Raw genomic sequence first — 57,671 nt, forward strand, 5'->3', positions numbered from 1 at the left:
CACTCAAGTTGCACTCACTGGGTTATCACAGTGTGTACCTGAACAACATTCAGGCAGCAGGCCTGGCGACCGAGACCCTGGCCGGGCACATCGGTCAGCGCATCCGCTGGGCGCGGGGCATGGCGCAAATTTTCCGGCTGGACAACCCGATGTTCAAGAAGGGGCTCAGCTTCTTCCAGCGCATTTGTTATTCCAATGCCATGTTGCATTTCTTCTATGGCATTCCCCGGCTGATCTTCCTCATCATGCCGCTGGCCTATTTGTTCTTCGAGTTTCACCTCATCAACTCGGCCGCGTTGACCATTCTCAGCTACGCGTTGCCACAGCTGATGATTGCCAGTTACACCAACTCCATCATTCAGGGCAAATACCGCCGCAGCTTCTGGTCGGAGGTGTATGAAACCGTGCTGTCGTATTACATTGTGCTGCCCACCACCCTGGCATTCATTAACCCTCGCTTGGGCAAGTTCAACGTGACGGCCAAGGGTGGCCTCATCGACAAAAGTTATTTTGATGCCAACATTGCCAAGCCTTACCTCATTCTGCTGCTGGTCAATTTGATTGGTTTCGCGGTTGGCCTTGGCCGCCTGTTTTTCTTCAACACCCATGAAGTGGGCACCGTGCTCATGAACCTGCTGTGGTGCGGCTTTAACCTGGCCATTTTGGGCGCAGCGGTCGGTGTGGCCACCGAGTCCATTCAAAAGCATGTGCACCACCGGGTCCGCATGATCATGCCTGCATTCCTGCGTCTGCCAGGTGGCTACACATTGAGTTGCCACACCGAAGAATATTCAGCGGCGGGCCTCACACTGGCCGTGGGCGAAACTGCAGGGCTGCGGGCGTTCAGCGACGTGCAGGTGGGCCTGCACCGTGGTGACCGGGAATTTTTATTCCCGGCCAAATTGATCCCTGTGGATGCGGAGCGTGTGGAAGCACAGTTCAGCAACCTCACCCCCGAACAGGAGGCCCAACTCATTCAGTGCACCTTTGGCCGTGCCGATGCCTGGTTGAACTGGCAGGAAGACGAAACACGGGACCGTGCCTTGGGTGGCCTGAAAGACGTGCTCAAAAAAGGTGGCATAGGCTATGTGCGCCTGTTTGCCTGGCTCAACGAGATTGCCCGGGCGGTGACCAACCGCCTGCTGGGCAACCAAGACCAGGCCGAAAACTGGGAGCGACGCTGAATGCTGCCCTGGAACCTCTACTTTCTGATCAAGCTGGGCCTGTACCTGGGCGGTGTGGCGCAACTGGAAGGTTGGATGAACCTCGCCTTGTTTGCCGGACTGGTGTTGACCAACCCGGTGAAGCGGTTTGCGGGCCGCTGGGCAGGCTTGCTGCGAGACCTCCTCTTCGCTGGCCCGGCCATTGCGCTGCTGCTGCATGAACTGGGGCTGGTGGTGTCGTGGGCCCTGCTGGATCAAATTCGGCAACTGTTTGGTTTTTCGCTGGGCTATTTGTGGGAACTGGTTCGCCGGTCGATTGCCCCCTGGATGCTGTGGAGCGCCCTGGGAGCCTACCTGACCGTGCGCGTGCTGGACCGCTACCTGCGCACCAGCACCTGGGTTTTTTCTGCGTTGGTGGCGGTTAGTGCATACCAATTGGCATGGCTGGGGCACGATGGCGACAACGACACCGACGATGAGCAAGCCGTGAAGGCAGGCAGCTGGCTGGCCCGAGAAAATCTGTCACCCGCCGAACTGCTGGCCTTGGGACAAGTGGATTACCAGCGTCTCAAAGTGGCTCGGCACGAAGAACGCATCGCTAAAATCCGGGACAGTGCCAACAACACCGATGGACCCGACGCCATTTTGAACGGCTTTTTTGAACGGCAAAAAGCCTTGCTACCCGCTGCACTGCATGCCACACCGGTGCCACCCGACTTCGACCTGGTCTTCCTGCAAATCTGCTCACTGTCGTGGGCAGACATGCAAGTGGCCCGGCAAACCCAGCACCCGGCTTTGCGCAATGCCGATTTTGTGTTCGAGAACTTCAACTCCGCCACCAGCTATTCAGGGCCGGCCGCCATTCGCCTGCTGCGCGGCCGCTGTGGCCAACCACGCCACGACGCCCTGTACCAACCCACCGAAGACAGTTGCTACCTGTTTGGCCAGCTTCACAACGCCGGGTTCTCGATTGAAGTGGGCTTTAACCACAACGCCCTGTTTGAGAACTTCAGCAAGCTGGTGTTGAACAACCTGGGCAGCCAGGCCGACCAGCCAGTGCCCTACAACAGCGTGCCCACCGGGGTGGTGGCGTTTGATGGCAGCAGTGTGGGACGGGATGGCGACTACCTGCGCACCTGGTGGATGAAACGCCAGGAAAGCGGCAAGCCGGCTGTGGCGCTGTATTACAACACCATCACGCTGCACGACGGCAACCGCATTCCGGGCAACGACCAAAACAGCCTGGCCACCTACCCGCTGCGGCTGGAGCGCCTCTTGAACGACATTCAAAGTGTGGTGGGGGACATCCGCAAAAGTGGACGAAAGGCACTGGTGATGGTGGTGCCGGAACACGGCGCTGGTTTGTCGGGCGAGTACGGCCAACTGGTGGGGCTGCGTGAATTGCCCACCCCTGCCATCACCAAAGTACCCGTGTTTGGTTATTGGGTTGGCCCCAAAACAGGGGGTGACATTCCCCAAAAAACAGCCGACCCCGCAGCCCCGAGAGGGCCTGCGCTGGTGCGCCAACCGTCCAGCTACACGGCGCTGAGCGAGCTGGTGAACCGCTGGGTGAACGCCACACCGGAACAACGGCAAAACCCCAACTGGACCACATTGACAGCCGACTTGCCGACCACACGACTGGTGTCCCAACAGGGCAACATCACCGTGATGGAGAGCAAGGATGCGTACTGGCTGAAAGCGCCGGGTGTTGAGTGGCGCACACTGGGCCCGGTCAACAAGCTCACGCCGTGAGCCCGAGGAGGAACACCATGGCAGAATTTGACCCCGACTCGCCGCCCGCTTTGTTCATGCCACCTGTGGACATGGCGCATGACATTTACGCGCTGTCAGCACAATTGGAAGGCTTTGACCACAACCTGTACCAAGACATTCAACAGGACCAGGCGGTGTACGATTCGTTCCAGCGCTGGCCCTACCTGTTCACCCTGGCCCTGGCCAATCGGGACGAATAAGCCAGGGCGTTTGAAAGGGCATCAAGCCGCTTTTTGCCGCCCCACCGGCTGGGGCACCGCGCTGGGAATGCCCGCAGCCACCTCCAGCTCGACCAAACCCTGCTCAAGGAAGTGCAGCAAGCGCTGCATGGAGGGCATGGTGCGGCGGCAGGCAATCAAACCAAATTCCAGCTTGCCGTTGTAGCTGTTGAGCGTGATGTTCAGCGCGTGGCCGTCCAGCACAATGGACACGGGGTAAACACCGTCCACCTCGGCACCGTTGTAATACAGCGTGTGCTTGGGCCCAGGCACGTTGGAAATCACAATGTTGAAGGCCTGCAATTTGGGTGCAATGCCCGTCAGCAGGTTCACACCGCTGATGCCCATCATGGTCGCCACATAATTCATGATTTCGGTTTGCGTCATGTTGGCAAACCGTTCCTTGGAATGGTTCACCGAGCGCGAAATTTTCTCAATGCGCTCCACCGGGTCTTCGGTGTCGGTGCCCAGGTTGGCCAGCAGCAGCGCCACATGGTTGCCTGTGGCCGAATCGTCTTTGCGCAGCGACACGGGCACCATGGCCACCAACGGGCGGGCGGGCAAGGCATTCAGTTCGCTCAAGTAAGACCGCAACGCCGAACCGCACATGGCCAGCACCACATCGTTCAAAGTCATGTTCAGGCCTTCCGCGCAGGCCTTGATGCGCTCCATCGACCAGCTTTGCGCGGCAAACCGGCGCGATGCGGTGATGCGCCGGTTCAGCACGCTGCGCGGGGCCTGAATCACCGACACAAAGTCGGGGTCGGCAACACTGGTTTGCCACAGCGAACGCCCCACTTCCTTCAACACCTTGGGCAGGCTGCTGAGTTGCGAAGTGGCGCCTTGCAAAGCCTGGCGCGCTGCCGTCAGCAGGTTTTCGGTCGAAGCCGAACGCCCCCCTTGACTTCCATTGGGGCGCAAATTGCCATTGGCCCAGAAAGGTGGCAAATCCATGATTTCCGCGTTCTCGGCCATGGAACGTTGCAGCATTTTCATGCAAGCCACACCATCCACCAAGGCGTGGTGCACCTTCATGTAAAACGCCACACGACCATCCTCCAGGCCATCAATCACATAGGCTTCCCACAGGGGCTTGGCCCGGTCCATCATGTTGGCATGCAGCTTGGACACCAACTCCAGCAGCTCACGAATGCGGCCCGGCTTGGGCAGCGACATGTGGATGAAATGCGCCTCCAGGTCGAAGTCTTCATCCTCGGTCCAGAACCACATGCCCAAGCGGCTCACCAAACGCTGGTTAAACGGTGCCACGGGCTGCGTATGTTCGCGCATGCCAGCCACCACCCGCGCCACATAGTCTGATGCCTTTTCGTTCTTGGGTGGTTTGAGCAAAATCAATCCACCCACATGCATGGGTTGGTTGCGGCGCTCCAGCCACAAAAAGAGCTGGTCATTGGGGGTGAGGGCTTTCATCATGTCTCCGCGCAAATTGTTGTCGTTGTGGTGTTCTGTTTAAACGGGTACTTCATTGGAAGGCGGTTTGGATGCAAGCCCACCCATCAACCCTTAGCGAATTTGGCGCTGGGCAAACGGCATGGCGGCGGCCTCACGCTTGCTGTGCTTGGCCACCGAGATGCGCTGGTTTTTAAAGCCCAGCAATCGGCGTTGCCAGCGGCGCTCCTGCGTCAGGTTGGCACTTTGGTCGATGCCCCAAATGCGCTGTAACATGAACTTGCTCGCTGCCACCGAATCGGGCGAGCGGCTCAAAATTTCCGCAATCAAGGCATCTGCACGGGCTTGGGGGTCAGCCTCCACATGGGTGACCAAACCCAGCGTTTTTGCATCGTCGCCATTGAGCATGCGCCCTGTCATGGTCAACTCTTTGGCCACATCCAGCGGCAACAGCTCCCGCAGCAGCGCACCACCGCCCATGTCGGGCACCAAGCCCCATTTCGCCTCCAGAATGGACAACACCGCATCGGGTTGACACACCCGAATGTCTGCACCCAAGGCCAGTTGCAAGCCCGCGCCAAAACAATTGCCGTGGATCACCGCAATCACCGGCACGCCCAAGTCGCGCCAACCGGTGCTCCAGCTTTGGAAAATGTTGCGCATGGGCAGCCACAGGTTGGCGTACATCACCGCCGCTGTTTTGGGGTCGGAAATCACCGACTTCACATCTAGACCCGCGCAAAAGGAAGGCCCTTCGCCCTTTAACACCACAGCCCGCAAGGTTTTCACAGCGGTCAAATCTTTTTGGGCCTTGCGCATGGCCTTCAGCATGGGCCAGTCCACGCCATTGTGCTTCTCGGGCCGGTTGAGCAGCACCGTTGCCACGGTGCGTTCGGCGTTAAAATTGATCAGAATTCGGTCCATGCGGCTGTTGGCTCCTCGGTTTTGTCGTAGGCTTGCTGCCCTTTGTTGTTGAGCACAGTTTAACCCCGGCCTTGCCCGCCTTCCAGCCTGTCATGAAGTCACCCTTGAAACAATTTGTCACCCCGGCCAATGCCGCCAAACTGATCGCCATCCTTCTGGCCCTGGCGGGCTACTCCATCAGCCCCATCGGTCCACTGTCGGGCGCACAGTCCCAACGCGAACAAGCCGACAAAGGCACTGTGTACGAAGGTCGGGTGGTGCGTGTGGCCGATGGCGACACGGTGAGCGTGGTGGACATGCATGGCGCCCAACACAAGGTGCGGCTGTTTGCCATTGACGCCCCAGAGTTGAAACAAGCCCACGGCAGCCAGTCTCAGGGTTGGCTTGCCGACCAGGTGTTGAACGAAACCGTGAAAGTGAAGGTGGTGGACCGCGACCGCTACGGCCGTGAAGTGGGCACCCTCTTTAAACCCGGTGAGCCTTGTGACCAAGCCCTGTGCCCCAACGACACAGACCTGAACCTGCGACTGGTTGAAGAAGGCCACGCCTGGTGGTATCGCGATTACGCCAAACACCAAAGCCGGGAGGACCGGCAGCGGTACAATCGCGCAGAAGACAACGCCCGCGAACAGCGCCATGGGCTTTGGGCACGGCCAGAACCCCAAGCGCCTTGGGCCTGGCGCGCCGAAAACCGCCGAACCGATTGACCGTAGACCCCTTTGCCATGACCGCCCCACGCCACACCGACACCCAAGGACGCCCCCTGCTATACACCAGCCAGATACAACTGCGCTGGGGCGATGTGGACCAACTCGGCCACATCAACAACACGGTGTACTTCCGGTGTTACGAGCAGGCCCGGGTGGAGTGGATCGACCTCTATCCGCAAGCCCTGGACGGCAACCCGGCCTATGTGGTGATTGTGCACACCGAGTGCAGCTTCCTGAAAGAGCTAAAGGCACCAGGCACCGCCGAAGTGCGGATTTTTGCCGGTGAATTGGGGCGCAGCAGTTTGGTTCAGCATTATGAACTGCGCCGCACCGACGACCCTGCCACAATTTACGCCACTGGCAGCGCCAAAATGGTGTGGGTCAGCCCCGAGACAGGCCGCTCTACCCCCGTGCCCGACCGCTTCCGGCAAATCATTACAACTTAGAACGCATCTTCAGTTTTGTGTATTGTCACCCGCTGGTTTTATTGTTACATTGAACACTGTCACCTTTAACCGTGGCAAATAACAAAAGCACCTGTGTAGGAGTCAAACCATGAAGAACATCATCCCTGTACGCCGCGACGTGAAGGTCAACCTGCCGGAAGACAAAGTCAGCGACTGGCACGAAAAAGGTCGCCATGTGACCCATTTCATGAATGCCCTGTCGATCTTTTTCCCGGCCGGCGAGCGCATGTTCATGGACGCCGTGCGCGCCTACCGCGACGACATCACCGACCCCGAATTGAAAAAAGCCGTGGTGGCCTTTATTGGTCAGGAAGCCATGCACAGCCGCGAGCATGTGGAATACAACGAAATTCTGGACCGTGCTGGCCTGCCAGCCTCCAAACTCGACAGCTTCCTGTGGAGCTTTTTGAGCTTCATCAAAAAACGCCTGGGCCGCAAACTGACGCTGGCCGGCACCATTGCCCTGGAACACTACACCGCCCTGATGGCCGACCAGTTGCTGCGCAACCCCGAGGTGTTGGGCGTGAAGTCGGAGCAAGCCTACAAGGACATGTGGACCTGGCACGCCCTGGAAGAAACCGAACACAAGGCCGTGGCCTATGACGTGTGGAACCATGTGATTCCCAACACCATGTTCAACCGTTTCCTGCGCCGCTTCGCCATGGTGTTGGCCACCGCGATTTTCTGGCCGCTCGTGGGTTATTTCCACACCCGCCTCGTGTTGGCCGACAAGGCCACCAAGGGCACGCACTTGAAAGGTTTCTGGACAGTCACCAGCATGCTGTGGGGCAAGAAAGTGGGTGTGCTGCGCAACCCGGTGGTCAGCGGCGAATTCACCGACTACTTCAAGGCCGACTTCCACCCCTGGATGCACGACAACAGCCAGTTTTTGGAACGCATTGACGGCTTTGTGAAGCAGGTGGAAAGCTCAGGCCGTGCGCCCAATGAAGAACTGCAACAGGCCATTCGCAGCCGGATGAACAGCCAACTGAAGGCCAGCGCCGCCTAAACACGGTGTGCACTCAAACAGGGGCGATGCTTCATCGCCCCTGTTCGTCTTTGTGCAAACCCTGCTGATAGTAGGCACTGGCTTGGTAAGCGGATAGCAAATGCTGGTACACCACCTTGGCAATGGCCGCCAGGGGTAGGGCCAAAAACACCCCCACCAGCCCAAACAAGGCACCAAAAAATGCCAGGGCAAAAATCACTGCCAGGGCTGACAGGCCAATCTTGTCACCCACCACCATGGGCGTGAGGAAAAAGCCTTCGATCAGCTGGCCCGACACAAACACCAGCAACACCCACACAATCGGCCACAGGCCCTGCAACTCCAGCGCGGATGTCAACACGGCCACCACCATCGCCACGGTCAGGCCCAGGTAGGGCACGATCGACAACAAACCCGCCAAGATGCCAATCGCCCAACCACTCTTCAAACCGGCCAGGCTCAAACCCACCGAGTAATACACGCTGAGGAAGGCAATCACAATGACCACGCCTTTGACGTATTCGCCCAGCACCTCATCCATTTCCCGCAACAAGGGCGAAAACCGCTTCCACACATGGGGCGGAAAAAACTGTTTGGCATTGCTCGACATTTGCAACCAGCCGGGCAAAATAAACAGGGTGGAAATCACGGTCAATGAAAGAAAGCCGGTAATGCCCAACACCGATGCAGAACCCGAGCGCACCAGCGCCGTGCTCAGTTCCGCCAGTGAGGCCCGGTTTTCCTTCATCAACAACGCCACCTTGGCACGGAAGGTGTCTGAATCCATGGCCCAATTCCAGCCAAAAGTGCTTTGAAGCCAGGGCAACACAGTTTGCTTGATGTTGAGCAGCAACTGCGGCAGGTTGTTTTCAATCAGTTCCAGCTGGGTGTTCACCACGGGAATGAACAACAAGCCAAAGCTGAGCAACACCACCACCAACACCAAAAACGTGAGCACTGCGCACAGCGGCAAAGGCAGTCGCCCGCGCAGTTTTTTGTAGACCCAACGGCTGGGGTTGGCCATGAGGTACGCCAGAATGAAGGCCGCCACAAACGGCGCCAGCACACTCCACAAGGCGACCAACCCGCCCAGCACCAGCGTCAAAGTGAGCAACAGGCCCCAGTGACGCACATAGAATTGGCGCACCAGGTCAGACAAGGCAATCTTGGGGTTTGTCATGCACACCGCTCCGTTTTCAGACCCGGGCCCGCAAGACCAGGGCAATACCCGCCAAGGTCAGCACCATGGCCACCCACACATGCGCCTCAAAAGGCTCGCTCAACAGCACAATGCCGGCCACCGCTGCCAGCACCGGCACCGCCAACTGAATGCTGGCGGCTGAACTGGTGGGCAAGCGGGGCAATACCTTGTACCACACGGCATAGCCCACGCCACTGGCCAGGCAACCCGAGGCCAACGCCAGCACCAAGCCACCCCAGGTGGGTGGCAAGCCCGGCGCAACCACCACCACCGAATGCGCCCACCACAGCACGGCAATCAGCAGCGCCGAGCGCCAAAAATTACCACCCGTGTCAGCCAGCGGAAAGCGGGACCCACGCCCCACAATCGAATACACCCCCCAGGACAAACCAGCCCCCGCCATGGACAACACGGCCCACACCGAGTCTGGGTGCTGGGCCTTGGGTGCCAACAACACCATCAGCCCCAGCGCGGCCAAGGCCGCCCCCACCGCCCGCCAGCCGCGCAGGCGGTCACCCCGAAAAGCAGCATAGGCCAACATGCAAAACTGCACCGCTGCAAATTGAATGAGCGCCCCTGTGGCGGTGTTCAATTGCACATAGGCCAGCGAAAACAGAATGGCATACGCAAACAGCGACAACGCCCCTGCCCAAGACCCTGCCTGCCACACGGTGGGCGCGGCGGGCGACCCACCGGGCACACCCCACACGCCCAACAACACCACCAGCGTGACCGCGCCACTGACCAAGCGGACGGCGGTAAAGGTGAAGGGATCAATCTGCCCCATGCCCAAAGCAGCGCGGCACAACAGGGAATTGGAGGCAAAGGCCAGCAGGACGAACGCCAGCCAGATTAGTGTGGATACTTCAATTTTTTTCATGTCCACAAGTTACCATCCTTTCACACAATTCCAACATCGAGACAGAAGGATTTCCCCATGCAGATTCAATTGCGCGACCCCTTGGTATTGCCGTGTGGCGCCACCCTGCCCAACCGCCTGGTGAAGGCCGCCATGAGCGAAGCCCTGGGCACCACCGACAACCGGGTGACCGAGAAACTGGTGCGCGTGTATGAACGCTGGTCGGCTGGCGGCATCGGCATGAACATCACCGGCAACGTCATGATTGACCGCCGCGCAAGGGCAGAGCCTGGCAACGTGGTGATTGAAGACGACCGCGACATGCCCCTGCTGAAAGCCTGGGCCAAAGCAGGCCAGTCCCACGGCGGGAAAATCTGGGTACAAATCAACCACCCCGGCAAGCAATGCCCCAAGGGCATGAACAAAGAGACGGTGTCCCCGTCCGCAATCCCCTTCCGCAAAGACCTGCAAATGATGTTTGCCACACCGCGCGCTCTGGAAGAGTCTGAAATTCTGGACCTGATCCAGCGCTGGGGCCGCACCGCCCGCATTTGCAAGGAAGCGGGTTTTGACGGTGTGCAAATTCACGGCGCACATGGTTACCTCATCAGCCAGTTTTTAAGCCCGCTCACCAACCAGCGCACCGATGCCTGGGGTGGCAGTTCTGAAAACCGCCGCCGTTTTGTGTTGGCCGTCTATGACGAGGTGCGCAAGCAGGTGGGCCCCGACTTCCCTGTCGGCATCAAATTGAACTCGGCCGATTTCCAGCGTGGTGGCTTTAGCGAGGAAGAGTCCCTGGCGGTGATTGAAGAATTGACCGCACGCGGCATCGACTTGGTGGAAGTGTCCGGCGGTACCTATGAAGCACCCGTGATGACCGGCGCCACCCAACCCAAGAAAGACAGTACCGTGAAACGCGAAGCCTATTTCATCGACTTCACCGAGAAAGTGCGGGCGCGCTGCAAAGTGCCCCTGATGCTGACGGGCGGGTTCCGAACAGTGGGTGGCATGAAGCAGGCGCTGAACACCGGTGCGGTGGATGTGATTGGCCTGGCCCGCTCCATTGCCATTGAACCCGAATTGCCCAGCCGCTTGCTGGCTGATCAAGAAGCCCAGTACCCAGTAAAACCGTTGATCACCGGGGTGAAGGCAGTGGACAATTCCGGCTTGCTGGAAATTCAGTGGTACACCCGCCAGATTCACCGCATGGGCAAGGGGAAAAACCCGGTGCCCAACGAGCATCCACTGAAGGTGCTGTTTTTCTACCTGATTGAAAGCAGCTGGGGATTGTTCAAGTCCCGTCGCTTGCGGGCTTGATGTGTTTGGCTGGGCTCACGGCGTGAGCCTATTTAGTTGATTGCCCCCCAGCAACACCGGAAGCCCGGTCCGAACGCCCCCCGAAGGTAAAGGTTGCCCCGCGCACTCGAACCGGACCGATAACTCGCGCCGATGGCGCTCAGACATCTCGGTCCGTGTGTTCGAATGCTGTGCGGGTCAAACCGATCGGGGGGCTGACTGTTCGGCACCGGGCATACCGGTATTGCTGGGGGGCGAAAAGACTCGGTGCAATTTGGTGGCACCGTCACTGCGGCATGCGCGGTTGACCTCCCCTGCAGCGACAGTCAGGGCCATTGGCCCGAGCGTGCCAAACAGGTGCGGTGGGCACAGCCGCCAGGCTGGCCCAAAGGTCGATCCCGACTCGCTGTTTGGAGGGGCGACCTTAGCGATCGTGCGGCTCAGCGAGGGAAATACCAATGGACCGTCGCCAAGGGCGAGGTAACCGCGCTGCGCCGCAGCCCACGCGCCTTGATTGAAGCGGTCTCGAAATGTCGCGACTACAATTCAATCCTTGTAATCCGCCGCCACCCGATCCAATTTCCGCAATAACGCCGGCCACGCAATATTGCCACCCGCACTCAAAGTCACCTTCTCAGCCGCCGCTTGAATACCCGCCACAATGCGTGGGTCCACCTGAATCAGCGCGCCGCCACTGCTTTGCGCCTTCACCTGGATTTCACACGACCGTTGCAAAAAGAACATACGCAAAAACGCATCCGCCACCGTTTTATCGCAGGTCAGCAATCCATGGTTGCGCAAGATCATGCTGCAGGTGTTGCCCAGGTCTGCCACCAAACGCACTTTTTCTTCCGGGTTCAATGCAATGCCTTCGTAGGCGTGGTAACTCAGGCCCGACATCGGAAACAGCGAATGCTGTGAAATCGGCAGCAGTCCGTCCTTCTGTGTCGACACCGCCACGCCATCCACGGTGTGCAGGTGAATCACGCAGTTGGCGTCTTCACGGGCTTCGTGAATGGCGCTGTGAATGGTAAAACCAGCCGGGTTGATCTCATAGGGGCTGTCCATCACCTTGCGCCCCTGCAAATCAACTTTGACCAGGCTGCTGGCCGTGATCTCTTCAAACAACAAACCATAGGGGTTGATCAGGAAGTGATGTTCCGGCCCCGGCACACGGGCAGAGATGTGGGTGAACACCAAGTCATCCCAGCCATACATGGCCACCAGGCGGTAACACGCAGCCAGGTCCACGCGCATGCGCCATTCTTCGGCGCTCACGTGTTCACGCAGTGAGTGGGTGTTGGGCAATGGTGCATTCATGGTGTCTCCTCAGTCGTTGCTTTGGTTCAGTGTATCAGCCCGCCGCCACCCCCAAAATCGGTCAGGCGACACACCAAACTTTTCGGATTGATTCCTGTGGAAAATCGGCGCAATCTTGCCGGTAAACAATCTGTCAACAAGAGGGTATTCCATGCACGCCAAGGTCAAACCGTTTCCCAATGACCGCGCCGTCGACAACGCCCGCCAGCAGTTTCGCGCAGAGAACATTGCACCTGGCTATCGGGGTGAGTGGCACCTGGCATTCACCTGCACCTTGGCCTTGGCCGTGATCATCGGCAGCGGCATGGCCTTGCATGCCGTGCATGCCTTGGAGTGGCTCACCGTTCCCATCACCTGGTTGTACGCCAACTTTGCCGAATGGGCGGGCCACCGGTTTGTCATGCACCGCCCCGTCAAAGGGCTGGGGCTGGTGTATCGACGCCATGCCTTGCAGCACCACCGTTTTTTTACTCACGATCACATGGAAATCGACAACACACGGGACTTCAAGGCGGTGCTGTTTCCGCCCGTGTTGGTCAGCTTCTTTGTGTGCGCTTTTTTTGCGCCCATCTTCGCCATGTTGGCTTGGGCACTCAGCCTGAATGTGGCACTGCTGTTTTTACTCACGGGCATGGCGTACTTCGTGAACTATGAATTGTTCCACTTGGCCTACCACTTGAAAGAAGACCACTGGGTGCACCGCCTGCCCGGCTTTCACCGCCTGGCCCGGTTGCACACCACCCACCACGATCAACGGTTGATGGCGCACAAAAACTTCAACATCAGCTACCCATTGACCGACTGGCTGATGCGAACTTGGGACAGGCGGTGAGTATCCGCAATCTGGGGAATCAGAACGCGTAAGTGGCGGTGAGCGCAAAGCCATCGGCCTGGCTGCTGCCACGGTCATACAGGGCTTCGTAGCCAGCACGCACGCTGTAAGGTCCGGTTGAATACATCACACCGGCGCCGTAATTCAGTGAGCCTTTGTCATCTTTAAAGCCCACGCCATTGGCACGCCCTTTGAACGAGGCATAGCCGTAACCCAGGGTGCCGTACAGCGACCAGTTGTGAGCAGTCAGCGGCAGTGTACCCAGCACATTGGCGCCGATGTACGAGTCCACTTCCAGGCTTGAAGCACCGAAGGTGTCGTCATTGATGCCCGCACCAATTCGGCCTTCCACAGCCAGGTTGGGGTTGATTTTATACCCGAGAATGGCCGACAGCATGTCCACGTTGGCCTTGAAGCCGGGGGCAGAGTCGGTGGTGAGGTCGAGGTTGTTGTAGCCCACGCCCGCATAAATGCCTTCGGCCATGGATGACGTGCTAAACGCCATGGCCACCAGCGCAGCCGTACACAGTGCAATCTTCTTCATGAGTGCTCCTTGAAGTGTGGATGATTGGAGCACTGACAACGCGATAAACCGTGATCGGTTTACAGACTAGAGGATTTCCACACCCTGCCCATCAGCCGGTCAACCATGCCCTGCCGGGTTCTCCAGCGCGCTTAAACCCGCCGCCAGCAAAATGAGGGCACCACCTGCCGCCACTTGCAGGGTCAGGCTTTCGCCCGCAAAAGCAATCGCGCTGGCCGTGGCAAACACCACTTCCGACAACATCACCACCGCCGACACATTGGCGGGCAAACGAGAAGCCCCATACTGCAAACCATGGTTGGCCAACAACAGCGACGCCGCAAAACCCAACAACACCCACAGACCGGCAACACCCGGCCATGCGGGCAAGGGTATGGCCGCCATCGAACTGCTGGGCAACATGCCCAAACCCAGCGCCACGGCGGCAGGCACCAACACGCCGCCCACAAACATCCCCAACAGGCGAGCCTGGGCACTGGCGGCTTTTTGATGGCGAAGCAGGGTGTTGTTGAGCGCAAAAGCGGCGCCACCCATCAAGCCCAACCACTCACCCAGCGCACTGGGCCACGGGAAACCAATCTGCCCCGGTGGGCTTAACACCAGCGCAGCACCGGCCAGGGCCATGCCAATTCGCAACGCCACCCGCAAGGTGAGGGGCTCATGCAACACAAAGCGGGCCAGCAAAGCGGCCCACACCGGCATGAGATAAAACAGCAGCACCACACGGATCACGTCGGCAATGGTCACGCCCCAGTTGAAGCCCACCATCGTGGTGCCCGCCGCCAAACCCAACAACCACAGGGCTGGGTTGCGGGCATACTCCTTCAAGGCAGCCGGGGAAAACATCGCGATGGCAGCCGTTCCCAACAGGTAAGTGGCTGCAGAGGCCCACAGGGCATGCAAACCCAACCCTTGCAAGGTGCGCAAGGGCCACCAGGAACATCCCCACACCAACGCATTCAACACCAATGCCAAATACGGCAGGGCGCTGCGCGGGTTGTCAGCCACAGTTGACCACCACACGTCCCTGCAATTGGTTGGCCAGCACCTGGCGTGCGCCGTCCAATGCATTGCGCAGGCTCACTTCGCGAATCATGAAGTCCAGGTCATGCTCGCCCAATGCCTGCGCCAACAAGCCCCAGGCACGGTCCCGCTCAGCATGGCTGCGGTACACACAGTTAATGCCACACAAGGTGATGCCTCGCAAAATGAACGGTGCCACCGTGGCGTTAAAGTCCATGCCTTGAGCCAAGCCGCAAGCCGCCACCACACCGCCATAGCGTGTTTGTGCGCAGGCATTCACCAGGGTGTGGCTGCCCACACTGTCCACCACCGCTGCAAACTGTTCTTTCTGCAAGGGTTTGCCGGGTCGGGACATCGACTCCCGGTGGATGAGGTGGGTGGAATTCAGGCCCAAGCGGGCAAAATGCGCTGCCGCAGACTCGGACACCGGGGCGCCTGTGGCATCAATGGAACCGGTCAAGCCCACCACCTCGTAGCCCAGGTGGTTGAGCAACAAGGTGGCCACCGTGCCCACACCACCACTCACGCCGGTGACCAGCACAGGCCCATCCCCGGGTTTGATGCCATGGTCTTGCAAGGCCATGACGCACAAAGCGGCTGTGTAACCTGCGGTACCCAGCGCTGCCGCCCAACGGGCACTGCGCCCCTCGGGAATGGGGGATACCCAAGCCGCCGGCACGGCCACCTTCTCGGCCAGGCCGCCCCAATGGGTTTCGCCCAGACCCCAGTCATTGACCTGGCACACCGTGCCCACCGGCCACTGCGGCGCATTCGACGCCAACACGCGTCCCACGGCGTCAATTCCATGCACCATCGGGTAGGTCCGCGCGATGGGTGCTGTGTGGGTGAGTGCCAGCGCATCCTTGTAGTTCAGGCAGCTGTAGAGCACCTCCAGCACCACCTCTTGGCCTGCCAGCTGGGCTTCATCCAGCGCCAAAAACTCCGCTTCGGTTTGTTCTTTGTTGTGAGATATCCAACCTCGGGTCATGCCGTTTGTCTCCTTGCACAAGCACCGCAATCATCGCACAAACCCGACCCCTCATTTGCAGGCTGCAGCCGGCTTCAATACACTGGCGGTTTATCCAGACCCAACCCACTGTCGTGCGCAAACCCACTGCCAAAAGCCTCATCCTCGACCTCTTGCTGGCCAACCAAGGCCAACCGATTTCCGCCAAACAAGCCATTGCGGCCTGCGGCATCTTTGACATCAGCGTGAACAACACCCGGGTGGCTTTGGTGCGGCTGTCCGCCGAAGGCCTGGTGGAATCGGCCGGACGGGCCATGTACCAGTTGACCGAAGACGCACACACCCTGGCCGACGATGTGGCCACCTGGCGTACCCGATCCAAACGCATCCGGGCTTGGGACGGCACTTTTATTGTGGTACAGGCCGAGAAGCTGTCGCGCAACGAGGCCAAACAGCAACGGGCCCGCGCCCGGGCGCTGCTGATGTTGGGTTTCCAGCCCTTGAACGAGCACCTGTTCATTCGCCCCAACAACATTGAAGACAGCCTGGAAGCGGTGCGCAAGCGCTTGTACAAGCTGGGGCTTGAAAAAGACGCCCCGGTGTTTGGCGCCCAGCAGTTCGACACCGACACCGCCAAACGCATCACCAAGCTGTGGAACCCTCGGGAACTTGAACAAACCTACAGCGCTCAAACCAAAAAAATACGCACTTGGCTGGATCGTTATCAAGACCTGGAGACGGAAGAAGCCGCTCGGGAAAGCTTTTTGATGGGCGGCGCTGCCATCAAGCACGTGGTTTACGATCCATTTTTACCATCGGAGTGGTTGGACACCGCCGCGCGGGACGTCTTTTTGGCCACGGTGGACGAACTGGACCGTGTGGGCATGGGCATTTGGACGGCGCTGTGGCAAAGCCAGTCAATCTAGAGTAAATGCTCATCCGAAAACTGACCGAGGGCGTATAAACTCCATCCACACCATTTACTGCTACGCAACATCGGGCCGGGCATCGTGAAAAAGCTTTTTAAAACAGCACTCAAGATCAATGAAATTGCTGCCAACACCGCAACCAATGCTGCGGACTGGCTGTTTCGTAAAGACATCCTGATCCAGTCGGGCAAAACCGAGTATCAGGTGATTGCTGAAGAATTGCCGATGCGGGTTCGCTACTACGCGCCCGATGCACAAACGCCGCATGCCAGCCTGGTGGACGGGGAAGAGGAAACACCCCCACAACGGCAACACCCCATTCCGCTGGTGCTGGTGCCGCCACTGGGCGTGACCACCGAAACCTTTGACCTGATGCCCGACCGCAGCCTGGTGAAGCACATGGTGCAGGCGGGTTTTCGGGTGTACCTCATTGATTGGGGCAAGCCAGAGCGCAAGCACGCACACCTGGGGCTGTACGACTACAGCCACGACATGATGGGCTCGGCCCTGCAAAGCATTCGCCAACACAGTGGCTCGCAGGAAGTGTCACTCTTTGGCTGGTGCATGGGCGGTTTACTATGCCTGCTGTATGCCGGTTACGGTGAAGACAAAGCCGTTCGCAACTTGGTGACCGTGGCCAGCCCCATCGACCTGCGCAATGGCAAAAACATCATGAGCTACGCGTCCAACACGCTGAACGTGATTGCGCGGTTCATTCGAAAGTACAGTGAATTCCGTCTGGACAACATCAACCCGGCCCTGTTCAGCCCACCCGGCTGGATGGTGAGTCTCGGTTTTAAGTTAACAGCCCCGGTGGCCAGCATCACCACCTATTGGGACTTGTTGACCCGCCTGTCGGACCGGGAGTTTGTGGAGCAACACACCACCACGGCCGACTACCTGAACAACATGATGCTGTACCCCGGCGGCGTGGTGCGCGACTTCATGGTTCGCTTCACCGTGGACAACAAGCTGGCCAAAGGCAACATGAAAATTGGCGAGAAGCAGACCGGGCTGTCCAACATTGAATCCAACTTCCTGGTGTTTGCCGGCGAAACCGACCACCTCGTGCCCGCCAGCATGGCCAAGCAAAGCCTGAAGTTGGTGGCTTCCAAGGACAAAACCTTCATGCTGGCGCCCGGTGGGCACATGGGGGTTATTTTGGGCAGCAAGGCCGTGTCGCATGTGTGGCAAATTTCAGCCGAGTGGCTGCGCGCCCGTTCGCAAGTGCCGTTGGCGGCAGTGAAAACCACTGCGGCAGCGGAGCCTGTTGCGGCCAAAGCCAAGCCCAAAAGCCGGAAGCGGGCGGAGAGCAAAAAAGCAGCTTGAGTGTTTTGATCGGGCTCACGGCGTGAGCTTGATCCGTGCCGATTCATTTGCCCCTCAGCAAGGCCGGTAGCAGGTGCCTGTTTATTACCCCCCAGCAATACCGGTTGCCCGGTCCGAACGCCCCCCGAATGCAAAGGTTGTCCCGCGCCCTCGAACCGGACCGAGAACTCGCCACTGCGTGGCTCAGACATCTCGGTCCGTGTGTTCGAATGCTGTGCGGGTCAAACCAATCGGGGGGCTGAATGTTCGGCACCGGGCACACCGGCATTGCTGGGGGCATGACACCGAGTCGTTTAGCGGCCTGTGCGGTTCACCTCCCCTGCAGCGACAGTCAGGGCCATTGGCCCGAGCGTGACAAGCAGGCGCGGTGGGCACAGCCGCTAGGCTGGCCCAAAGGTCGATCCCGACTCGCTGTTTGGAGGGGCGACCTTAGCGATCGTGCGGCTCAGCGAGGGAAACACCAATGGACCGTCGCAAAGGGCGAGGTAACTGCGCTAGCCCCGATCTGCCACCAAAATGCTCCGTTCAACATCACACCCCAAAAAAACAAAACCCTCCACTCGGGAGGGTTCTGCACTTCAGCACTGCCAACCGATTACTTCACGGCAATCGCTTTGCCATCGGCTGTTTTCATGCCTTTCCAGGAAGCTTCAATCAGCTTCACTGTGGCGTCAGGAAGAGGTACATAGTCCAGGTCTGCAGCCAGCTTGTCGCCTTTGGCGTAAGCCCAGTTGAAGAACTTCAACACTTCCGCCGCCTTGGCGCCGTCGGCCTGCACCTTGTGCATCAGGATGAAGGTGGCGCCGCTGATGGGCCAAGCGCTTTTGCCAGGCTGGTTGGTAAGAATTTCATAGAACTGTTTGCTCCAGTCAGCGCCGGCAGCAGCGGCCTTGAAGTGCTCGTCGTCGGGCTGCAGGTATACGCCATCTTTGTTCTGCATTTGTGTGAATGTCAGCTTGTTTTGCTTGGCGTAGGCATATTCCACGTAGCCAATGGAGCCTGGCAAGCGCTGTACAAAAGCGGACACGCCTTCGTTGCCTTTGCCACCCAAGCCCACAGGCCACTTCACGGCCGTGCCTTCACCCACGCTGTCAGCCCACTCTTTGCTCACTTTGCTCAGGTAGTTGGTGAAAATGAAGGTGGTGCCCGAACCATCCGCACGACGAATCACACCAATGGCCTGGTCAGGCAGCTTCACGCCGGGGTTCAGGGCTGCAATCGCGGGGTCATCCCATTTGGTGATTTTGCCCAAATAAATGTTGGCCAATACTTCGCCATTCAGTTTCATTTGTCCGGGGGCGATGCCCGCCAGGTTGACCACAGGCACCACACCACCAATCACGGTGGGGAACTGCTGCAGGCCTTTGGCCTCCAGGTCGGCGGGCTTCAAGGGCATGTCAGACGCACCGAAATCCACGGTTTTGGCATCAATCTGCTTGATACCGCCACCAGAGCCGATGGATTGATAGTTGAGTTTGTTGCCGGTTTCCTTGCTGTAGGCATCGGCCCACTTGGAATACACGGGGGCTGGGAACGATGCGCCAGCACCGGTGATTTCAGCGGCTTGTACAGAAGCGAAGCCCAGCGCCAATGCGCTTGCGGCTACGACTGTGGATACGGTTTTCAGGTTGAACATAATGACCTCTCTCTTGAAAGTACGTTCATGATGCATTCTGAATATTTCATCTGTGTGACAAACATAATATTTTCATGAATGCAACAAAGCCACACCAGTGTGCCTGAAAAGGCATTGATGTGGCTTTGTAAATTCAGCCTTCAAAAAAACAAGAGGATCAGCCAAAACGGCCTGTGATGTAGTTCTCGGTCTCTTGCTTGCGCGGCTTCAGGAAAATCTGGTCCGTCACGCCAAACTCCACCAACTCGCCCAGGTACATGTAGGCGGTGTAATCGGACACACGGGCAGCCTGCTGCATGTTGTGGGTCACAATCACGACGGTGTAGTCTTCTTTCAGCTCGGTGATCAGCTCTTCAATGCTGGCCGTGGAAATGGGGTCCAGCGCCGAGCAGGGTTCGTCCAGCAACAACACCTCGGGTTTGATGGCAATGCCGCGGGCAATGCACAAACGCTGCTGCTGGCCACCAGACAAACCGTTGCCACTTTGGTGCAGTTTGCTTTTCACTTCTTTCCACAGCGCAGCCTTGGTCAGCGCCCATTCCACGCGCTCGTCCATTTCGCCTTTGGACAGCTTTTCAAACAGGCGCACACCAAACGCAATGTTTTCGTAAATGCTCATGGGAAAGGGCGTGGGCTTTTGGAACACCATGCCGATTTTGGATCGGATCAGCGCAATGTCTTTCTTGGTGGTCAGCAGGTTTTCACCGTCCAGCAGAATTTCACCCTCGGCGCGCTGCTCGGGGTACAGCGCATACATTTTGTTGAAAATGCGCAGCAGAGTGGACTTTCCACAACCCGACGGGCCGATGAAAGCGGTCACCTTCTTTTCGGGAATTTTCAGGTTCACATTCTTGAGTGCATGAAAATCGCCGTAGTAGAAGTTCAGGTTGTTCACTTCCAGCTTGATGCGCTCAAGGGTGGGGGTGTTCATCATCGCAATTCGCCTAAGACAGGATTATTTGGAGTTCTTCAACAAGGCCCGAGCCACCACATTCAACGCCAGCACACCGAGGGTGATGAGGAACACACCGGCCCAAGCCAGCTGCTGCCACTCCACAAACGGGCTTAATGCAAAGTTGAAAATGGTCACCGGCAAACTGGCCATGGGCTTGCTCATGTCGGTGTTCCAAAACTGGTTCGACAAGGCCGTGAACAGCAGGGGGGCCGTTTCACCCGCAATGCGGGCGACCGACAGGAGCACACCCGTCAAAATACCGGCGTACGACGCTCGCACGGTGATCGACAGCACCATTTTCCATTTCGGCGTGCCCAAGGCATACGCTGCTTCACGCAGGGCCGCAGGCACCAGCTTCAACATGTTCTCGGTGGTGCGGATCACAATCGGAATTTGCAACAGGGCCAGGGCCACCACACCGGCCCAGGCCGAGAAATGCCCCATGCGCGAGACCAACACGGCGTACACAAACAGACCGATCACAATCGACGGTGCTGACAGCAAAATGTCGTTGATGAACCGAACCACGGATGACAACTTGTCGTCCTTGCGGCTTTCGGCCAGGTGTATGCCAGCCAGAATGCCCAGCGGCGTGCCCAGCAGTGTGGCAAAACCCACCATCAACAAGGTGCCTGTAATGGCATTGGCCAAGCCACCGCCCGCGGTGCCGGGTGGCGGCGTCATTTCCGTGAACAGGTTCAGCGACAAACCGCCAATGCCCAGGGTGATGGTGGTGTACAAAATCCAGATCAGCCAGAACAAGCCAAAGGCCATGGCCAGCATCGACAGGGTCAGGGCGAGCAGGTTGATCATGCGACGCTTGCTCTGCATGCGGGACTTTTGCTGGTCGCGCTTGCTGAGTTTGCTATCCGGCTCTGCGGGTTTGGCGTGTTTCATCGGGTCTACCGTGGAGGCCATGGTTCACCGCCCGTTGCTGGACAGGCGTGCCAGCAGAATCTTGGAGGCGACCAGCACCAGGAAAGTGATCAGGAACAAAATCAAACCCAGCTCCATGAGTGCAGACGTGTGCAAGCCAGGAGAGGCTTCGGCAAATTCATTGGCCAACGCCGAGGTGATGCTGTTGCCGGGCGAAAACAGGGAAATGTCGTTGAGGTAGTTGGTGTTGCCAATCACAAAAGTGACGGCCATGGTTTCGCCCAAAGCACGCCCCAAGCCCAGCATCACACCACCAATCACGCCCACTTTGGTGTGGGGCAGAATAATTTTCCAGATCACTTCCCACGTGGTGCAGCCCATGCCGTACCCAGCTTCCTTCAGCATCACCGGGGTGACTTCAAACACGTCCCGCATCACGGCCGAAATGTAGGGAATGATCATGATGGCCAGAATAACCCCGGCACACAGCAAGCCAATGCCGATGGGCGGGCCAGCAAACAGGTTGCCAATCACCGGCACTTTGCCCAAGGTGGCGCCCAGCGGGGCTTGCACGTATTTGCCAAAAATGGGCGCAAACACCAAGAGACCCCACATGCCATACACAATCGACGGCACAGCAGCCAGCAGCTCGATGGCCGTGCCCAAAGGGCGGCGCAGCCAGGGCGGCGCCAACTCGGTCAAAAACAGCGCAATGCCAAAGCTGACCGGCACAGCGATGATGAGCGCAATCAAGGAGGTGACCAGGGTGCCATAAATGGGCACCAAGGCGCCGTAACTGTCATTGGGAGGGTCCCAATCGGCCGTCAGCATGAATTGCAGGCCAAACGCCTTGATGGTGGGCCAACTGGCCACAAACAGCGACACGATGATTCCGCCCAACAGCAGCAACGTCAGGGCAGCCGAACCGGCTGTCAATATCCCGAACAGCGTGTCTCCACGTTTGCTGGGCGGGCGGATGGTCGATGTGTTGGACATGTTGTAAACCAGAAATTTTGGGTGGATTCTGTCGCAGGTTGCCAAGCATACCCCAGCTTTGTGACAGAACCATGACACAAAAAAGACAAAAATGTAAACCGGCTTTGCCCCCGAATTTTAAGCCTTGTTGGGTTTCATGAATGTGATGGGAAACACCGATGGCGGCGGACTTTGAAAAATATCCCGCCGCATTTTGCCCATGATGTGCATTTCGCAAGGCTTGCAATCAAAGCGCAGCGTGTATTTTTGGTCTCCATTGACCAGCACCATGGGCTCGGCCTTCACCTGCCCCTGCACGCCTTTCACGCCCTTGGCCTGCTTGGGGCACAGGTTGAATGAAAACCGCAGGCAGTGCTTGGTGATCATCACCGGCACCTCGCCCGGCTCCTCATGGGCCTCGTAGGCCGCTGCAATCATGTCCACGCCATGCTCGCGATAAAACTCACGCGCCTTGTCGTTGTACACATTGGCCAAAAAGCTCAGCGACTTTTCCGGGTATTGCACAGGCGGGTCAACCGGCACCTTGCGGGCGGGTCGAACCCAGGCTGCCAGACGGGCGGCGTCCAGGCGCTCAATCGCGGTACGGCGCAGTTGATTGATGACCGACGCCTGCACAAACCAGGGCTGCGACAATTCCACCTCCAGCCCCAACGCCGTGTAGTGGGTGTTACCCAGCTTGCCCAATTGGGTGCGAAGGTTGTCGACCGCCCGCTCGGCCTGCTGCGCCAACGCCAGCTCGGCAGGCTGCTCCACCGTCACGGTGGTGCCATCTTCATCGGTCAGCGCCAGCGTCAACCCTGTCACCGCGCCTGCGGCATCGCGCAGTTCGCCCAAGCGCATCCACAAGCCCATTCGCCGCTCGGCACTGTCTTTGGTCAAGGCCATGTCCCAGGCATGGTCCCGGTTGCGGTGCACCGGCAAACCGGTTTTTAAACCGGTGTAGGTGGCAATCGGGTCCTTCGGGAAAATGCGGTACACCGACACACCATCGCCTTGCTGGGCTTTGCCACCCCGTGAAGGCCCTGAGGCCAGCAACTCGGCCCTGTTCACCTGCACACCCACCACCTCGCGCTTGTGCATGAAGTTCAGGCCGTCGCCGTTGTTCAACGCGTCCCGGGTCTCCACATCAAAACTCTTGTCGCCCACAGCGACCACATGGCCAACCGGCAGGCCGATGTATTTTGGCGAATCGAACGCGCCAATGTCCACCTTGCGCCCACTGGCGAAATAATCGGTCGAACCCCGGTGGAAGTTGCGGTCCGGGTCGGGGCGGAAGTAATGCCGGGTTGTGCCGCTTGAGGAACGCACAAACTCGCCACGGTTTTCCATGATTTCATCGAGCAAAATGCGGTAATGGGCCGTGATGTTTTTCACATAGGCCATGTCCTTGTATCGCCCTTCAATCTTGAAGGAGCGCACACCCGCATCAATCAGGTGCTCCAGGTTGCCGCTCTGGTTGTTGTCCTTCATGGACAGCAGGTGCTTGTCGAAAGCGACCACAGCGCCGCTGGCGTCTTTCAGGGTGTAGGGCAACCGACAGGCCTGGGAACAATCACCGCGGTTGGCACTGCGACCGGTTTCTGCATGGCTGATGTAACACTGGCCTGAAAAGGCCACGCACAACGCACCATGAATAAAGTACTCAATCGTGGCTGAATCGCCCACTGCGGCGTGCACCGCGGCCACGTCGGGTATGGTGAGTTCGCGGGCCAACACCAACTGGGAAAAGCCGCTGTCGGCCAAAAACTTCGCCTTGTCCACGGTGCGAATGTCGCACTGCGTGCTGGCGTGCAGCTGGATGGGGGGAAGGTCCATCTTCAACAACCCCATGTCCTGAATAATCAGCGCGTCCACACCGGCGTCGTACAACTGCCAAATCAGCTTGCGGGCCTCTTCCAGTTCGGCGTCGTGCAAAATGGTGTTCAGCGTGGTGAAAATCCGCACGCGGTACTGGTGTGCAAACTCCACCAGTTTGGCAATGTCGCTCACACTGTTGGACGCATTGTGCCGGGCGCCAAAAGTAGGGCCGCCGATGTACACCGCGTCTGCCCCATGCACAATCGCTTGGCGACCAATCTCGATGTCTCGCGCAGGCGACAGCAACTCCAGCTCGTGTGGCAACAAACTCATGATTTTGTGAAGAATTTTCAGGAAGGGTGCCCATTATTCCAAAAACAGGCCCCCAGGGAAAGCAAAACCGTTGAACGCCGCTTCAAAGCACTCGACTTACAGCACCCAGTAGAGCGCCATGGGTACAAAAATAAGGCTCATGAGGTTGCCCACCATCACCATGGACGCCACCTGGTGCGGGTTTTGGCCGTATTGCTCGGCAAACACATAATTGAGTACAGCCGGCGGCAAGGCGCCAAACACAATCAGCATGGCCGCATGCCCGGCCGACAAGGGCAGCAACCACACACACAAGCCGGCAAACACAAGGCCAGTCAGCGGACACACCACCCCGGCAATCACACCCAGGCGAACATCCGAAAAATCCGCCTGAACCAGCCGAACGCCCAATGAAAACAGCAACAGGGGAATGGACACATCGCCCGTCATCTTGATGGCGAAGTACAGGGGCTCCCACACCGGCACCTGAAACACACTCACGGCAAACCCGGCGAGCGAAGCCACAATCACCGGCTCTTTCCACAAGGTCCACAAACGGGCATGGGGACTCAACATCCAGGTGCCCAGCGAATAGTGCAAGGTGTTGCTCACCAAAAACATCATCACGGCGGCTGGCAGGGCCTCATTGCCAAAGGCCAGAATGGCCAACGGCAGGCCCATGTTGCCGCTGTTGTTGAACATCACTGGGGGTACGAATGTTTTCCAGTCGACTCTCAACAAACGCGCCACCGGCCATGCCAGCAGCCCCGAGCCCAGCACCACGATGGCAGCGCCAGCCGCCAACACACTGTAGGCTTCCAGGTCGAATGTTTTGCTGGCCAGCGCTGAAAACACCAGGGCTGGCACAAACACGTCCATGTTCAACTGGTTGGCAAAACGCATGTCGGGCCGCTTGGCCCGTCCGTACCAATAGCCCAGCGCCACCACGGCAAACACCGGAAAAATCACGGAAACAATGCGAATGAACATGGCGCAGGCGAGGCTGAGTTGTCAGTGAATGAACCAAAGCGCGCAGTGTACTGCAAGCGCCCCCGGAAAACGATCCGGGTTTTCAGCGGAGGGGCTGCAACCGCAACACCTCAAGCCACTGCGGTGGCAAACAGGGCTTTGATAGCGGGGTGCTCCATGTTCCGGGGGTGCGTGAACGCGTAATACTCCTCCAGCACACCCTCCACATCGCCCAGGTATTCCACCGATGTACCCCGGGCATAGTCTTCCATCAGCAGGGCCGGTACGGCAAACAGCCCCAGTCCGGCCCGCCCAAAGGTGTCCAGCAAGGCCAAGTCATCAAACTCTCCCACCACCCGCACCGAAATGCCTTCCGTTTCCAGCCAATGTTCCAGCTTCATGCGCAACACATTGTTGCGCGAGGGCATCAGGAAAGGCGCGCCCTGAAGGCTTTTGGGGAAATTGCTCCGCTTTTCGGCACACAAGGCAGCACTGCCAAAAATACGCACGGGGTAAGCCAACAACTTGGCCACTTGCAGGTTGGCTGTGCCTTGGCCACCGGGCCGTTCGGCCAACACCAAGTCAATGTTGTGCTGAATCAGCTCGGCACACAGCGCTTCAAACCGACCTTCGGTGCACACCAAGCGCACCGGGCGCTTCAGCGCCAGCACGGGCTCAATCATGTGGAAGCTCACTGTTTTGGGCAGGGCATCAGCAATGCCCACCGACAAGCGCAGGGTGTAGTCCAGCTCCTCATCTTCCAGGCTGTCGGTCAATTGCTCACCCAACTGGAAAATTTGGTCGGCGTAGCGCAGCGCAACCCGACCCGCCTCAGTCAAGCCCAAGCCGCGCCCCACGGGCTGAAATAGCGATCGCCCCAGAGACTGCTCCAACTGCGCAATCTGGCTGGACAGGGTTTGAGCCCGCAACCCCAGCCGCTCCGCCGCTGCGGTCAGGCTGCCGGTTTTGGCCACCATCCAGAAATAGCGCAGGTGGTGAAAATTCAAGTCGGTCAGTTTCATGCCCAAACCCTTCGATTAAATCGATTATTTCTTCATTTTTTATTCTATTTATTCTGGCTAATTCGTCAACTAGACTCAAAGCTCATTTTTCCGTTCTCCAAAAGGACTGCACGAACACCATGAAACGCATTGTTTTGTTCCTGGCCACCAACATCGCCATCATGTTGGTCCTTGGCATCACCGTCCACCTGCTGGGCCTGAACCAATTCATGGCCGGCGGGCAACTCAACCTCACCATGCTGCTGGGCTTCTCGGCCGTGCTGGGCTTTGGCGGTTCATTCATCAGCTTGTGGATGAGCAAGACCATTGCCAAATGGAGCACTGGCGCCCAAGTCATTGACCAGCCCCGCAACGACACCGAACGTTGGTTGGTGCAAACCGTCGACCGCCTGGCACGCCGGGCCAACATCCCCATGCCCGAAGTCGCCATATTTGAAGGCGCCCCCAACGCATTTGCGACCGGGCCCAGCAAATCCAACAGCCTGGTGGCGGTCAGCACAGGCCTGCTGCAAAGCATGTCGCGGGAAGAGGCTGAGGCTGTGCTGGCGCACGAAGTGGCGCACGTGGCCAACGGCGACATGGTCACCCTCACGCTGATTCAAGGCGTGGTCAACACCTTCGTGTTTTTCATTGCCCGTGTGGTGGGCTTTTTGGTGGATCAAGCCCTACGCAAAGACGACGAGGAGTCCACCGGACAAGGCATGGGCTACTTCATCACCGTGATCGTGATGGAAATCACCCTGGGCATCTTGGCCTCCATCATCGTGATGTACTTCTCACGCAAACGGGAATTCCGGGCCGACGCCGGTGCCGCGCAGTTGATGGGCCAACGTCAACCCATGATCAATGCCCTGAAGCGCCTGGGTGGTTTGCAGTCTGGTGAGTTGCCCTCGCAAATGGCGGCTTCCGGTATTTCAGGAAAAGGCGGTGTGATGGCCCTGTTCAGCAGCCACCCACCGATTGAAGAACGCATTGCTGCCTTGAGCACACAAGGCTAAAACGAACATACAACTTGGTTTTGCCCTTTGCCGTGGTGGGTTGCCGGACCTGCCGCGGCGCTTTTTTTCCAGTGTCCAAACTGCTTAAAACAACACCCGGCGCGCGGTCCAGTAATGCCGCTTCCAATACGTTTCATCCAAGTTGTTCAAGGTCACCCCCTCGCTGGTGGACGCATGCAAAAACCAGCGCGAACCCAGGTAAATGCCCACATGGTTGCTGCGGCGCCCAGTCTTGAAAAACACCAAGTCGCCGGGCTGCATGGCCTCTTGAGCCACATCAAACCCCACATCGGCTTGCTGTTCGGTGGTGCGGGGCAGGTCCAGGCTCAGGCGTTGAGCCAGCGTGATTTGGGTGAATGCTGAGCAGTCCACGCCTTGTCGACTGGTTCCGCCCAAACGGTAGGGCGTGCCCTGCCAGGCTTTCAACTGCTCCAGCAGCGCTTCCTGAACGGTTCTCAGTGGCCCATCGGCCGGTGCAATCCGGGCGCCCTTGGGCAAGCGCTCGCCATCCATGGTCATGCCAGGCTTCAAACTCGAACAAGCGGGCAACACCGAGGCACAAGCCAGACCAACCAGCAACCACCCTGCACAGGCAGTGCTACGCAAAACGTCTTGAGTCCGCCTCAAACCACAGCCCTGCGCTCGGAGAACCGCAGCAACCCTTTGGCAAACCGGTACACCAGCCAAATGCACAGCACCCAGTACAACAGGAAGCCAACACCCACGACAAACAACAACAAGGCGGCAGCAAACCACACCATGCCGATCCAGAAGGTTGAAATCAGCCAGCGGTAGTGGCTTTCGTAAATCGTGCCCACAGCTTCTGGGCGCTTGATGTAACAAATCACCAACGCGATCAGGATGGGAACAAAGGCCGTGAAAATGCCGAGGGCGCCCAACAAATAGGCCACCAGCACAATCGTGCGGTTGCTGTCTTCACGGGGATCCGGGAGGTCATTCGATGTGTTCATGCCAAGGCGTCGGTGTTGTACAAACCTGATGGTAAATCAAGCGGGGACCAGTGATGAAACCCGAACACGACTCCAGTGGTTTTGTGGCTTGACGCCCGTGCAAATTGGAGTAAACACTCCAATCGAAACGACTGTTAACATGCTGATTTACAAGTGTTTTATTGACATCGAACGCTGTCAGCATTCGAAATTTCCGTTACTCATCAGTAACATTAAGCAGATGATTTGATTGTTGAATTCCCCGCTTTGAAAATATCGCTTGCCAGTTTAACAACAGGCGTATCTGCGTCTAACCCCTGTCAACGACACGCCAAAAACAAGGGTTTTAGGTTTTTTACCACGCTTGTCAGGGCTAACCCTCTCCCCTACACTGCACTGAGCAGTCCGTCGATTTACACCACATACAACAACATTTACCCCTTTCGGGAGACAGTTGACATGCGTCTCGTTTCATCCGGCTTCATCCCCGGCTTCACTGCTGCGACCCTGCTTGCAGCCCTGACTTGGGCACCTGTGGCCCAAGCACAAACAGCAACATCCAATTCAGCCACCAAAATTGAGAAAAAAACCGGCTTGGTGGATGTGAGCAAGGAGTACTGGCCCGAAGCCGGCAAATACCCGGTGCCCAACACCCCTTACCAACACACCCTGCGCTCGGTGTCGCTGGAGGACCTGGCCAAGCGCAATGTGCTGCCCTTGGGCATTTACCAGGGCACCCCACAACTGAATGCCAACAAGGACTGGTACGAGAAAAACTTCTACGCCACCCTGGCCGCAAAAAAAGTGTGGAACCCAGGCACCAGCCCCAAAACGCACCAGTTCCAGGGCCCCATTACCTGGAAATACGAACCCATTCCCCAACTGCCTCCCCCACCGTGTGACCAGCCCCAACCCACTGGCTACGACGCCGAGGGTTGCCGCTATGTGAACACCCTGTTCAAAGACGTGGAAGCCAAAGACCCTGCCAAGGCCAAACAACTGCGCGAGCAGGTGCGTCGTGGTCGAGACGTTTGGTTCAAAGGCACCTTTGGAAACCAGGACGAGCCTTACCTGCACTTCGCCCGCGCTGCGGGTGGACAGGACAAAATCTGGTACCCCTGGCTGGACACCCGTGAGCGCAAGCACCGCTTCACCAAGTACGGCCTGATCAACGACCCGGACTGCACCGAGGGCGATGCCTCCACCAACTGGTGGGACAAGTGCCCCGACCCGCACAGCAGTGGTGTGTTGGGCTACCGCCGCTACTACGCCGACCCGGTCAAGGACGAAAAAACCGGCAAGGTGGTGTTTGACCCGCAAACCTCCCCCTACCGCAAAGACGAATTGCAGAAAAACATGCGTTATGTGGTGGGTCACCCCTGCGTGCAGTGCCACGTGGGCATCGACCCCACCAACCCACCGAAAGACCCCAACCAACCGCGCTGGGAAAACCTGTCGGCCACGATTGGTAACCAACACATTGTTCAGCCCTTGATGTTCTTCCAGGGCACCGACCATGATGCCGTGGTTCGCCAAGTGCTGAAGGCCGGGCGCCCTGGCACCATTGACACCTCGCTGGTGGCCAATGACTTCCAGAACAACCCGGGCACCCAGAACAACATCATGGACTTCCAGAACCGCCGGGTTTTTGAACATGTCATGAAGGACCCCGTCACCGGAGAAATCAAGAAAGGCCTGACACAGCACGTGCTCAAAGGCGGCGAAGACTCGGTGGGTGATCGCTTGGCGCTAATCCGCGTGTACGTCAACATCGGCATGTGCACCGAAGAATGCTGGGCCCCCAACTTCCCAACACCGGGCAAGTTGTTTGGTAAAAAAGCCAGCCAAAGCCCGTTCTCCATCAAACAGTGCGCCGCCGAATGCGAGCCCTGGAACTACGCGGACGCGAAAATGGAAGACTTGGCTGCATTCCTCATCACCGGTGGCCCCACTTACCTGGGCAATGCAAAGGATGTGGATGGCTCAGCCGGCTTGAAGTATGTGGACTTCAGCAAAGTGCCCCAAGGCCGCAAAGTGTTTGCCCGTGAATGCGCCAGCTGCCACTCCTCCAAAGTGGCCCCGGAAAACATTCGCCGTGACAAAGTCGCACTGGAACGTTTCTATGACGGCCATGTGTTTGGTTCAGAGCAATTCTGGAAATACGAATTCACCGACGAGGAGCGCAACTCGGCCAAGTTTGTGGCGCAGTACATGGCCAAGGACGACAAAGGCAACTTGCGTCCCAAACAGTTCGCCAAAGATGGCGTGTTTGGTCAGGACTGGCTGGGCAATGATGAGCTGACGCCCTTCCACGAAATTGGTACCAACATGTGCCGTGCCCTGCACGACAACCACAACAAGGGCCACATCTGGGAAGAGTTTTCATCGGAAACCTACAAGCAACGCAAAAGCCCAGGCAAGGTGGATGTGACGATCAACCGCATGGTGCCCGGCTTGGGCGGCACCAAAGTGGGCGAACGTGAAATCACGGGTGGCCCTGGCTACCTGCGCAACATCAGCCTGCTGTCCGTGTGGGCCACCGCACCCTTCCTGCACAACAATGCGATTGGTGAAATGCCCGTGCAAAAAGACGGCACGCCCGACTCGACCGTGGCAGGCCGCATCAAGGCCTTCGAGCAAGCCTTTGATGAATTGATGATGAGCGACGACCCCAAGGTCAAGCCATCGCGTCCGGTGAAAATTTCCACCACCGACACCGACATCAAACTGGCCCTGCAAGAAGACCAGGGTGGCCTGGTCAAACTGCCAGTGAAGAAGGGCACGGAAATTGGCAAGTTCACCAGCAGCGACCCGCACCACCCACTCACGCAAAAGTGCGATGATTTGGTGGAGAACAAGGGCCATCAGTTTGGCGTATCACTCTCAAAGGACGAAAAGCGCGCCCTGCGTGAATTCTTGAAGTTGATGTAAACATGGCAAAACGAACACGGGTTTGGATGGCCTTGGCCACTGTGGTGGCAGTGGCTGCCGGGTGGAACTGGATGCGGGATGACCAGGCCCGCAGCCAGGCCAGTGTGACTGCGCTGGCCAAGGTGGCGGACAAAACTGATCCACACCTCGCGCTCAGCGCCACGGTGCTGGCCGACGGCGACCTCCCGCCGGAAGGCACCCGCTCCCTGTTCGACCATGTGGCCGCCCAAAACGGTGGCGTGCCTTACCCGTTCCCCAAACTGATTGAAGCCCTTCAAAAAATGAACCCGGAGGGTGCTCCCCCTGTGGCGGTGATGCTGCCCCATGGGCGGTCCTTGTTGAAAGGCCAGGCCGATGATGCACACCCCCGGGTACTGCTGGCTGCCGACTTCCAGGCGCCCAACACACCGGCTGCATTGGGGGTGAACGCGCGGGGCCAGTTGTTTTTGGGCTTTGTTGAAAACGCCAATGAAATTGAAGTGCTCAGCTACAACGAAGCGGCAGGCCGTTACGAATTTCAATTGGTGCAAGACTATTCGGCAACGGGTGCGCGCAAGCTGGTATACGCCCGTCGGCAAATTTGCCTGACCTGCCACCAAGGCGGTGCGCCCATTTTTCCGCAACGCCCCTGGAACGAGACCAACGCAGCCCCCGACACAGTAGAAGCCATGCTGCGCGCCCGCACCAAAGCCGGGCTGGACACTCAAACTTACCTTGGCTTACCCTTGCAGAACACACTCAGTTCGCCCGAGCGGTTTGATGAACTGACCGATGTGGGCAATTTCTTCGCGGCCACCCAAAAGCTGTGGCTGGATGGCTGTGGCGACCAAGGCAATACATCGGTCGATTGTCGAAAAACCATGCTCAAATTGGCGCTGCAATACAAGGTGCGTCCGGGCGAGTTCAAAGAAGAGGGGGCGCTGGTTGCACGTTTAAAAACCCTTCAAGCCAAAGCCTTGGGCGACCGCACCATCGCGGTGGCCGAGTCTGACCTCACCAACCGCGACCCGGTGGCAGAGCAACAAGGCATCAAGGGCTGGTGGCGCAACCTCACCACTGCACGCATTCAACTGGGCGATGGCGCCAAAAACAACGAAGACCTGGAAGCCTTTGACAAGCTGCCCAAGCTGCCTTTGGCGCTGGACCCGCTCACCAAACGCGCCCCCAAACGAATCCTGACCGCTGCCAATATTGATGGTGCCTACGGCTTGGCCAGCCTGCTGACCGAAAGCGATGTCAACACCCTGATGGAAGCAGCCAACTGGCAATTCGACAACCTGGCCAATGCAGTGGACAAGCTGCCCGACGCCCTGTTTCAGGCCAAGCCCTTTGAACGGGCCAAAACGGTTCAGGCCTTGATGAAAAGTCCGGAATTGCCCAAGGTACGCAGCAATGGCCCGGTTCAACTGGCGTATGTGTTCACGGATGTCAGCGACATGTCGCCACCCATTGCCACTGGCGTTCCCCCGCTGCAATTGAAAGCAGGCTCATCGCTTGAGCCTTTTGAAACCTATTGTTTCTCGTGCCATCGCGGTAACCCAGCCAAGCGCCTCAACTTCATGGGCGCGGACAGTGAAGACAAAGTACTGGCCCAAATGCGCGACAAAACCGAAATTCGGGACGCGCTGGACTGGGAACGCTATGAGGGCACCGAGAAGGCGTCGATGCTGATGCCACCCCGAGATTCAAAACAATATGCCCTGCTGGTTGAAGACCAGAAGAAAAACCCCAAGCTGCGAGAACAGATGCGGGCTGTCGTGCCCAGCCTGTTCGGCTTCTAAGCCAGAAGGAGTCCCCATGTTTCAAAGTACCCTGCAGCCCGCTTTGCGCAAGCTTGGCCTGTCTGCTGCACTGCTGGCCCTGTCCATGACTGCGGCACAAGCCCAGCCACTGTTTGCCAATTTGTACAAACAACAATATGGCTACGCCCCCGCCTGCACCGCCTGTCATCGGGACGGTGGCGGCTCCCCATTGAACAACTTTGGCAAGCAGTTCAAGGACGCAGGCGAAAGCCTGGCCGCCTTCACCAAAATTGCCGACCTGGATGCCGACGGCGATGGCTTTAAAAACGCTGTAGAAGCCATGGCCAAAGCCAACCCCGGCGTGAAAGAATCCACACCCAACAACAAAGGGGCATGGTTGGACATTTCCAGCCTGATTCCCAAAGAGGTGCAGGACCAGTTTCCGGATGTGAAGGAATACTTGCCACGCGATGCCTTCCTGACCCCACAAGACATTGAGCGGGCCAAGGGCATGGGTGCAGTGCTCAGCCAGAAGGACGACAACACCATTTACATACCGCTGAAGGACAAGCGCCCCGCTGGGGCGGCCTTGATTTTTCCGGCGGAGTACCAAGGCAAAGCCTTTTTCCTGATGCTGGTCACCGATCGGCAATTGACCATCACCAGCGTGCAGCCCATCAACACCCGCCAGGTGAAAGAGGCCGCCAACCCAGCGTTGTATGGCGGCTTCAAAGGCCTGGCGCTGGACAAGCTGACTGGGGGTGATGGCAAAGACCTGAAGGCTGCCGTGGCCAATGCGGTGAAGAAAGCAGGTACTCTGGTGTTTGTCCGATTGAAAACCGCCTGATAACACGGCAGGGAGTTGCAACGTGCTGAAGTGGATTCGACAAGCCGGGTTGATGTTGATGCTGTCCCTGGGCCTTGGGTTTGGCGCCAACCTGTGGGCAGCAGGCTCAACAGCTGAGCCTGCAACCCCGACCAACGCCGACGCATCCTTCGATTTCTTCAGCGACAAGCCTGTTGAAAGTCAGGATGTGGTGGTGATTCCGCCCGAGCAGTCCCATTGGATTACGGTGGGTGGCCCCATCGCCCTGCTGCTGTTCGGCGGTTTGATATTGTGGATCACGAAACTGCTCATCCCGTTTGACAAGCACTCGGTGGACATCAACCTGCGTAACTTTCCACCTGCTGCAAAGCGGGGCATGGCCATTGCTGTGGTGCTGTTTGGCATTGCATTTGCATTTGGCGCCAGCGAAATTTGGTATCAGATGCAATTTTTTGGCAGCTCGGCAGAATTCATCAAGGCCATGTCACTGGGCAAACTGATCGTGATGACCCACGCCCACCTGTTCGGCTTCACCACCGCCTTTTTCATCGTGGGCATTCCGTTCTCGATGCAGTTCAACCACATCCGCCTGTATCAGTGGATTTTCCCCATTGGCCTCACAGCATCCCTGATTGATGTGATGAGTTGGTGGGGCATCAAGTACATCGCCAACTCGTTCGAGATGGTGTCGATGGTGTGCGCGCTGCTCTTCTCGGGTAGCTACCTGTGGATGCTCATCGGCTTGCTGCGCACGCTGGCATTCCCGGAAGTGATTTGGGCATCCGACAAAGACCGTGCCTTGCGTGCTGAAGAGCTGAAACGCAAGAAAGCCGCCAAGCGGGAATTTCGGAAGTTTTTTAATTGATCGTGTCTGGGTGATGACTCCAAAGCCGAGTTTCTCACCCAGGCTGCTGCGCTGGTAACCTCTCAACCTTCATCGGGTTGAATGAGGCTACCCATGCCCCCCGCATTCCAATATTCAAAGTCCCGTTTTTCATGGCTGTTTGCGCCAGCCGTCTTGGTGTTGTGCGCACTCCCATTTCGTTCCGCGGAGGCGTTTTTGTTCAAAAAATATGTGTATTGCTCTCCCATGGTTGGAGAAGTCCATTGGGCTGGAAAACCCCTCCCGGGCCTCATCATCAAGCGCACTTTGAAAAGTGGTGGCTTTAAAGGTGGGCGCTACGACGATGAAACGGTGACAGATTCATCGGGGCACTTCGAATTGCCTGTTGTTGAAAATCGCCGCTTTGTCACACCCGATTTTTTTTCAGCAAATCCGCAAGTCTCACAAAGCGTAAAAACCTCGCTGGATGGTGTGGATTATTACCTTTGGTCTTGGTCCATCAACCAATTTGAATTGGGTGCCGAAGGATTTGGAAAACGGATGTTTTTTGATTGCGACCTATCCATCCATGAACTGATTGGCGGGACCCCATTGGTGAAATGCACAGTATCCGGAAGAAAGACCTATGAATGAACTTAACCCAGCCTCGGTTTATGAATTCGCGCGTCTGGGCTACGAGGCAAAGACATGTGATCAAGCTGAGCTAACGCGGCAGCTTCGTACATTCCCCCATTTGAAACTGGAGGCCAACTCGACAACCATCCTCACCGGCGCTGCTGGCTTTAAATCATCCACCCTCAGTGGGTTCGGCTTCTGGGTTGAGCTGGGTGGCGCTCGTCAGGGGGAAGTGGTTCTGGCCACACGGGGCACCATGGACAGCTGGGCAGACATCGAAACGGACATGGATTTTCCGTGTGTCTTGGGCCCAACCGGTCATCCAGTCCACCAAGGGTTTCAAAACACCTTTCAAAGCTACGTGCAGCAAATTGAGCACCTCATTCACCAACGGGGTCCCAACCGCAGACCCAAAGCCATTCACTGCATCGGTCACAGCCTGGGAGGGGCATTGGCAAACCTGAACGCCGCGGCATTCAATGAACTGGGGCTAACCACCTACCTTTACTCATTGGCGGCACCGCGCGTGGGGCGCTGGACCTATGCAGAGCATTTGAGCGGTTCGCTACCGGCAGCTCGGATCAGACGGATTGCAAACCAATCCGACGTTGTCACCATGGTCCCCTGTTTTCCCTACATGCACGCGCCCTATCAACATGGCCATGTTCTGCTGGACGGCAGTATGTTTAAAATCAGTGCCAACCAACACCGCCTGGGTGTTGGTTACACCAGCATGAAAAACCGAAGCTGGGACCAACTTCTGCGTGACACGCAAGGCAAACAGGAATTGTTGAAACAGCGATTGACCGGCGCATTGAGTGCAGGTGACGGCTTTATAGAGGGCCTAAGCCGTTTCACTGGTGCTATGTTTTCAGGTGAGTTGTTGAATGTACTAAGCAATGCCCTCCACCTGCTCATGAAGAGGGCTGGCGTGGGTGGATTGACATCTGTGCAGTTTTTCGGCACAGGCGCATTTACCACGCTGGATCAAATTGCTGAAATCCTTTGCAGCTATGCCCGGGGGGCAGCCAAAGCCACTCAACAAGTGAAGCTTTGGCTGAATGGCGTGATGGCTTTCTTGGGAAGAACCGGACAAGCGGTGGCCGATGCCTCCATCGGCACCATCCGCTATGTATTCAACCTATTGCGCAACGCCTTGGAACAATTGGCGAAACAGGCCCTTCAAAAAGCCCAATCACTTTAATAACCGCCGAGCTTGGCGAACTGAACCACCCAGTACGCCGCAATGCCCCACTGAACCACAAAGAATGCAAAACGTGCCTGCACAGCGATGTTGCTGGTTGAAATGAGGTGCACGGTGGACTGCAACACGCGGGCCCCCAACAGGATGCACGCCAAGCCGTCGGTCACGCTGGTGTTGCCGGTGGCCAAGGCCAACAGCAGCGGGCCTGCCAGGTATGGAAAGCCTTCGTACATGTTGGCGTGTGCGCGGCACAAACGCTGGGAAAACGGGCTGACGTCAGCGCCATCTGGGCTATAACTGTTGGCAGGGCGTTTGGTGAAGGTGGTCAGCCCAGCGCGGATCAACCAAATCATGCCGAGTAAAACCAAATACCAGGCAATCAAACCATTCAATGCCAAGGCTGTGTTGCTCATGCTGTCTCCTTGTTGTGTGTATTGAGCAAAATTAACAGCCTGTAGCATAGCGGTTTTCAGGGGTTGCAGGTCAAATCACTGCCTCCGCCATCGCACGATACAGGCCGCATCAATTCTCCGGTGCCTTCTGTGGCCGGTCGCCCAGGCCCCACTTCCATCACCACCCCGTTGATCACCCGGTTGGTCACGTTCTCGGTGCGCACCACAGACAAGGTTTGTTCTTGCCGTGCCAGCACCAAGGCACCCTGTGCAGAAATCAGTGCCGCCGATTCCTGCGGGGACAGCAGCAAGGACCCGTTGTAACTGACCGGAATTCGAGTCAAGTCACGGGCACCATCGTAAAAGAATGCATACACGCCCGGGTTGTCCGGACCGGACAAAAACACCACCTGCCCGGGCAACTGGGATGCGCCGTTGTGTGGCAGCACCGTGACGTAGCCCCCAAGGCCCTTCCGGCTGGTTTCCCCCACCGACACGGCGATGGCTGTTCCCGCCGCATTGGCGTTGCCACCACCTGCGCCAAAAGGGTAAACCTGGCTGGCGCCCAGGCGGCCACCTTGAACGCTTGGAATGGACAAGGTCAACCCGGGGAAGGATGCCTGCACCCCCGCGGCGGTGTCGTTGTAGGGCAAGCGCGCACGGATTTGACTACCAGCCGCCGTGCTCAAGCCGGCAGAGGCAATGGCCACCATGTCGGCCTCAACACCAGCCCCATCTACGGACAGGGGTGCTGCGTTTTGCACACTCGCAAGGCTCAAGCCTTGATCGGGCCGGTAAGAATACGCTTCACCAGGAGATGAACCCGCCAACACCGTCAAACTGCCCGCGATGTCATTCATTTGATTCAAAAACACCGACCCATTGCCAGGTGTCCTGAAGCCGAGTCGGCTACCGGCCTGTGTTCGAATGGTTCCACCAGTTTGCTCAATCACCGGTGCTGCAACGTCGATACGGCCCAGGCCCGTGGTGGGCTCTACAGCGTCCTTTCCGGAATACACGTCCAGCGTTGCTGGCAGCTTGAGCGCAACATTCGCCGACGACAAGGGTTGTGGAATGCCACGCGCCACAAAATTCAGTTGACCGGCACCCAAGGCCACGTTGCCATTCAAGCGGAGATTGCGCTCCACCTCCACAGTGCCACCAGCATCCAGCGCAAGCTGCCCCAGCGTCAAATCGCCCTGCGCCTTCAAGTCCAGCCGGTTGGCGGTCACATGCACATCGGACCCAAATTGATTGTTGTCACCGGTCAAGTCCACAACTCCGCCGACCGCATGGATGGTGGTTTGCCCGTCCACATGAACCTGTCCACCCTGGCTCACCGATTGAGCCTGAATCGTCAGTGCACCTCGGACCGTACTGTCACCCAATTGAAGCGCAGTGGCTTGCACCTGTGCATCGCCCTGCGTGTTCACCGCCAAAGGTCCATTCCACTGTGTGGCGTTCACTGTCAGCGAGGGTTGGTTGGATACAGAGGCTTCACCCTGGCCCACCAAAGTCAAGGTGCCATAAATGGCATTTTGTGGGTGATCCAAGTGAATGGCCGATGCCTGAATGGTGGCATCCCCCCAGTGCACACCATTGTTTGGACCGGTGTTCTGTTGAACCTGGCTGGCCATCACGTTCACAGCGCCTTGAACTTTGCTGTTGGCCAAACTGAGTTGATCCGCTTGCACGGTCAGCGATCCACCCACCTGCCCACCCAACGTCAGGTTTTCGCCCTGCACGTGCAAGTCATTTTGATCACTGAGCGTCGCCACCGCTTGAACGCCTCGGGTATTGCTCACCAACACCGTCTGTTTGAAATCGTTCTGGGCATTGTTCAGATTCACCTGGTTCGCGTCCAGCGCGGCAATGTCAACGGTCAGTGCACTTTTTTGCGAAATGGACTCGGCCTTTGCAGTCAACTGACCAATCCCGCCAGTGCTGTCAAACACCACGGCCCGTGCATCCAGCACCGCCTGTTGCAGGCCGTCCGAATGCAATGTCAACACACCGTCTGCCTTGGCGTCCAGGTGACTCACCTGTGTGCTGATCAACGCCACATCGCCACGGGCATTGAGTGTCAAGTCGTGCGCACTGGCCTCCACGGTTCTGGCTTGCGTTTGCAACGCCAGCATATTTTGGTCTGTGATTTGCACACGGTCTGCCGTCACACTGACCACACCGCCAAAATCATTCCGTGCATTGGTCAGTGCCACCGTGTTGGCCACCAGGGTGGTGCCGCCTGCCACCACCAAGGGTGCTGTTTGCACAATGCTGCCTGCTGTGACGTCCAGTGTTTTAAGGGGCCCAGTGGCCAAGGTGGCCTCGCCTGCAGTGCGCAGTTTGAGCGAATCGGCTTGACCACGCACGGTCAGGCTGCGCTGCGAATTCAACGCGACATCGGCGCCCTGCACGGTAACCTCACTGCCCAACCGGTTTGCAGCGTGCTGCAAGTCGATGCGCTGCGCATCAAACTGACTGGAGCCACCCACAACCAATGGGCCCACTTGCCCGATCGATTGGGGGGCGCTGACCCGCAGTGTGGACCCGACCTGGCTTTGGCCCAGCGTGATTTGATCGTCACCAACCAACTGCGCACTTTCTGCAGTCAGGGTCACGGTGCCCCCCCAATGGTTGTCCGCTCGTGTCAGTTCAACGGACTGACCCTTGAAATCGGCAGAACCCCGCGACTGTACAACACCAGCCTGTGAAATGTTTCCCGGTGTTTGCACAGACCATGCATCGGCCTGCCCTCGCAACAACAGGTCGGACTGGGCAGCCAGTGCAACAGTGCCGGCATCCACCACAACGGGTCCGGTCAACTGGTTTTGCGTGTTCGACAAAGCCACCTGCGCCGCTTGCAAGGTCAAGGGCCCAGCCACTGTGAATGCGCCGTTTTGCGCCAGCCGTTGCGCACCCAGGGTTGTGTCGCCCAGGGTGTTTAAACCGCCGGTACCCACGGTCAGGGTGTTGCCGGAATGGGCGTCCAAGGTGTTGGTTGTGCCGCTGACAGAATAGGACGATGTGCTGTCCAGCTTCGCCTGTTGGGTGTTCAACTGGACATTGCCCAGCCACTGGTTGCCCAAGTGTTGCAGAGTGACCGAGTGGGCCTGCAGATTGCTGTTTCCGCTGACCCGCAATGCACCCTGTTGGTCGATGGCTTGGTTGGTCTTCACCGTCAAACTGCCCACCGTGGTGGCATTGAAGTGAACCGAATCGGTGGATTGCACCGTGAGTGAATCCGCCTGAACCCCCAGCTGCAACGCTTGATTGGCCACCACATCCACCTGGCCAGCATTCACGGTCAAACCACCGCTCACCACCGGGTTGGCCAACTGAACACGCCCCGTGGCCGCCAGGTTCGCATCGTTGGCGGTCAGGTTAACCTTGCCAGACCATGTGTTGTTGGCATTGGCCAATGCGACTTGGTCGGCCGACACCGTGAGATCGCCGCCAATCGACAAGGCAGCATTGTTGGACATCGATTGCGAGACGGCCGACTGTGAGACTGTGTTTGCTGCAAACACCACATCGCCATCCACTGTCAAGCCGGTTGAGGCGATGGTGAGGTGTTGAGCACGGACCTGCACATGATCTGCCGTTCCGCCCAGTTGCACATCGCCTTGGGCTGTTAGTTGCGCACCACCGCCTGCAAGATTGACCCCCCCCTGAAACTGGTTTTGTGCATGGTCCAAGGTGAGGGCATTGGCTGTAAACGTTGCAGGGCCAGCCACATGGACCGCTTGGGTCTGACCGACCAAGTCGGCCTGAACAGACAAGGCCCCATCGACCGTACCGGCCAGCATGATCTGGTCGCCCTGCGCAACCAGCGCTTGCGCTTGCGTCACGCCGGCCGTGTTGATCACACTGGGATTGCCATGGGCATTGCTGCGGGCCACCAGCATCACGGTGCCATCGGGCGCATTGATTTGCCCCAACTGCTGAATAAAGGCCTGCTCATGTCCTGCGTCCACCTGAAAGGCGATGAAGTCCCCCTGCAGGTTGGCAGTGACCGCACTGGCTGCCAACAGGCTGACTTGCCCACCGGGGCTGGTGCGCAAGGTACCCGTGTTCGACACGCTGGGGGCAACAAAGACCAGTTGTTGCCCCTCAATCACACCATCCACTTGAATGCTGCCCGCGTTTTTATCGGCAGTCAGCGTTAGATTGCCCTGTTTAACAGGCCCCTGCGTGTCCAGCGTAGAGGCCACCAAAGCCCCCACACTGACTTGGGCATTGGGCCCAAACACAATGCCGTTTGGATTGATCAAAAAAACGCGACCATTGGATTTCAATTGGCCAAAAATGTTGGACGCTGTGCTGCCTGTGACCCGATTGAGCATCACCGCCTGACCATCCGGCTGAACAAACTGAACTGTTTCGCCTTCGGGCACCGAAAAGTTTTTCCACAACACCGTCGCCACTGGCGTGTCGGCTTTCTGATTCACCAGCAGGGTGTTTTTGACCGAGGTGTCCAGCGTGACGCCACCCCCAGGGTTGGCCTGATATTCGGGCAAGGCCAGCGCGGCACCGGAACAGGTCCACAACAGGGCAGCGGCCAGGGGCTTTCGCTTGAATGCGCGCACGATGAAAATCTCCAATCAGAAGTTGTAGGTGACGGTGGCAAACAGGCGAGGGGTTTGCACCTTTGGGTCGGACTTGGGCTGCCCCTGAAGTGGCCAAGCCACACTCACATTGAGTGCAAACTGTCGGGTCATGTCCCACGACCAGGAAAAGCCATACCCGGCCAGTTCATCCAGATTGTTGAAGCCCGATGGGCGTCCCGATGCATCGTTGCGATGGTGTACACGCCCCTGGTCGTAGAAGGCGTTCAATGACATGTTCCGACCAGCCTCGCCCAACCAGGCATGATTCAAAATGTGCCGAAGCTCCAGCGTGGCCAACGTACAGGTGTCACCCGCCGCCTCGCCTTGTGCAAAAGCGCGCACAGCGGTCGATCCACCCAAGGCACATTGGTCGCTGCTGTCCAGGTTGTCGTAGGCGTCCTGGCCGCGAACATGCGCCCACAGCATCCACTGACCGGCAATCAGGGTCTGCAAACGGGACAGGCTGTATTGACTGCGCAGTGACCGGGGTTCATCGTCCAGACCAAAGGGGCGGCCTGCCGGATAAAAAGTTTTGCTTTGCTCAAGCGTCCAGTTGAAAAAACTCAAGCCGCCACCGAAGGCGGCATCCCGTGCATCGCCGGAGAGGGCCAACCGAAGACTGTCAATGGTTTTTCGGGTCTCCAAACCTGCCAGCGATTGTCGATCGGTCAGGGTGCGATGGTCCTGTCCAGCCAGTGCAAACAGGTTCAGGTTTCGGGATCGAATGAGCGGATACAAACCAAACACACCCACGGTGCTGGCATCCCCATTCAGGCCCAACGGAAAATCATTGTTGTTCAGTTGATAATGAACGGTGGATGCATTGAGCCCCAATTTAAAGCCATCGGCACCCACCGGCACGGTGTAACCCAACAGTGAAAACTCCAGACCACCGGTGTCCGATTGCAGGTGGCTGAACGACAATGAATCGCCCAACCCCAGAGGGCTTTCCCAATATCCGGAGAGCGTGGCGCGATTGCTGCCCGCGTAGCGCGAGCCATTGGCATCCAGCGCCAAGCTGCCTGACAACACTTCACCTTGGGAAGGCATGGCCACCAACACGGCAGTGCCGGGTTGATCGCCTGGTTTCACCGCAAAGCGGACATGGACTCCACGCAGGTCATTGAGCAAGAACACTACGCGCTCTACCTCAGACACGCGAATGATTTGACCGGGTTTCAAGGCATTGAGGTGTGCTTCAATCACACTGCGTTTTACACGGAGCTCCTCCGCAGGCCACTGCACTTCCACCTTTTCCAACACGCCGGGCAGTACCTGTATGCGGACCACGCCATTGCTGACGTTTTGCGCAGGCAGATAGGCATAGGCCAAATACAGTCCAAGGTCGCGTTGCAAATAGGCAGTGACCACCTGAACCGCATTGGACAAGTCCTCGAAATGACGCCCCTTCCCCGTGTACGCTTGAAGTTGTTGGTGCAGGGCTTCACTGTCCGCTGGTGCGTAGCCCACAATCTCAAAACGCTCAACGTCCACCGACACGTCGCTCAATGGTTTGGCCAGCTCCGGCGACACACTGGCCGGCAAAGCGGCTGAATGGTCAGACTCCGCAGGGCGCCCACGCTGTTCCTGCATGGGCATGGACTCGTTGAGCAGCGACGCTGGCGTGCTGACCTGTGCACCGGCCAAGGACTGCCATCCAATGCCTGCACACCCCAATAACACCGTCAGTAAACGCATTGCTCAATTCCCGAAAAACGCAAAAGTTGCATTCAACAACAAGGGTGCCGAAACAACGAATGGCATCGTTGGATCAGCATCAACCTGCTGAACTAACCCATACCCGCCTATGCGGATAGCCGAACCAACAAGGTGGTGAGGTTGTCTGCACGCCCGGCTGCGCGCCTGCGCACCACGTCGTGCAAGTGCTTCACGGCGCTTTCAGCGCTGGGGGTGCATGCAACGATGGCAGCCAGTTCCCCGTCGGTCACCTGTTCCCATACACCATCCGAGCACAGCGCAAACCAGTCGCCAGGCTGCAAGGGGGCGTTGCACTCATCCACTTGAATCGCCAAGTCGGCGGTGGGTTGACCCAATGCGCTGTAGAGGGTGTTTCGGCTCACGGTCGACCAGTCACCTGGATGATCTTGTTGCCACTGCAACACACTGTGGTCGCGTGTTTTGAAAACCACGCGCCCAGCCTGCCCCCAATACAAGCGCGTGTCGCCCACATGCACCCACGAAGCCATTGGGGCCTGCAGGTCGATCATCAACATACACACGGTGGAATGCATGTCCGACAAGGCGGGATTGAGAATCTGCTGGGTCAACACTTGCTGATTGCAATCCCGTACCCAAGCCGTCAAAGCGGTCCGCGCAGGCACCTTGTGCACATCGGGGCAGTGCGTCAGTGCCATGTCGACCACCAGTCGAGCAGCAGCCTCGCCACCGCGATGTCCGCCTGCACCATCGGCCACCACCCCCACAAATTGCCCAGACTGAACATGCCAAACCACGGCATCCTGATTGCTGGGCCGATCGCCTTGCTCACTGAGGGCATAGACATCAAGCTCAAGCTGTGCGCCTTTGCTCCACTGCACAGTGTGTTCCACCGGTTATCCGTCCTGCTGTGGCTGGGGTGGATCGCGCAACGCGTCCTCCAGCAGGGTTGCAAAAGGCAAAGAGCGCTCACCCCGCAAATGTTGAAACTGCTGGCAGTACAGGTCCCACATGCGGGCCTTGCGGTGAACGCCGATTGGCAGTGTGATGCCGCTCATTCGCTCCAGCTGCCGCTCAATGTGACGGGGTGCCAAATGCTGGTCGAGTTTTCCCATCAACTGGCGAATGGCGTTGAGCAGGTGACCAGACTCACTCAGCAGGTCGCTCGACAATTCCTCAAAGGCCTGGTCGGCTGGCAGGTGGGCCGCTGGATCCGGCTCAAGCAGGTTGCTCAGCGCCTGCGGTACACTCACCGCCACCTTGAGTGGGTTGTTTGATCGCGCGCGGATGGTGGTTTGATGTCCACCCAATTCCTGACGCATCAATCGCCGCGCCTCCAGCAACGACAGCAGCAACGCCAGGCTTTGGTGAATCACCACTTTCAGCCGTTCAGTGTGGGTCTCGTTCCAGGGTTCAACAAACCCCAGCCCCAAGGCTTCCACCCAGTCAACCGTGGACATCGGTGCCGGTGCGGGCATGGGTTCACGCGTAACACGCTGCTGTACGGGCGGCTGTGCAGGCGGCTGTACAGACTTTGGCAACTCCAGATCGTCCAGCCACAGGTGATGAGACTGCACCGGGGTACGCAACGGCAAAGATAGCGATGCATCCGCGGGGGGAGCCGACATGGACACATCACCTGCACCCAACACGGCATCAATCGACCAGGTGCCTTTTTCCAACGGGTCGTGTAGCCAGGCCGATTCGTCTGGCGCGGAAGGCTGAAGACTCCAGACCACCGCCGGCATTGCTTCACGCTGAATAAAATGCACCTGATAAGGCCCCAGTTCCAACACATCCCCTGGTTCCAGCAGATGGCGTTTGCCCACTTGCAACACCTCACCGTGGCGCTGTGTGGGGTTGGAACCGCGTGGAGTCCAATACACCCGGTCTTGGTGCCGTTCAATCAGGGCATGTTCCCGGGAAATGACACGACTGGGGTCGGGTATTGAATAACGGCAGTTGGGTGCACGGCCCAACACGCCACTGCCGGGCCCGACTGGCAACACCAGTGGAGTAGCCAGTGGGGAATCCACGCCCATCGACGGTGCGTCTGTCACAACCCGGAATTCATATTCAAGCGGCATGGCCATCACCTCAGGATATAAATGTTGTCGGGCAACACAGCCAGGTGATGCGGCCAAACCCACACCCCTTCGCCGTTTGCCGATTGAAAACGCAGCAGATCATCTCCGGCCGCATTGCAAAGCCGGTGAAGGGCTGACCTGCGCTGAGGTTGAAACACCCACTGCGCCGGATTTCGGATGGTCTCATCCAGGACATGGCCTTCCATCAAAACCTGAAGGTGATGGCCGAAGGCGTGTTGGTGCGTTGAATGGTCCTGCCCATAGGCCAGCGACAATTCACGGTTTCGTCGGGTGTACAGCGGAAACAGTGCGTTCAGATCACGGGCATCCCAGGCGGCAATCCACCGAAGAAGAAAATCCTCCAGCCGGACTTGCAGATGCTCGGTTGTCAGCGGCGGCGGTACATTCAGGAAATCCCACACCGGGAAACGCACAGGCAGATCGAACGCAGCATCCAGCACACGCTGTCGCTCCAGACGCTCACCGCAGGCCAAGCTCACTGCGAATTCATGCAAGGCCTCGGGCTCAACCCATGTTTGGTCGCCCCGGTGTTTGTGCAACACCAAACGGCAGCGCAACTGCAGCGCCTTATTGAGCCGCTGGGTGGGGTTGTTGGGCACGGTGATGCGCAAACGATTTTCACCGGCGCACACAAACTCATGAATGGGTTTGGCAAATGGCTGCCCAGCGGGAACAGCACCCACCGTCAAGCCATTGAGTCGAATCTCCACCCGTTGGTCCACAGGCTCGAGGACCAGGCACAGCAACTTATCCATGCACAGTCTCCCAATGCTGCAGGGTTTGCTCGCTGCCCAGCTGAAGTCGGCGAGACGACACACCGGTCCAGGGGCACCATCCCATCACCTCCGCAGTCGGCGGTTGATAATGGAGGCTCGCACTGGCCTGCACCTGCCCCATGACATGTCGCCAAAGCTGCAAGCACAATCTCAATGCACCCGCTTGGCGTTCAAACAACTGCCATTCAGGCCAGCCCGGTTTTCGCACCGACTCCAACGTCACGTTCAAAGGCCATGTGCATGCATATGACCAAAATGGCTGACCTGGCAGCAATTGCTGGGTGGCGCAAGAGGTTGAACCCGATTCCTGTTGTGCCAGCGCCGGTTGTACTCGCAAGGACAGTTCAAGCAACTGCGAACCCACCAAACCCTGAATCGTGACCAGCGGGGGCAACTCGACAGGCTGCCCGGGGCCTGCATTCCATTGGCTTTCAACGAACCACTGCCAATTCATTTCCAGCGGGGCGGGTGAATGTGTCCATTGCCCTTGTATGTCGGCGTGCACTTGAAGCATCGCCCACAGCGCGTGGTTGTGCGCCTGCCCGGGCGTTTGCACCAACCATGGTCCTAACCACTCAGCCGGTTTTAGTGGCTCATCCACAGTGCATTGCATGGGGCAGCATTCCACCTGTTCCTGCGGCCCACTCCGCAAAACAGGTGCCCCCCTTGCCCAGTCCACCTGAAAATACAGGGCTCGGTCATCGATGACCTGCAGGGTTTGCAAGGGGTATTGGGCTGATGCATCGCTGGCTGTGCATACGGGCCATTCACCCAGTAGCGGATGGTGAGGTAGGTAACGGGTCGACGCTGCTTGGCGAAGCACTGCCGCACAATCGGCGGGCATTTTCGGCAGCGGGTGAGCGTCTACCGAGGGAACAGCACCGCTGCCCATTAAACTGCGAACAACGGGATGCCCGGGCTTGCTACCCAATGCTGAGGCGCTGAGCAACCACTCAGCCCAGTTGACGGCACCGCCACCGGTACCCAATGCATTCCGTGCAAAACCCATGTCGGCAAATTGCAAATGCACAGTCATCAGCCCCTCCAGCAAACCCCGTGCTTGGTCGGGCGGGCCAAGCTGCCCTGGCGACTCTGTCAGCGCTTGGTACAGCTCGCCGGGGCTCCACAGGCCCAAGGGTCTGGCGCTTCCAGACAAGGTTTGGAGGTATGCATGGCTGAGCAAACTGGCAGCAATATCATGCGCACTGGCCATTGGGTGGGCTTTCGCAAGGCAGAGCCACTGCACATGCAAGGGATCGGTTCCCGAGGGTGTTTGGACGCCGGCAGCAGCCATGGCTGTACACAAGGCTTGTGCATGCAAACGGGCCGATAGTGCATGCAATGAATCTCCACCAGCTTCTGTATGGGAAGGATCAGAACAACCAGGCACGATGGGATGAAGATTGTTCATTGCTGGTTGCGAATTTACGGGGCATCGCAGTGTCTCCCAAACCTGTTGGCGGCGCATGCTGATGGCCTGCAAACCGACCCACCAACCCGCAGCATCGCCAGTCTGCAGGCACAAGGCCAGATAATCGGGCACATACCACGGTGCCCACACCGCATCCCCTTGAATGGTTCTACAGCGATTCAGGCGGCGCAGCGTGGCTTTGGGTGAGACCGAATCGTCGGCCAACCAAAACACCACGCCATCCTGTGAAGCACTCCACGGAAGGGGCAACGTCTGCGGGTCGGCATGGCTTGCAGACAGACACCACACCTGCAGACAGTCGGCCAACCAAACACGCTCCCCCGGTGAACGAAGATTCAACATCCAATCTGCCTGGGGTTGACTGGTTACGTTCAAAGGGGCCACTGCCCAGGCCTGGATCATGCCCCAGCGCCCGCCAATGGATCAACAGGAGACATGACCGGTTTTGGACTTTCAGGCTCAGCAGGTGAGCCTGGCTTGGCAGTGCTGGCTGGTGATGCCTTGCCCCCGCTGTTGACCAGCACTGCCGTGCCATTGAGAAAAACACCCGCTGGCGACAGCAGCAACGATGAGCCTCCACAGCTCAAATGGAGCCCGGCGCCTGCTGCGATGTGTAGCGCTGCGCCCGCATTCAAATGCATGTTGGCGGGGCTGCTGGCATTCAATCCCTGGGCTGCCCGTATCTCCAGCCCGCCGCTGGTTTCCAAAGAGCCCGTGCCGCCTGCGTGAACAGTGACATCGCTGTTCACTTTCAGGTCCAGCGCACCAGCCAATTGAGCCAACACGTCATCATTGACTCGCACATTCAGGGCACCTTCAATCTGTGCCATCACCTTGCCCAGCACAAGCCTGGACACATCCTGTTTGATCTGCTCAATCAGGTGGCCGTGAATCAGCACGTGTGAATCGGCACCAATTTCAAGCTGGCTTTGATGCTTGACCAGGGCTCGATAATCCCTCTCGGCCTGGAACCACACATACTCTTCACCCAACTTGTCATCGAATCGCAATTCATTGAAATTGGTACTGGTCCCATGCTCACTGGACTGGGTTCGCCAACCCGACACTGTTTTTTGATCGGGCAAAGGATAGGGCACAGGTTGCTCGGCGTTGTACACCACACCGGTGACCAGCGGACGGTCTGGGTCACCATCCTCAAACGACACCCACACTTCCTGACCGATACGCGGCACAGCCACAAACCCCCACCCCTTGCCAGCGGCTGGAAACGCCACGCGCACCCAACATGAACTGTGTTCGTCCTGTTGACCGTAGCGATCCCAATGAAACTGAACCTTCACCCGTCCAAATTCATCGGTGTAAATTTCTTGGCCTGCCGGCCCAACCACACGTGCCGGTAGAGGCCCTTTGGCCAGGGGCTTTCGGGTTTTCCGTACAGCGCGAAATGGTGTGGCATGCGGAATGGCCTCAAAGTCACACTGGAATGTGGAGGCTCCGCCGCCTTGCGCCTCTGCTGGCGCTTCCTGAAGCCCGATTTGGATGCGGGTTACCAGCACGGTCTCGGTCAACAAGGGGTTGTCCGGACAATCAATGGCACACACACGGCCCACCCTTAGGCCCCGTGCGTTGCTGTGCCCGGAGAACACCCAAGCTTGAACAACCGACTCCTCTTGACGCAGTTGGCTATACGCGGCGCCCTCGGATACTGTTGCATATTCACCCGGGTACTCGAACAGCTCGAAAGGCTGGTTGTAAGGCAAACTCTGACCATCTTGGTGGGTGAACAGCGACGTGGATGGCGTGGTGAAGTTGTAGTCACTGTGGGCATGCCGATGTGCCTGTATCTGCTTCCTCGCTGTCCAGTGTTGAATACATTCCCGATCGGTCAGCCGCCCGCCCTGTGCAACCGAATTGACTTGCAGGCTTGGGCAATCATCACTGGGAGCGTGTGCGGCGGCATCGTCCACCAGCACCAGCGTATGGGATTGCGCTGTGTGCTCGAAATAGAAGTACAGCCCCTCCTGTTCAAACAGGCGTGAGAGAAAGTTGTAATCGCTCTCGCCGTATTGAACACAATAATCCCAAACCCGATGGCTCTGCCGTGTTTCGTCTCGCCACTGCACGGCCGGGTGTTTGTGCCGACCCAACACGGATTTGACAATATCAACCACCGATTGTTGCTGATACACCCGGAAGTCCTGATTTCGGGTCAGCAACCACGTCCAGGACCGAAGTTCAAACTGATACAGGCAACGTCCTTCTGCCGCCATTTGGCCCAGTTGCATTTGAACCACCACACCCTGAAAGTGCCGGCGCTGCAGATCCCGGGTTTCAAAGCTGAACGACAGTGTTTTGCCCAGATAGAGGTCAGGATCAAGGCGGGCATCATCCGCATGGCACATCAATGTTGCACACGCATGCTCAGAGAAACCCTCCAGCACGGTGGCCGAGTGGAAGACCAGCGGATCATGCGGTGCAGAGCCGCTGAACTGGATCAGTCGATTCATGGCGTGGCCGGTGTCCGACCAATTTCAACACGGCGATTGGCCGATGAAAATGGATTGTCTACATCAGCCAACTGCTGCGCGCCTTTGCCTTCGATGCTGAGCAGGCCCGGCGATACACCCTTGGCGACCAGGTAATTTTTAACAGCTTTGGCACGTTCTTCAGACAAAGCCAGATTGAATGCTGCTTCGCCACTGGCATCGGCATGTCCGGTCACCACAATCGTGGGTGAGCCAGCAGGCCGATTCGTCAACACCTCGGCAAACACATCCAATTGCTTGCGCAGGGCGTCGGGCAGTTCGGCAGAGCCCAGGCGGAAATGCGCATTCGGAATCGAGAAACGCACGGCGGGCTTGAAGCCCATGCACTTGAAGCCATGACTTTTCAACTCTTCACAGGCTTCTTCTGGAAAAAGCCCCTCCCGAACGTCCTGGGCATTGGGAACCCGACCACCCAAATCCACAACCGGCGATTCGGCCAGTGCATCCACCACACAGACCATACCGAACAGGACAAAACCCCACCTGATTGCTTTGATGCGTGTCATAGCTACTCCTTTGTGAGTACGTAAAAGCAGAAACAATCACCCCGAAACGCTTTCTGCTACGCTTTTTCGCGACGAGCAGCGGAGTCTAGTCGTTCTGATTTTTTTCCGTGTGCGAGTGATACTCGCCACCCACCGAATCGCACAAAGCATCCCCCGACATGACTAAAAACAATCCAGTGCTGTGGACCGAAGGTCTGTTCCTACTGCCTCAACATTTCCAGCAACAGGAACGCCACCTGCTGACTGAAATGCACAGCAGGGTGCACGACTTTCAGGCCTACACCCATGGCTTCGCAGACCTGGAATTGGACACGGGTGCGCTGCAAGCGGGTCAAATCCGAATTCTTCGGGCCAGTGGTTATTTTCCCGATGGAACGCGGTTTGATATTCCGACCGAGGCAGCGTCACCCCCCTGCCTGGAACTTCCCGACCACCTGCCCAGCCAGACCATTTGGCTGTGCTTGCCAGCGCCCCACCCTCAAGAAAGCCATCTGGCCCTTGAGCAACAAACCGGTCGGTACAACATGGTTCAAGCAGAGGTTCGAAATGTGAGCGCCCCTGATGGTCTTGTGGACACCCTGGAACTCGGTCAACTGTGCATGCACTTGATGCGCGACGATGAACCTCGAAAGGGATACACCTGCCTGCCTTTGGCTGTGGTTAAATCGGTTGAAGATCGGCAGGTCCACTTGGATTCCACCTACATTGCGCCACATCTGAATTGCCGCACGCAGCCCACGATTCAGCGGCATTGCACAGGCCTGCTGGGTTTGCTTGGCAATCGGATCGAGCACCTGAAAAACCGGCGTTTTCGAAAAAACAGTCACAGCAGCAGTGAACTGGGCGATTTCCTGCTTTTGCAAGCCTGTCTGGCGCATCACTTGAGCCTGTCGCACCTGCTTCAAAGGCCAACCCTGCATCCGGAAATGTTGTACCTGCACTTGCTTCAATGCCTGGGTAGTCTATCGGTGCACAGCGATGTTCAACTCAGCCTGGACTTCCATCCGAACTACCTTCACGATGACCTGGCCTTGACATTCGGGCAACTGGTACAGGCCATTTCAAAAGCGTTGTCAGTGACCCATGACCAACGCATCCATGCCATTCCATTGCAGGCCAAGGGCAATGGGGTTTACCTGGCCCACATCGCCGACCAAGGGCTCATGTCAACCGCCCATTTTGTGCTCACCATCCGGGCCGATGCACCCGACTCTGTCGTTCGGGAGCGCTTTCCGAGCACCGTCAAAATTGGTCCGGCAGACCGTCTCCGTGACCTGGTTAACCTCAACTTGCCCGGTGTTCGGCTGAAAAGTTTGAGCAGCGCACCGCCTGCCTTGCCTTACTACGCAGACCATCTGTACTACCAGCTCGAGACGCGAAACGATGTGCTGTGGAAACAATTGCAGGAAACCGGCCACTTGGCCCTGCATTGTGCCAATGAGTTTCCGGGGCTTCGATTGGAGTTGTGGGCCATGCAGTTGCCCGGGGAGACCTCGGCATGAATGAGGATCCATTGTTTGGACTGGGCGGTGAACGGACTGTCATCAAGCCCCGTGTGGCGCGAACGGACGGCACACCCAAACCATTCTCACCAGACCTGCCAGCACTGGATGATTTGCTGGGATTGTCCAGCAGCCCGCAGTCTGCGGGCCCTCAGTCTGGTCTAGGCACCGCTGGTGCCGATCCGGATTGGGGCCAGTTGATGCACCGGTTTACGGCCTCATCCACCAGCTTCACCCACAACGTTCTGCTTCAGCACAGCCTTGGGCTGCTTCGCTTGGGCCATCGCATACAAACCCAAGCCACCTTGGCCCATCCCGAGACACTGGCAGCCACCTGCATGGCAGGCCTTCAAGAATTGGACACCCAACTTCAACGATTGAATCGTCCACAGGCTGAGCGGATTTCTGTTCGCTACCTGTTGTGCAGCATGCTGGACGAATTTGCTGCAAACACGCCCTGGGGAGGCTCTGGACGATGGGCCAAGCAGAGCCTGTTGCTGCATTTCTTTCAAGAAACCTGGGGGGGCGAGAAGTGCTTTTCGCTGTTGCAACGTTTCATGCAGACCCCCGCTGAACACCGCGACGTACTGGAATTGTCACTGTGGATTCTGGCCAGCGGGTTCAAAGGAAAATACCATGTCGAGGCGCAAGGCGACTGGGCCGTTCAACAACTGTTTGGGCAGGTTCACCGGCTGCTGGGACAAACCCGTAGCCCAGGTCAGGTACTGACCAATACCGAGTGGACCAGCAAGGCACCTTTACTCAGGCAGGGTCTGAAAAACCTGCCGCTGTGGTTACCCGTCAGTGTCGCGCTGCTGTGCATCGCGATGTTGTTTGCCGTGTTGCGTAGCCTGCTGAACATTCAATCCGATATAACCATGCTGGCCTATGATCAATTGACATGGCCAACCCCCACAGCAGCAGTCTCTTCAACCCCTGCGCCAGTGGAAACAGCGTTTCCCGACCAATTGACGCTGGTCCGTCAATTGCAGTCCGACATTGTGAGCGGGCAATTGAGCATCCGGGAGAAAGGGTCTCGGTCCACAGTCATTCTGACCAGCGATCATCTGTTCGACTCCGGTCGTGCAGACATCAATCCCGCTGCACAACCGTTGCTGGTTCGAGTGGCCCAGGCAATGGCCGCCCACCCTGGTCAAATCACCATCACCGGGTACACCGATGACCAACCCATTCGCTCGCTGCGCTATCCATCGAATTGGCAACTGTCGGAAGACCGTGCACGCCACGTCAGTGAATTGCTGGCCCCCCATCTACCCAATGTGTTGATGGCCAGCGAGGGGGCTGGCTCTGCAAACCCAGTGGCCAGCAATGCCACGCCGGAAGGGCGCGCCAAAAACCGCCGTGTGGAAATCACACTGGATCACAAACCCTGACTCGACCATGACGCTTCGAATTGTTTTGTCCGGCCTGGCTTTGGCCCTTCTGCTGTCGCTGATCTGGTGGTTTGCGCCCCTCATTTCAGTGGGCAGCCACACCCCCTTGGAGTCCGTATGGTCACGCGTGGTGGTGATGAGTGTTGTCAGTTTGCTGGTGCTGGCTCCGCTGGCCTGGCGACTCATGCGCCGTTGGCGCTCCGAATCTGGATTGAAGCGGGGATTGACTCGACAGCAGGAGGAGATTCGTGACGAAGAACGTGCAGTCGCTGAGCGTTTTTCAGTGGCCATTCAAACCCTTCGACATCACCAAAAGCCTCGTAAATGGACCTTCACACGCCCAGGTTTGTATGGCCTGCCGTGGTATGTGTTTATTGGCCCCCCCGGCAGCGGCAAAACCACGGCCCTGATGCATTCTGGTTTGCGGTTCCCGCTGCAAGACAGCCTGGGGGCCGGCTCCATTCAAGGCGTGGGTGGCACGCGACATTGCGACTGGTGGTTTACAGACGACGCCGTGCTGATCGACACCGCAGGACGTTTCACCACGCAGGACTCCAGCCAGCAGGCCGATTCCGCAGCCTGGTCCCAATTTCTGAGCTTGTTGAAGCGGCACAGGCCACGCCAAGCACTCAATGGCGTTTTGTTGGTGGTCAGTACCGCCGATCTGGCCGCACCGCAAAGCCACCGGGAATTTCTGGGCGCCACCATCGCACGGCGGCTTCAAGAACTCACCGGGCAGCTGGGGGCCTGTCCACCCGTGTATGTGCTGGTCACCAAACTCGACTTGCTTCCGGGCTTTGTGGACACTTTTGCAGCGCTGTCAGAATCAGACAGGAAGCAGGGTTTGGGCGTCAATTTGCCACACCCTCTGCCAGCGGATTGGGAAGCCCAACTAAAGGCGGGGTTTTCACGCATCCAACTGGATTTACAAGAAGGGCTTCATGCACGGCTGGATGCAGCAGGCGCAGCGATTCGAAAAATTCGGCTCATGGAATTTTTGCCTGAATTCGCACAACTTCAAGCACCGCTGACCGCGCTGCTCGGCAGTTGGGTACGCAATGACAGCACCTTCGAGAAAAGCATTGACTTGCGCGGAATTTATTTCACCAGCGGCACCCAAGACGGTGGTTTACTTGACCGCATTCTGAGTGGCTTGAACCAACTTTCAGGTCAGGCTGCCAGACCTGCTGGTCCACGCGAAGCCCGCAGCTATTTCATTCATCGATTGCTCACTGATGTGGTGTTTGCCGAAAAACACTTGGCGGGAGTCAACTGGAAGCAAGTTCGCAGGGAAAAGGCACTTCGTTTGCTGACCCTGTTGGGGATTGTGGTTGGCACAGTGGTTTACGGTCTTTCAAGCTGGGTCAGCTACACCAACAACCACCATTGGGTGGGCGTCCAGTCGGCCACTGCCACTGCTCTTCAGGGCGAATTGGACAAGGCTCGCATTCAGAATCTCCGCGACCTGCCCGCTGTGGTGCATGCCTTGAATGTATTCACCGAACCCGCTGATGCAGACAACCCATTCCAAGGCTTGGGGTTGGACCAAACCGAGAAGGTGAACAGTGCACGAGAAAGGGCTTATCAACAGGGTTTGCGAAACACATTGGGGCCCTTGGTTGAACAGGGTCTGGTTCAGGCCCTGCAGAGCAGCGTTGAACGTGGCCAGCCAGACGCAGCCACCTACCAACAACTGAAGGCCCTGTTGATGTGGTACGACCCGAGGCACCGGGACAACACGGCGCTGATGAACCAAATCTGGACGGATTGGTCACAACGGGTATTGCCCACGTTTCCACAAATAAATCCAGAGGATGTCAAGGTTCACCTCAGCGCATTGGTGACACACGGTCTGGATGCAAACCCGGGCGGCCCGGATGCAAAACTGATTGAATCGGCCAGACAGCTTTTGCAAACCCAATCCACCGCACAGCGCATTTATCAAGCACTGAGAGATGCCCACGAAGCCCCAGCGGGCACAGCGCCATCCATCACGCAGGTGGTGGGTCCATCGGCTGCACATTTGTTTAAACGACTTGATGGAGGCTCATTGAGTGAGCCTCTTTCTGCGCTGTTCAACAAATCTGCGTCAGCCAGCTATGTCATCCCGGAATCGCTGAAACAGGCACGGCAATTTGCCAAAGAGGCACCCTGGGTATTGGGGCTGGATCCTGCAACAATCCAGGACAGTCCGGGCGAAATTCAGCGCCAAAGTCGTCAAGTGCGTGAGTTGTATGTGGCCGATTACATTCGGTATTGGGATTCCATACTTGCGCAGGTTCAACTGGAAAAACCGGCCAATTTCGATGAGGCCGTCAACAACGCCAGAATATTGGCGCAAACACAATCACCGCTCAGGGCATTTCTGACCCATGTTTGGGAACAAACACGTTTGGGCGGTGACGCTGCAAAGGTGCTTCAGGCAAGTCAACAATGGCTGACCCAAAAGGCACAACAGGTCTCGAACAGCCAAGCGTTGGGCAACAGCGCCAGCGCAGTGACTGCGGGGGACCCAACACCCGTGGTTGAGCAACAAGTCGATGAGCACTTCCGCGTCCTCAATGATTTGTTTGCCGCGCAAGGCGCCGGCTATGCACAGGTCAACACCTTGCTAAGTGATGTGTATGCCCAACTGGCTGCCATCTCGGCTGCCCAACGGGGTAAAACTGCACCACCCGCATCAGCAAACCTCGACGCATTGAAAGTGAATGCCGGCCTTTTGCCAGACGCCGTACGCCTGGCGGTGCTGCCATTGATTAGCGTCGCCAGCCAACAAGGCCAAACCGCCGAGCGTGCCAACCTGGCCGATGCACTGAAACCACTGCGGGAGCTCTGTCTTCGGACAGTGGCCAGGCGCTATCCCTTCGATGGGACATCCGGATTGGATGTATTGAGCGACGACTTCGTACGGCTGTTTGCACCAGGTGGGCAAATGGATCAGTTCTTTCAATCGCATCTGCAAGGCGTGGTTGACATGAGTACCAACCCCTGGCGTTTTAAACCAGCCACGGACGGCACAGGCCATGCAGGGGGGGCCTATCTGGCCGAATTCCAGCGGGCTGCACGCATTCGCGATGTGCTGTTTGCAGCAAATGGACTTAAGCCAGGCTTTGAAGTCGACCTGAAATTGGTGTCTGCCTCATCGCCCAACGACGTGTTTTACCTCGACAACAACGGAAAGTTGCTGATGTTTTCGCTGCAATTTGACCCCAGGCACACGGTGCAGTGGTCCGCAGGTGGACCAACCAGTTTCATCAAATACCGGGGCAGTGGCTCAAACGATCGAACCATCCAAGGGCCGTGGGCGCTGTTCCGTTGGATGGACCAGGCAACCATCCAACCCACCGATCGACCCGAAATGTTCAAAGCGGCCTTTGTGGTGGACGGCAAACGTTTTGAATTTGAAGTGTTGGCACACTCGGCCATTCACCCGCTGCGCCTGGCTGAGCTTCGAAAGTTCTCTTGCCCTGGGGCTCGCTGATGATTCGCCGCATGTGTCTCGGGAAAATTCCCGGGCTGGGTGACTTTGTGTCTCGCGGGGTTCCGTCCGCCATGGCGACCGACTGGTACGATCGCCTGTCCCTCTGGATGCATCAAGGTGAGGCGCAACACGGTGCTGACTGGCCCTCGGTTTTCATGAGCGCCTGTGCCTTGGGTTTTAACACCATCGACTCAGCGGCACCGGGTGGCCGTGGGTTTGGACTTTGGCTAGGTGTTGTGTTGCCGTCTGTAGACAAAGTTGGCCGATTGTTTCCCTGGCTGGTGCTGGAACACCATGCCGCGCCGCTGGTGGCCTGTCATTTGCCGCTTCACCTTCAACAGTGCTTTGACACGGGGGTTGCAGCCATTCGAGATGACTGGAGCGCCCAACAACTGGACGCACTATTTTCAAGGTCCACGCAGGGTGACGGCGATCAGGATTGGGCATGCAGACCAATGACTCTGTGGACACTGGACCAAGGTCAACAACCCCGGGTACTCAGGATGGTCGACAGCTTTGGGGATGTTGCATGGCCGTGAGCGCAACGAGCAGTGCCCTGCCCAACGGCTGTGAGCTGAATGACTTCATCCTTCGGGGCGTAGTGGGCATGGGGGGCTTTGGTATTGTGTACCGGGCTTGGGACCCCCAACTTGAACG

48 protein-coding genes (2 of these 48 running past the window's edge) are annotated in these 57,671 nt (G+C 57.8%); 22 read left to right on the forward strand and 26 right to left on the reverse strand.

The genetic code is table 11. The annotated features are described in order from the left end of the window. The 3 genes in view from bcsA to bcsR are tightly spaced (at most 17 nt apart) and all read left to right on the forward strand, a layout consistent with a single transcriptional unit that may run on beyond the window. A protein-coding gene (gene bcsA, locus VGE55_RS14425; protein WP_331132370.1) for a UDP-forming cellulose synthase catalytic subunit crosses the window boundary here: on the forward strand, window positions 1-1,184 show its 3' end. It extends 1,318 nt beyond the left edge of the window; 1,184 of the gene's 2,502 nt are visible here — the last part of the coding sequence; its start codon lies beyond the left edge, outside the window; its stop codon occupies window positions 1,182-1,184. Continuing rightward, window positions 1,185-2,918, forward strand: a complete 1,734-nt coding sequence (bcsG, locus tag VGE55_RS14430) for a cellulose biosynthesis protein BcsG (protein ID WP_331132371.1) — start codon at window positions 1,185-1,187, stop codon at window positions 2,916-2,918. It begins immediately after the preceding gene. Between the two features lie 17 nt (window positions 2,919-2,935). Further along, on the forward strand, window positions 2,936-3,139 hold the full coding sequence (bcsR, locus tag VGE55_RS14435) for a BcsR/BcsP family cellulose biosynthesis protein (RefSeq protein WP_256763102.1): 204 nt from the start codon (window positions 2,936-2,938) through the stop codon (window positions 3,137-3,139). 21 nt (window positions 3,140-3,160) lie between these two features. Here the strand turns inward: bcsR and VGE55_RS14440 are convergent, their stop codons facing one another. Together VGE55_RS14440 and VGE55_RS14445 are read right to left on the reverse strand one after the other, a co-directional pair. Further along, complete coding sequence (locus VGE55_RS14440) at window positions 3,161-4,588, reverse strand: wax ester/triacylglycerol synthase family O-acyltransferase (RefSeq protein WP_331132372.1); 1,428 nt, start codon at window positions 4,586-4,588, stop codon at window positions 3,161-3,163. A gap of 93 nt (window positions 4,589-4,681) precedes the next feature. Beyond that, on the reverse strand, window positions 4,682-5,491 hold the full coding sequence (locus tag VGE55_RS14445) for a crotonase/enoyl-CoA hydratase family protein (protein WP_331132373.1): 810 nt from the start codon (window positions 5,489-5,491) through the stop codon (window positions 4,682-4,684). Between the two features lie 92 nt (window positions 5,492-5,583). Between VGE55_RS14445 and VGE55_RS14450 the strand changes: the two genes are divergently transcribed. The 3 genes from VGE55_RS14450 to VGE55_RS14460 all read left to right on the forward strand — a co-directional run bounded on the left by VGE55_RS14450 (window position 5,584) and on the right by VGE55_RS14460 (window position 7,677). Next, window positions 5,584-6,198 carry a thermonuclease family protein gene (locus VGE55_RS14450; protein WP_331132374.1) on the forward strand — a complete coding sequence of 205 codons (615 nt, stop codon included), beginning with the start codon at window positions 5,584-5,586 and terminating at the stop codon, window positions 6,196-6,198. 17 nt (window positions 6,199-6,215) lie between these two features. Next, window positions 6,216-6,647, forward strand: coding sequence for a thioesterase family protein (locus tag VGE55_RS14455; protein ID WP_331132375.1), 432 nt, complete (start codon window positions 6,216-6,218; stop codon window positions 6,645-6,647). A gap of 118 nt (window positions 6,648-6,765) precedes the next feature. Beyond that, entirely contained in the window at window positions 6,766-7,677 is a 912-nt protein-coding gene (locus VGE55_RS14460) for a metal-dependent hydrolase (protein WP_331132478.1), read from the forward strand. 31 nt (window positions 7,678-7,708) lie between these two features. Here VGE55_RS14460 and VGE55_RS14465 read toward each other — a convergent pair whose 3' ends face one another. Next, the gene (locus tag VGE55_RS14465) at window positions 7,709-8,836 is read right to left on the reverse strand and encodes an AI-2E family transporter (RefSeq protein WP_331132376.1); all 1,128 of its coding nucleotides are present in this window, start codon (window positions 8,834-8,836) and stop codon (window positions 7,709-7,711) included. Window positions 8,837-8,852: 16 nt separating this feature from the next. Continuing rightward, on the reverse strand, window positions 8,853-9,737 hold the full coding sequence (locus VGE55_RS14470) for a DMT family transporter (protein WP_331132377.1): 885 nt from the start codon (window positions 9,735-9,737) through the stop codon (window positions 8,853-8,855). 57 nt (window positions 9,738-9,794) lie between these two features. Between VGE55_RS14470 and VGE55_RS14475 the strand changes: the two genes are divergently transcribed. Further along, window positions 9,795-11,033: an NADH:flavin oxidoreductase/NADH oxidase family protein gene (locus VGE55_RS14475; RefSeq protein WP_331132378.1), complete on the forward strand. Its 1,239-nt coding sequence runs from the start codon at window positions 9,795-9,797 to the stop codon at window positions 11,031-11,033. 525 nt (window positions 11,034-11,558) lie between these two features. On the opposite strand, the gene VGE55_RS14480 is transcribed toward VGE55_RS14475, so the two are convergent. Next, on the reverse strand, window positions 11,559-12,332 hold the full coding sequence (locus VGE55_RS14480) for a class II aldolase/adducin family protein (RefSeq protein ID WP_331132379.1): 774 nt from the start codon (window positions 12,330-12,332) through the stop codon (window positions 11,559-11,561). A 151-nt stretch (window positions 12,333-12,483) separates the two neighbouring features. On the opposite strand from VGE55_RS14480, the gene VGE55_RS14485 reads away from it, so the two are divergent. Further along, the gene (locus VGE55_RS14485; protein ID WP_331132380.1) at window positions 12,484-13,164 is read left to right on the forward strand and encodes a fatty acid hydroxylase family protein; all 681 of its coding nucleotides are present in this window, start codon (window positions 12,484-12,486) and stop codon (window positions 13,162-13,164) included. Window positions 13,165-13,183: 19 nt separating this feature from the next. Here VGE55_RS14485 and VGE55_RS14490 read toward each other — a convergent pair whose 3' ends face one another. From VGE55_RS14490 to VGE55_RS14500, 3 genes are all read right to left on the reverse strand, one after another. Then, window positions 13,184-13,708, reverse strand: a complete 525-nt coding sequence (locus tag VGE55_RS14490) for a porin family protein (RefSeq protein ID WP_331132381.1) — start codon at window positions 13,706-13,708, stop codon at window positions 13,184-13,186. Window positions 13,709-13,807: 99 nt separating this feature from the next. Then, window positions 13,808-14,716: a DMT family transporter gene (locus tag VGE55_RS14495; protein WP_331132382.1), complete on the reverse strand. Its 909-nt coding sequence runs from the start codon at window positions 14,714-14,716 to the stop codon at window positions 13,808-13,810. Continuing rightward, window positions 14,709-15,719: an MDR family oxidoreductase gene (locus VGE55_RS14500; RefSeq protein WP_331132383.1), complete on the reverse strand. Its 1,011-nt coding sequence runs from the start codon at window positions 15,717-15,719 to the stop codon at window positions 14,709-14,711. Before VGE55_RS14500 ends, VGE55_RS14495 begins: the two co-directional genes overlap by 8 nt. A 113-nt stretch (window positions 15,720-15,832) precedes the next feature. Between VGE55_RS14500 and VGE55_RS14505 the strand changes: the two genes are divergently transcribed. Further along, window positions 15,833-16,624, forward strand: a complete 792-nt coding sequence (locus tag VGE55_RS14505) for a PaaX family transcriptional regulator C-terminal domain-containing protein (RefSeq protein WP_331132384.1) — start codon at window positions 15,833-15,835, stop codon at window positions 16,622-16,624. 84 nt (window positions 16,625-16,708) lie between these two features. After that, entirely contained in the window at window positions 16,709-17,956 is a 1,248-nt protein-coding gene (locus tag VGE55_RS14510; protein ID WP_331132385.1) for an alpha/beta fold hydrolase, read from the forward strand. Between the two features lie 595 nt (window positions 17,957-18,551). Here VGE55_RS14510 and pstS read toward each other — a convergent pair. The 7 genes from pstS to VGE55_RS14545 all read right to left on the reverse strand — a co-directional run bounded on the left by pstS (window position 18,552) and on the right by VGE55_RS14545 (window position 26,519). Next, a complete protein-coding gene (pstS, locus tag VGE55_RS14515) occupies window positions 18,552-19,583 on the reverse strand; it encodes a phosphate ABC transporter substrate-binding protein PstS (protein ID WP_414675051.1) in 1,032 nt (343 codons plus the stop codon). Between the two features lie 166 nt (window positions 19,584-19,749). Beyond that, window positions 19,750-20,526 (reverse strand): phosphate ABC transporter ATP-binding protein PstB, encoded by a 777-nt coding sequence (pstB, locus tag VGE55_RS14520; protein WP_331132387.1) that lies wholly within the window; start codon window positions 20,524-20,526, stop codon window positions 19,750-19,752. A 21-nt stretch (window positions 20,527-20,547) separates the two neighbouring features. Further along, on the reverse strand, window positions 20,548-21,465 hold the full coding sequence (gene pstA / locus VGE55_RS14525; RefSeq protein ID WP_414675048.1) for a phosphate ABC transporter permease PstA: 918 nt from the start codon (window positions 21,463-21,465) through the stop codon (window positions 20,548-20,550). Window positions 21,466-21,468: 3 nt separating this feature from the next. After that, complete coding sequence (gene pstC / locus VGE55_RS14530) at window positions 21,469-22,419, reverse strand: phosphate ABC transporter permease PstC (protein WP_331132388.1); 951 nt, start codon at window positions 22,417-22,419, stop codon at window positions 21,469-21,471. A 117-nt stretch (window positions 22,420-22,536) separates the two neighbouring features. Further along, window positions 22,537-24,549: a U32 family peptidase gene (locus VGE55_RS14535; protein ID WP_331132389.1), complete on the reverse strand. Its 2,013-nt coding sequence runs from the start codon at window positions 24,547-24,549 to the stop codon at window positions 22,537-22,539. Between the two features lie 96 nt (window positions 24,550-24,645). Beyond that, window positions 24,646-25,518, reverse strand: a complete 873-nt coding sequence (locus VGE55_RS14540) for an AEC family transporter (protein ID WP_331132390.1) — start codon at window positions 25,516-25,518, stop codon at window positions 24,646-24,648. 110 nt (window positions 25,519-25,628) lie between these two features. Then, the gene (locus tag VGE55_RS14545) at window positions 25,629-26,519 is read right to left on the reverse strand and encodes a LysR family transcriptional regulator (RefSeq protein ID WP_331132391.1); all 891 of its coding nucleotides are present in this window, start codon (window positions 26,517-26,519) and stop codon (window positions 25,629-25,631) included. Between the two features lie 119 nt (window positions 26,520-26,638). On the opposite strand from VGE55_RS14545, the gene htpX reads away from it, so the two are divergent. Beyond that, on the forward strand, window positions 26,639-27,517 hold the full coding sequence (htpX, locus tag VGE55_RS14550; RefSeq protein WP_331132392.1) for a protease HtpX: 879 nt from the start codon (window positions 26,639-26,641) through the stop codon (window positions 27,515-27,517). A gap of 84 nt (window positions 27,518-27,601) precedes the next feature. On the opposite strand, the gene VGE55_RS14555 is transcribed toward htpX, so the two are convergent. After that, window positions 27,602-28,123 carry an NlpC/P60 family protein gene (locus tag VGE55_RS14555; RefSeq protein WP_331132393.1) on the reverse strand — a complete coding sequence of 174 codons (522 nt, stop codon included), beginning with the start codon at window positions 28,121-28,123 and terminating at the stop codon, window positions 27,602-27,604. Window positions 28,124-28,140: 17 nt separating this feature from the next. Next, the gene (locus VGE55_RS14560) at window positions 28,141-28,488 is read right to left on the reverse strand and encodes a hypothetical protein (protein WP_331132394.1); all 348 of its coding nucleotides are present in this window, start codon (window positions 28,486-28,488) and stop codon (window positions 28,141-28,143) included. 438 nt (window positions 28,489-28,926) lie between these two features. Here VGE55_RS14560 and VGE55_RS14565 point away from each other — a divergent pair, with 438 nt between their 5' ends. The 6 genes from VGE55_RS14565 to VGE55_RS14590 all read left to right on the forward strand — a co-directional run bounded on the left by VGE55_RS14565 (window position 28,927) and on the right by VGE55_RS14590 (window position 36,629). After that, window positions 28,927-31,398, forward strand: a complete 2,472-nt coding sequence (locus tag VGE55_RS14565) for a hypothetical protein (RefSeq protein ID WP_331132395.1) — start codon at window positions 28,927-28,929, stop codon at window positions 31,396-31,398. Window positions 31,399-31,400: 2 nt separating this feature from the next. Further along, window positions 31,401-33,179: a hypothetical protein gene (locus VGE55_RS14570; protein ID WP_331132396.1), complete on the forward strand. Its 1,779-nt coding sequence runs from the start codon at window positions 31,401-31,403 to the stop codon at window positions 33,177-33,179. Window positions 33,180-33,195: 16 nt separating this feature from the next. After that, window positions 33,196-33,987 (forward strand): hypothetical protein, encoded by a 792-nt coding sequence (locus VGE55_RS14575; RefSeq protein WP_331132397.1) that lies wholly within the window; start codon window positions 33,196-33,198, stop codon window positions 33,985-33,987. A gap of 22 nt (window positions 33,988-34,009) precedes the next feature. Next, on the forward strand, window positions 34,010-34,831 hold the full coding sequence (locus tag VGE55_RS14580) for a hypothetical protein (protein WP_331132398.1): 822 nt from the start codon (window positions 34,010-34,012) through the stop codon (window positions 34,829-34,831). 195 nt (window positions 34,832-35,026) lie between these two features. Continuing rightward, entirely contained in the window at window positions 35,027-35,443 is a 417-nt protein-coding gene (locus VGE55_RS14585; protein WP_331132399.1) for a DUF6795 domain-containing protein, read from the forward strand. After that, window positions 35,436-36,629, forward strand: a complete 1,194-nt coding sequence (locus VGE55_RS14590) for a lipase family protein (RefSeq protein ID WP_331132400.1) — start codon at window positions 35,436-35,438, stop codon at window positions 36,627-36,629. Before VGE55_RS14585 ends, VGE55_RS14590 begins: the two co-directional genes overlap by 8 nt. Here the strand turns inward: VGE55_RS14590 and VGE55_RS14595 are convergent. From VGE55_RS14595 to VGE55_RS14635, 9 genes are all read right to left on the reverse strand, one after another. Continuing rightward, window positions 36,626-37,042, reverse strand: a complete 417-nt coding sequence (locus VGE55_RS14595; RefSeq protein ID WP_331132401.1) for an MAPEG family protein — start codon at window positions 37,040-37,042, stop codon at window positions 36,626-36,628. The two genes, VGE55_RS14590 and VGE55_RS14595, sit on opposite strands and share 4 nt — an antisense overlap. A gap of 56 nt (window positions 37,043-37,098) precedes the next feature. After that, window positions 37,099-41,610 (reverse strand): filamentous hemagglutinin N-terminal domain-containing protein, encoded by a 4,512-nt coding sequence (locus tag VGE55_RS14600; RefSeq protein ID WP_331132402.1) that lies wholly within the window; start codon window positions 41,608-41,610, stop codon window positions 37,099-37,101. A gap of 15 nt (window positions 41,611-41,625) precedes the next feature. Beyond that, window positions 41,626-43,329, reverse strand: a complete 1,704-nt coding sequence (locus VGE55_RS14605; RefSeq protein ID WP_331132403.1) for a ShlB/FhaC/HecB family hemolysin secretion/activation protein — start codon at window positions 43,327-43,329, stop codon at window positions 41,626-41,628. 107 nt (window positions 43,330-43,436) lie between these two features. Continuing rightward, window positions 43,437-44,201 carry a PP2C family protein-serine/threonine phosphatase gene (locus VGE55_RS14610; protein ID WP_331132404.1) on the reverse strand — a complete coding sequence of 255 codons (765 nt, stop codon included), beginning with the start codon at window positions 44,199-44,201 and terminating at the stop codon, window positions 43,437-43,439. A 3-nt stretch (window positions 44,202-44,204) separates the two neighbouring features. Further along, the gene (locus tag VGE55_RS14615) at window positions 44,205-45,395 is read right to left on the reverse strand and encodes a type VI secretion system-associated FHA domain protein (protein ID WP_331132405.1); all 1,191 of its coding nucleotides are present in this window, start codon (window positions 45,393-45,395) and stop codon (window positions 44,205-44,207) included. 5 nt (window positions 45,396-45,400) lie between these two features. Beyond that, window positions 45,401-46,171 carry a hypothetical protein gene (locus tag VGE55_RS14620; protein WP_331132406.1) on the reverse strand — a complete coding sequence of 257 codons (771 nt, stop codon included), beginning with the start codon at window positions 46,169-46,171 and terminating at the stop codon, window positions 45,401-45,403. Then, window positions 46,164-47,966: a hypothetical protein gene (locus VGE55_RS14625; RefSeq protein WP_331132407.1), complete on the reverse strand. Its 1,803-nt coding sequence runs from the start codon at window positions 47,964-47,966 to the stop codon at window positions 46,164-46,166. Before VGE55_RS14625 ends, VGE55_RS14620 begins: the two co-directional genes overlap by 8 nt. Before the next feature lie 56 nt (window positions 47,967-48,022). Then, the gene (locus VGE55_RS14630; protein ID WP_331132408.1) at window positions 48,023-50,092 is read right to left on the reverse strand and encodes a type VI secretion system Vgr family protein; all 2,070 of its coding nucleotides are present in this window, start codon (window positions 50,090-50,092) and stop codon (window positions 48,023-48,025) included. Further along, window positions 50,089-50,637 (reverse strand): OmpA family protein, encoded by a 549-nt coding sequence (locus tag VGE55_RS14635; protein WP_331132409.1) that lies wholly within the window; start codon window positions 50,635-50,637, stop codon window positions 50,089-50,091. Before VGE55_RS14635 ends, VGE55_RS14630 begins: the two co-directional genes overlap by 4 nt. A gap of 158 nt (window positions 50,638-50,795) precedes the next feature. Between VGE55_RS14635 and tssK the strand changes: the two genes are divergently transcribed. The 5 genes in view from tssK to VGE55_RS14660 are tightly spaced (at most 7 nt apart) and all read left to right on the forward strand, a layout consistent with a single transcriptional unit that may run on beyond the window. Then, on the forward strand, window positions 50,796-52,139 hold the full coding sequence (gene tssK, locus VGE55_RS14640) for a type VI secretion system baseplate subunit TssK (RefSeq protein ID WP_331132410.1): 1,344 nt from the start codon (window positions 50,796-50,798) through the stop codon (window positions 52,137-52,139). Then, the gene (gene tssL / locus VGE55_RS14645; RefSeq protein WP_331132411.1) at window positions 52,136-53,533 is read left to right on the forward strand and encodes a type VI secretion system protein TssL, long form; all 1,398 of its coding nucleotides are present in this window, start codon (window positions 52,136-52,138) and stop codon (window positions 53,531-53,533) included. Before tssK ends, tssL begins: the two co-directional genes overlap by 4 nt. Window positions 53,534-53,540: 7 nt before the next feature. Next, window positions 53,541-57,014, forward strand: coding sequence for a type VI secretion system membrane subunit TssM (gene tssM, locus VGE55_RS14650; protein ID WP_331132412.1), 3,474 nt, complete (start codon window positions 53,541-53,543; stop codon window positions 57,012-57,014). Further along, the gene (tagF, locus tag VGE55_RS14655) at window positions 57,014-57,553 is read left to right on the forward strand and encodes a type VI secretion system-associated protein TagF (protein ID WP_331132413.1); all 540 of its coding nucleotides are present in this window, start codon (window positions 57,014-57,016) and stop codon (window positions 57,551-57,553) included. The genes tssM and tagF overlap by 1 nt, the downstream gene beginning before the upstream one ends. Continuing rightward, window positions 57,544-57,671, forward strand: partial view of a serine/threonine protein kinase gene (locus VGE55_RS14660; RefSeq protein WP_331132414.1) — the 5' portion only. 1,510 nt of this gene lie beyond the right edge of the window; the window shows 128 of its 1,638 coding nt (coding positions 1-128); it begins with the start codon at window positions 57,544-57,546; its stop codon lies off the right edge, out of view. Before tagF ends, VGE55_RS14660 begins: the two co-directional genes overlap by 10 nt.

The sequence above is a fragment of the Limnobacter sp. genome (genome assembly GCF_036405155.1).
In the GTDB taxonomy this organism is placed as follows: domain Bacteria; phylum Pseudomonadota; class Gammaproteobacteria; order Burkholderiales; family Burkholderiaceae_B; genus Limnobacter.

Bases quoted from the DNA above. Each gene is read 5' to 3' on its own strand.
- VGE55_RS14570 (WP_331132396.1), top strand. From the start codon at position 31,401: ATGGCAAAACGAACACGGGTTTGGATGGCCTTGGCCACTGTGGTGGCA.
- VGE55_RS14445 (WP_331132373.1), bottom strand. From the start codon at position 5,491: ATGGACCGAATTCTGATCAATTTTAACGCCGAACGCACCGTGGCAACG.
- VGE55_RS14535 (WP_331132389.1), bottom strand. From the start codon at position 24,549: ATGAGTTTGTTGCCACACGAGCTGGAGTTGCTGTCGCCTGCGCGAGAC.
- VGE55_RS14490 (WP_331132381.1), bottom strand. From the start codon at position 13,708: ATGAAGAAGATTGCACTGTGTACGGCTGCGCTGGTGGCCATGGCGTTT.
- VGE55_RS14560 (WP_331132394.1), bottom strand. From the start codon at position 28,488: ATGAACACATCGAATGACCTCCCGGATCCCCGTGAAGACAGCAACCGC.
- VGE55_RS14605 (WP_331132403.1), bottom strand. From the start codon at position 43,329: ATGCGTTTACTGACGGTGTTATTGGGGTGTGCAGGCATTGGATGGCAG.
- tssK (WP_331132410.1), top strand. From the start codon at position 50,796: ATGACTAAAAACAATCCAGTGCTGTGGACCGAAGGTCTGTTCCTACTG.
- VGE55_RS14635 (WP_331132409.1), bottom strand. From the start codon at position 50,637: ATGACACGCATCAAAGCAATCAGGTGGGGTTTTGTCCTGTTCGGTATG.
- tagF (WP_331132413.1), top strand. From the start codon at position 57,014: ATGATTCGCCGCATGTGTCTCGGGAAAATTCCCGGGCTGGGTGACTTT.
- VGE55_RS14615 (WP_331132405.1), bottom strand. From the start codon at position 45,395: ATGCCGCTTGAATATGAATTCCGGGTTGTGACAGACGCACCGTCGATG.
- VGE55_RS14595 (WP_331132401.1), bottom strand. From the start codon at position 37,042: ATGAGCAACACAGCCTTGGCATTGAATGGTTTGATTGCCTGGTATTTG.
- VGE55_RS14440 (WP_331132372.1), bottom strand. From the start codon at position 4,588: ATGAAAGCCCTCACCCCCAATGACCAGCTCTTTTTGTGGCTGGAGCGC.
- VGE55_RS14470 (WP_331132377.1), bottom strand. From the start codon at position 9,737: ATGAAAAAAATTGAAGTATCCACACTAATCTGGCTGGCGTTCGTCCTG.
- VGE55_RS14575 (WP_331132397.1), top strand. From the start codon at position 33,196: ATGTTTCAAAGTACCCTGCAGCCCGCTTTGCGCAAGCTTGGCCTGTCT.
- VGE55_RS14620 (WP_331132406.1), bottom strand. From the start codon at position 46,171: ATGGATAAGTTGCTGTGCCTGGTCCTCGAGCCTGTGGACCAACGGGTG.
- VGE55_RS14540 (WP_331132390.1), bottom strand. From the start codon at position 25,518: ATGTTCATTCGCATTGTTTCCGTGATTTTTCCGGTGTTTGCCGTGGTG.
- tssL (WP_331132411.1), top strand. From the start codon at position 52,136: ATGAATGAGGATCCATTGTTTGGACTGGGCGGTGAACGGACTGTCATC.
- VGE55_RS14465 (WP_331132376.1), bottom strand. From the start codon at position 8,836: ATGACAAACCCCAAGATTGCCTTGTCTGACCTGGTGCGCCAATTCTAT.
- pstC (WP_331132388.1), bottom strand. From the start codon at position 22,419: ATGTCCAACACATCGACCATCCGCCCGCCCAGCAAACGTGGAGACACG.
- tssM (WP_331132412.1), top strand. From the start codon at position 53,541: ATGACGCTTCGAATTGTTTTGTCCGGCCTGGCTTTGGCCCTTCTGCTG.
- pstB (WP_331132387.1), bottom strand. From the start codon at position 20,526: ATGATGAACACCCCCACCCTTGAGCGCATCAAGCTGGAAGTGAACAAC.
- VGE55_RS14545 (WP_331132391.1), bottom strand. From the start codon at position 26,519: ATGAAACTGACCGACTTGAATTTTCACCACCTGCGCTATTTCTGGATG.
- VGE55_RS14480 (WP_331132379.1), bottom strand. From the start codon at position 12,332: ATGAATGCACCATTGCCCAACACCCACTCACTGCGTGAACACGTGAGC.
- VGE55_RS14625 (WP_331132407.1), bottom strand. From the start codon at position 47,966: ATGTTGAATCTTCGTTCACCGGGGGAGCGTGTTTGGTTGGCCGACTGT.
- VGE55_RS14475 (WP_331132378.1), top strand. From the start codon at position 9,795: ATGCAGATTCAATTGCGCGACCCCTTGGTATTGCCGTGTGGCGCCACC.
- htpX (WP_331132392.1), top strand. From the start codon at position 26,639: ATGAAACGCATTGTTTTGTTCCTGGCCACCAACATCGCCATCATGTTG.
- VGE55_RS14455 (WP_331132375.1), top strand. From the start codon at position 6,216: ATGACCGCCCCACGCCACACCGACACCCAAGGACGCCCCCTGCTATAC.
- VGE55_RS14590 (WP_331132400.1), top strand. From the start codon at position 35,436: ATGAATGAACTTAACCCAGCCTCGGTTTATGAATTCGCGCGTCTGGGC.
- bcsR (WP_256763102.1), top strand. From the start codon at position 2,936: ATGGCAGAATTTGACCCCGACTCGCCGCCCGCTTTGTTCATGCCACCT.
- bcsG (WP_331132371.1), top strand. From the start codon at position 1,185: ATGCTGCCCTGGAACCTCTACTTTCTGATCAAGCTGGGCCTGTACCTG.
- VGE55_RS14565 (WP_331132395.1), top strand. From the start codon at position 28,927: ATGCGTCTCGTTTCATCCGGCTTCATCCCCGGCTTCACTGCTGCGACC.
- VGE55_RS14450 (WP_331132374.1), top strand. From the start codon at position 5,584: ATGAAGTCACCCTTGAAACAATTTGTCACCCCGGCCAATGCCGCCAAA.
- VGE55_RS14500 (WP_331132383.1), bottom strand. From the start codon at position 15,719: ATGACCCGAGGTTGGATATCTCACAACAAAGAACAAACCGAAGCGGAG.
- VGE55_RS14630 (WP_331132408.1), bottom strand. From the start codon at position 50,092: ATGAATCGACTGATCCAGTTCAGCGGCTCTGCACCGCATGATCCGCTG.
- pstA (WP_414675048.1), bottom strand. From the start codon at position 21,465: ATGGCCTCCACGGTAGACCCGATGAAACACGCCAAACCCGCAGAGCCG.
- VGE55_RS14485 (WP_331132380.1), top strand. From the start codon at position 12,484: ATGCACGCCAAGGTCAAACCGTTTCCCAATGACCGCGCCGTCGACAAC.